The sequence below is a fragment of the Flavobacterium cryophilum genome, from assembly GCF_048286555.1.
Taxonomy (GTDB): domain Bacteria; phylum Bacteroidota; class Bacteroidia; order Flavobacteriales; family Flavobacteriaceae; genus Flavobacterium.
In genome coordinates, this window is sequence record NZ_JBLVPZ010000002.1 from 230,687 (window position 1) to 288,357 (window position 57,671).

Sequence of the window (57,671 nt, forward strand, 5' to 3'; positions counted from 1 at the left end):
TTTTAAAACATTACGTTATTAGGATGCTATTTTTCATATTAAATTTTAATGTTATTTATAAACTTAGTAGTTTTGCAAAAAAAAATATTTATAATGATTTGTAGCATTAACCCAAAAGCGTTATTAAATGAAAATGAAATTTTTGATTTAATTAAAAGATTTCATACCTCGGGAGATACTGTTGTAAAAGGAAATCGAAATGAAATAAAATTTTTTAAAAATGAATTGTATAGCTGTAATATTAAATCATTTAAAAAGCCTATTTTTATTAATAAGATTATTTATTCTTATTTGAGGAAATCCAAAGCGGAGCGTTCTTTTGAATATGGTATGCTTTTAACAGAGAGAGGAATTGGAACTCCAAAACCTATTGCATATGTAGAAAAATTTGATTGGATTGGTTTAACTGAAAGTTTTTATTTTTGTGAACATATTACTTTTGATTTCATGTTTCGAGATCTAGTTGAAATGGAAAATTTTCCGAATCTCGAAAATATTTTAAGGCAATTCACAAGGTTTTCTTTCGATCTCCATGAGAAAGGAATTGAATTTTTAGATCATTCTCCTGGAAATACGTTAATTAAAGAAACTTCTGTTGGTAACTATGATTTCTTGTTGGTTGATTTGAATAGAATGCGTTTTCATCAAGAAATGACCTTTAATATGCGAATGAAAAATTTGCGTAAACTTGTTACAAGGAATGAAATGATTGTAATAATGAGTGAGGAATATTCTAAATTATATCATAAGTCGTACGATGAAACAGTTGCGAAATTAAGATTCTATACGACTAAATTTCAACAAAAACATTATAAAAAACTTAGGATTAAATCATTTTTTAAAAACTAATCATATAATAATATATTAAATTGTACAATCTTTAATTTTAAAAAAGTTCAATAAAAAAGTTATGAAATTGAAATTATCTGTTATTGTAATTGCCTACAACGAAGAGAGAATAATTGAAAAATGCTTGCAAAAATTGTATTGGGCTGACGAAATTATAGTTGTCGATTCTGGTAGCACAGATAATACTGTTGCTATTTGTGAAAAGTATAATGCCAAAGTCATATTTAACAAATTTGTTGATTACGGAACACAGAAACACTTTGCAGTTCAGCAAACATCTTATGACTGGGTTTTATCTTTAGATGCGGATGAAGTGTTATTGGATGAATTGATAAGTGAAATAATAAAACAATTTAAATTAAACAACACTGCAATAGTTGGTTATTATTTAAAATGCAGACACGTTTTTTTGGGTAAAGTATTCATGTATGGAAATGAAAGTAATAGGAATATTTTACGATTGTTTAATAAGAAGTTTGGTAATTTTGATTTGAAAAGTGTTCATGAAAGCATTTGTGTGCGTGGTAACACACATAAATTTAAAAACGCATATTTGCATTATACGACTGATTCCTTGCAGGGTTATATTAATAAACTTAATAAATATACCCAGTTGTATGCTGAAAATAAATTTTTAAGAAATAAAAAATACTCACTTTTTGAAATTATTATAAAAACAAAGTTTGAATTTATTAAAAAATATTTTTTTGAATTTAATTTCATGAACGGAAAGGAAGGTTTTTATTGGGCCTATTTTTCTGCTTTTTATACAGGAGTCAAGTGTATTAAAACAAATGAAAAGTATCATTTAAGTAAAAAATAACTACCTCATTTTATTCCTTAAATTTTATCCATAATGCACGTAGTTGGGCGAATCGATACGAACTGTTTTTTGAAAAAGTTAACGGATCATTATTATATGTTTCTCCCAATCGTAAAATTTTTTTATAAAAATAACTTGATGGAACTCCCCAGTTGCAAGCAAATGTTAGGCGCCCATTATTTCGAACCACTCTTTCGGTACTTTTAGACTGGAAATGGTAAACTAAACTGCTGCCAATTCCTCTGAAATTTCTAACACCTGCTTGCCATAGTTTCATACTAAAATCAGGATCAGAACCAAATCCGGGGGAATATGCAACACCATAGCCACCGACTTGGTCCCAAAGCTTTTTATGCACAACAGATGGAGGCCATGAAGCACCATGCCAATCTTCTTTTTTGACAGTTTTTACAAAAGCAAGTAATCTATCTTCATCAAAAGTAGTAGCAGTTAGTCCAAAATTATGTGGTGTAATTGCGCATTTATTTTTTATGCCTATGGGTTCAATCATAGTTGCTGAAAAATAAAAATAATCATCTTTATTCTCTTTAATGGCGTCAATTAGATATTTATCCCAATTTGGACAGGCATACATATCGTCGTTCATATATAAGATATAATCGGTGGTTGCTAGTTTTGCCATGGCATTCATTGCATGGCACACTCCCACATTTTCAAAGCTATGAGTAAATGCTAATTGCTGTTCACGTACCCATTCTAATGTTCCATCATTCCCCTGATTTACATGAATAATTATCTGATGATTTTCGGCTGAATTTTTAGAGATGCTAGCGACGCAAATTTTTAATATGTCTAAATTATTCCATGATGGGATTAAAATTGAAAACTTAGAGTTTGTAATTTCTTGTCCGGTGTAAGACAAAATGGGCAGGTCATATTGCATTGAAGTGTTTTTTAAGTATTTGTATTTTAGTGTTTTGGACAACTTATAAGGTTTAAGTATGAATTTATAATCTGCTTGGAAATATCTTCATCATTAAATCTTTGCACATATTCAAAACCTTTTTCTTCAATTTCTTTACGTAAAGCATCATTTTGTAGTAATGTCTTAAGTGCTTTTTCCATTTCATTGACACTTGTTGGATTTACATAAACAGAATTTGGTCCTCCAGCTTCTGCGAAAACGCCACCACGAGTTGTTATTACAGGAGTTTTTGAATATAATGCTTCAATAATTGGTATTCCAAATCCTTCATAGAGTGATGGATATACAAATACTTTAGCAAGTTTGTATAGTATTGCCAATTCCTGAAGGCTTAATCCTTTTAGGAATATAACTTTATTTTCTAAATGATGCTCAGAGATATAGTTTTTAATTTCGTTTGTGTAAGCGGTTTCTTTGCCAACAATAACTAAACAGGTGTCTATGTTTTTTACTGCTTTCACAGCTAATAAAATGTTTTTTCTAGTCTCAATTGTGCCTACGTTAAGAATAAATTGTTTAGGTAAATTAAATTTAGTAATAACTTCTTTGTATTCGTCGTCTGAAAAGTCTTTTTTAAAAACGGCATGACATCCCTGATAAATAACTTTTATTTTTGAAGCGTCAATTTTTAGAAACTCAACAATGTCTTTTTTTGTTTGTTCACTAATCGCTAAAACCAAATCAGCTTGTTGAGCGGCTTTTTTAAATTTATAAAAATGAATTTTTCTGTCAAAGAAAGAATAAAGATGTGGGTATTTAACGAATATTAAATCGTGAATCGTAACTACACTTTTAATGTTTTTAGCACGTAATCCACGAGGAATTTCTCCGGATAATCCATGAAAAATATTGATTTTATCTTTTACTAAATCTTCTGTAACTCCTCTTTGTCTCCAAAAATTATAAAATTTTGAGTAAAAAAAAGAAGATGGTTTTTTCTCAAAAACGTTAATGTTATTTGCTTCAAATAGTTTTACGTCTGAAAATTTAGGATTGTATAAGAAATAATTATTTTCAGGAGAATATTGGCTGAGTAAGCGTATTAAATCCCGGCTATAATTGCCAAGTCCTGTTTTATTATGAAAAACTCTTTTTGCTTCAAAGCCAATATTCATTTTTTTTATTTTTACTACTTGTTATACCGCTACGTCATATTCGCGTAAAGCATTGTTCAATGATGTTTTCAAATCTGTTGAAGGCTTACGTGTTCCAATGATTAAGGCACAAGGCACCTGAAAATCTCCTGCTGGAAACGTTTTTGTATAACTTCCGGGAATCACTACTGAACGAGCAGGAACAAAACCTTTCATTTCAATAGGAGTTTCACCTGTAACATCAATAATTTTTGTAGAGGCAGTCAAGCAAACATTGGCACCAAGAACGGCTTCTTTTCCAACGTGAACTCCTTCAACCACGATACAACGCGAACCAATAAAAGCACCGTCTTCTATAATAACCGGAGCAGCTTGTAATGGTTCTAGAACACCACCGATACCAACGCCACCACTTAAGTGTACGTTTTTGCCAATTTGAGCACAGCTTCCTACGGTTGCCCATGTGTCTACCATTGTTCCTTCGTCAACATAAGCACCAATATTTACATAGCTTGGCATTAGGATAACACCACTAGAAATATACGCCCCGTAACGCGCTACTGCATTAGGAACCACACGAATTCCTTTCTCCGCATAACCTCTTTTCAATAACATTTTGTCATGGTATTCGAAAATTCCAGACTCTAATGTTTCCATTTTTTGAATTGGGAAATACATTACCACCGCTTTCTTTACCCATTCGTTTACTTGCCATCCCTCTCCAACTGGTTCAGCAACACGTAATTTTCCGGTATCTAATAATTCGATCACTTCTCTGATAGCATTGGTAGTTTTCGTTTCTTGTAACAAAGCACGGTTTTCCCAAGCTTGTTCTATGATAGTCTGTAATTGATTCATTTTTTTATCGTTTTAGGGTTATAAATTTTTTAATGGATTTCCTTTTATTTTAATGTATTTTTCTCCAATTAATCTTGCTCCACTTGTATTTAAGTGGTTAAAGTTTCTGTAAATTATAGTATTGTTTAGTTCTAAATCACATTTGTCATCTTTACACATTGCATCATTTAAGTCAATTACCATAATAGAAGGAAATTTTTTTTTCATTACATAAACAATGTAATTTTTAGCTCTTGGAGTAAATGGTATCGAAAAATCTCTTTCGGAAAAAAAAACAGTTTTTCCTGTTTTTAATAACTTAAGTTTGTGTAAATCCATTTCTGATGTTGCTCTTAAACAATCAAACAGTACGATTTTTTTGCCAGATTGAACTAAATTTCCAATGGTATTTATTGTAGATCGATAGTTTATGTTATCAGGATTTGAAAATTCTTCCCAACTTGCAGCAATAAAAATGGTTTTAAATTTTTTTGCATATTCTAATCTTTTTATTGCATATTCTGCTGGGAAAATAGGAGAACCGTCATCATTTAATTTATTTAAAAATGGGTATCCTCCAGCAGCACTGTCGTGTATGTATAATCCGGCATCTTTAGCTAAAACATCAAGAAAAGCTGCCGTGTGGTTTGCAAAAGAATCTCCTATCAGAAGCCCGTCTAATGTATCTTTTTGTATTCCTAAAAAACATTCTTCACAATTTCCTATTTTAAATTTGTCAAAACATTGTTTTCTGATTTTATTTGGATAATTGGTTTTTGGGGTAAATTCTGAAAGTTCAGGAAATCGTTCGGGAAACCCATCTTTAGCATCTAAAACAGCGTATATAAAAGTAATCGTTACAAAGGATGGTAGCAAAACAACCAGTGCCGTTTTTCTGAAGTCATATTTATACTTTGTTCTATAGGGCTGTTCTACAAAACGCCAAGAGAAAAACGAGATAATGAAAATAAAGATTAGTGAATAAATTCGTGTAATTCCATCTAAATTGATTCCCAGATACTGGATGAAAACAAATACTGGCCAATGCCATAAATAGAGGGAGTAAGAGAGTAAACCGATAAAAACCAAACCTTTGTTTTGTAATAGTTGATTAACAATACCCTGGTTTTTAGAGTCTTTTCCTGTGAAAATAAGTAGAGCTGTTCCTAGACAGGGCCAGAACGCATTTAATCCTGGAAATAAGCTCAATTTATTTAATACCACGGCTGGAATTAAGATCAAGGATAAACCAATTAACGAAATAAAGCTATTCTTAGGTTTAGATAATGAAGGTAGTCTTTCCCAATACATAGCTAAGCATGCGCCAATTGTGAGCTCAAATATACGTGCTGGCAACAAAAAGTAAGCCATGGTTGGATTAGTATGTACTAAATAAACGGAAAGTATAATTCCAAGTATTAGAAAAAGAAACATAAAGGCAAACCTTTTTTGTAAACTCAATTTTTTGTGCAAAAACAATAATAAAAGAGGCCATAAAAAATAGAACTGTTCTTCAACCGATAATGACCAAGTGTGCAGAAATGGGATTAGATCTGAATTTTCGGCAAAATAATCTCCATTGTTTATCCACAAATAAAAATTATTAGTAGAAAGTAAGGTATGAATTAAAGTTCTGGAGTAGAATTCCAGATTATTAGAGAACAAAAATAAATAGGCTGGAATAGTTATTACAAGCATCACAAACACAAGCACAGGAATTATTCGTCTAATTCGTCTTAAATAAAACTGTTTAAAAGAAAAAGAATTTGTATTCATTTCTTTATCAATAGTCAACGTAATTAGAAAACCAGAAAGAACAAAAAAAACATCAACTCCTATATAACCTCCTTTGATAAAAGAAAAGTTTGCGTGATATAAAATTACTAATAATACAGCAATTGCTCGAATTCCATCAATATCAGGGCGGTAAGAAAAGTTAAATTTCATGAAATTGCTTTTTGGACAAAGATAGAATTTTATACCAAAATCAAAAGTAAATTTTTATTTGATGATGTTACACTTTCAACTTTTTGTGGTTGTTTTACTTAAAATTAATTTTAGATTAAAATGTTTTACATTTGTGCTGTAAAATATTGCATCAGAGAAACAACTATTTAATTTTAAAAAATTTAAGTGTTTAAATAATAGTAACATTCTTGTTTTTAAAAGAGGTGTCTGTTTATTACATTAAAAATAATCCGTAAACTATTTTTATGTTTGGATTTACCAAACATAATATTTCATACAGTTTTTAATTTTATATAAAATGCCAAGAATACTTTCCATAGACTACGGTCAAAAACGAACCGGAATAGCGGTTACCGATGAAATGAAAATCATAGCCTCCGGATTAACAACCATTCCATCCGCAACTGCAATTGCTTTTTTGAAGGACTATTTTTCCAAAGAGAAAGTTGAAGCTGTTCTTATTGGTGAACCCAAACAAATGAATGGTGAACCTTCAGAAAGCGCTGCTATCATTAAAGGTTTTGTAACGCATTTTACCAATCATTTTCCGGATATGAAAGTCATTCGGGTAGATGAACGTTTTACTTCAAAAATGGCTTTTCAAACGATGATTGACAGTGGGCTTAGTAAGAAACAGCGTCAAAATAAAGGTCTTATCGACGAGATTTCGGCAACGATAATGCTGCAAGATTATTTGAGTCGAAAGATCTTTTAAAAATTCAAAACAAAATAGATTAGAAGACTACGATTGACTAGTAAACCGTACTTTTTAACACTAATTTGTTACATTTTTTTTGCATTTATAAAGTATCTTTGCACTTTAAAATTTTGTTATGCCCGATACAACAATTCGTTCGCAAAGTCACGTAGTTCTTATAGGAGCTGGAATAATGAGCGCCACACTTGGCTTAATCCTCAAAGAATTACAACCCGATATAAAGATTGAAATTTACGAAAGATTAGATATGGCTGCTGCCGAAAGTTCTGATGCATGGAATAATGCCGGAACCGGACATTCCGCTTTTTGCGAGCTTAATTATACTCCAGAGAGTATAGATGGAAGCATCAATCCCAAAAAAGCAATCAGTATTGCAGAGTCATTCGAGGTTTCTAGACAGTTTTGGGCCTATTTAGTGCAACAAAACAAAGTTTCGTCACCTGAAAATTTCATTAAAAGTATACCGCACATGAGTTTTGTTTGGGGGGAAAAAAATGTAGCATACCTTAAAACAAGATTTGAGGCTTTACATTTGAATCCTCTTTTTAAACAAATGGTTTTCAGTACTGATTTTGCGCAATTAAAAGAATGGATGCCTCTTGTAATGGAAGGCAGATCAGAATCTGAGAAAGTCGCCGCAACCTCAGTGGCAATTGGAACTGATGTTAATTTTGGAGAGTTAACCCGAAGTATTTTTAGTTATCTAACTACATTGGATGGCGTTACAATGTATTTCAACCATGAAGTTCAAAAATTGAGACAGCGTGAAGATAAATCGTGGCGAATAAAAGTTACGGATTTGGCTACAGGCCAAAAAAGAAAAGCCTATACCAAATTTGTTTTTATTGGAGCTGGTGGAGGATCGCTGCCATTATTAGAGAAAGCAAATGTTCCGGAAGGAAAAGGCTACGGCGGTTTCCCGGTAAGCGGACAATGGTTAAAATGTACAAATCCTGAAGTGATTGCTAAACATCAGGCCAAAGTATATGGAAAAGCGAGTGTGGGCGCACCACCAATGTCAGTTCCGCACATAGACTCCCGAATGATAAATGGAGAAAGGCAACTACTTTTTGGACCTTTTGCGGGTTTTTCTACTCGATTTTTAAAAAATGGTTCGTATTCTGATTTGCCACTATCTATAAAATCAGATAATATCATTCCTATGATTGCTGCAGGAATTAAAAATATTCCTCTTACAAAATATTTGATCGAGCAAGTGCGTCAGTCACCTAAAGACCGAATCAATGCGCTGCGAGAATATGTTCCTGGCGCTAGAGGCATAGATTGGAAATTAGAACGTGCTGGACAACGTGTTCAAGTGATAAAAAAAGATGAAAGAGGAGGTGGAATATTAGAGTTTGGTACAGAGGTAATCACAACTACTGATGGAACTTTAGCTGTTTTACTAGGCGCTTCTCCTGGGGCTTCAACAGCAGTTTCTATTATGATTGATTTAATAGAAAGATGTTTTAAAGATCAATTTAAAACTCCGGAATGGCAGGAAAAATTAAAAATTATGATTCCATCTTATGGGCAGACTTTGAATGATAATCCCTCTTTATTAGTTGAAATTAGAGCATTAACGGCTTCCGTTTTAAAATTGAATAATTAGAAAATCCAGAAATAAAACAAAAGGCGCTGGATTTAAGTATTTTTAATTCCAGCGCTTTTTTCTTTACGACTCCTTTAATTCTTTTGTAGTTTTCAAAATATTTTCAGAAAGATTAGTTAACCAAATTAATTGCTCAATTACCAATTGCGTTTCCTGCATTTTCAATTGAAACGCTTCTTCATCAGTAGCAATACCCTCTTTTATTTCTTTGGCACTACTATTTCTTAATTCCGTAAATCGCATGGCTAAATCTTCCGTGAGAAGATTTTCGTTGAGGTATAAATCTTTTTCTTTCAAAAGAGAAGTTGCATGATCCAGATTTTTAACAGCAGTATCGACTACAACATTAAACGCTTCAGAAGCTGATGTAGTTTTATGTGATTGAATGTACGTTCCCAACGAAGCCGATGAGGATAACAATGAATGATTAAGTACCGCTAGTTTATATACTTGGGGTAATTGCTTTTGTTTTGATTTTGGTTCTTGTGCCATCCTTTGGAAAGAAGCCATTAAATTTCCTATTTCGATAAATGCATTTTTTCGAGCTAAACGATATGAAGTAGAAATTGTCCCTTTTTTATTATAAAAAATAGAAATTTCTTTTAAGTAATTTTGATTAGCACTAATAGCTTTTTCTATGTGTGACGGAATATTTAGAAATTCCCACGAAGGCCATAAAAAGTGATTAGCAAGAAACGCTAGTGCTGCACCTACAACGGTATCGAGGATTCTATATTGAATTACATCTCCAATATTAGGGGTTAAAACCCCGTAAATAAATACAACGTAAATGGTCACGAATGTGGCGCTAACTTTATAATTTATTTGGGTAAATGAAAATCCTAAAAGTATGCTTATTATAGAAAGAATACTTAATGTGATTTTGTTTTGCACCAATGAAAGAATCCCAAATGCGATTAAACCGCCTAGAATTGTACCAAAAATTCGATTAAATGAACGCTGTTTGGTCAGGCCATAGCCAGGTTGCAGAATAACTATAATTGTTAGTAAAATCCAATAGACGTTATGAAAAGTCAGTACATTTCCAATGATAAAACCAATCAATAATGTTAGGGTTAATCGTAACGAATGTCTGAAAATAGTGGATGAGAAGCTGAGATTTTCAGTCAAAGTACTCAACGGATAATATTGAGGCGTCAGGAATTTCTCTAAGTCTTTATCCTTTTCTTTAAAGTCCTGTAAATTGAAAGCTAACGTAATAGCGCGCTCTACAATTGTTATTTTCTCTACTTGTTTTTCAGCATATTGTAACATGGTGGTCAACATAAAAACACCTTCGGAAGCGGGAACTTTTCCTAAATCATTTGCATAATCAGTGATGGCAAGTTGTAAATCATCCAGTTCACTTAGTAAAGTATGTTTAGAAAAGTAAGTAGTTCGTTTTTTTACGCTTTTTGACAATTGCTTTAAACTTGAGGCAAGAGTATAGGCTAATTTTTGATAAGTTAACAAGACCTTTGGTTGGTCATCAAATTTTTGATGCAATTTATCATGGTCGAACGAAGTGGATAATGCAAGTTCCAGAATTTCAATCAATGAAATAAAAACGATTAACATTTTTCGGTTTTGATTGGACGATCCAGAAGAAGTATGACCGCTCATCAATACTTCTCTTATGTTTTGTCTTATGGTGTTCAGTTCAACCTGAAGGTGTAATTGTTTTTCAATAATCGCTTTTTTATCAGCATTAAAGGTCCATAAATCACCTCGTAATTTTAAATATTTAGCCGTAAGTTTGATGCATTCTGCAATTTGTAATTCGACATACCGATGAGGTCGTATATAATGAAAAATTAGGGAAATAAGGAGATAGAATAGTCCTCCGCTAAGAATCAGGCCTGCATGCTGAATCATCGCCCAACCGGTATTGATGCTTGCAAACGCCAAAGAAACTGAAATTAACGCAGAGAAAGAGACCATTGTTGCCCGGTGTCCATAAACAGAAATCATAGCTATCAGAAAAATTAATACCATCAAAAAAGGATAGAATAGTGTAGGGTAGGGAAAGACAATATTCACTAGTAAATTGACACCTGCAACAAGAAAAGCCGTCACCAAGACACCTATTATTTTATGTTTAAGATTACTTGGAATGTCGCTCGGATACGCAAAAATAGCACCTAAAGCTATGGTAAAACCTACTTCGAATTTGCCTACTAAAGAAAGTAGGATAACTGGAATAACTGCTGCTATGGTTACTTTGAGAGCATTAGTAAAATTTGTACTGTCGGTAAATTTTCGAATTTTGTAAATCATACAATTGGATAGCTAGCAAAGGTAAGAATTGAGCAACTCATTCAAAGAATATGTGTGCCTGTTTTTACCTAAATGGTAAAAAAACACTAATTATCGATAGAGGATTATTCATTGTCTATTTTTTTACTATTTTTGCAGACTGAATTAAAGGGGAACTTATTCCGATTTGCAGTAGATAAGACTTAATATAAAAACAATGATTTTACCAATTTTAGGATACGGTGATCCAATTTTGAGAAAAGTAGGCGAGGTTCTTTCACTAGAGCAACCTAATTTGAAAGAAACGATTGCTAACATGTACGAAACGATGTATAATGCCTATGGTGTCGGACTTGCCGCACCTCAAGTAGGATTGGCATTTCGTTTATTTGTAATCGATACGACTCCTTTTAGTGATGATGAAGAATTAGAGGAGACAGAACAAAAAGAACTAAAAGGATTTAAAAGAACTTTTATCAATGCAAAAATGATAAAAGAAGAAGGTGAAGAATGGAGTTTTAATGAAGGTTGCTTGAGTATTCCTGATGTTAGAGAAGATGTATACAGGAATCCAACCATAACGATCGAATATTGTGAAGAGGATTTTGTGATGAAAACCGAAGTTTTTGATGGACTAATTGCCAGGGTAATCCAACATGAATACGATCATATTGAAGGCGTTTTATTCACAGATAAAATATCATCCTTAAAAAAACGATTGATACAAAAGAAACTGAAAAATATTATGGAAGGAAAAACATTCCAAGAGTACCGCATGAAATTTTTTGCTAAAAAAGGAAGATAAAACAGGTTATACACGCTTATTTTGGTATGATTTTTGGTTTTAACTGAGAAACAAATAAGTCAAATTCTTAATAATAATTACACAAAACATGAATTTAGAAAAAATATTAGCCATTTCTGGGAAACCAGGTTTATATGTATTAAGAGTGCAAACACGTACTGGGTTTGTTGCTGAATCATTATTAGATGAAAAGAAAATCACAGTAAACTTAAAAAGTAATGTGAGTTTATTGTCGGAAATTTCAATTTACACCTATGAAGGCGAGAAACCTTTAGCTGAAATCATGCAAAAAATTGCTGATAAAGAAAACAAAGGTCAAGCCATTTCTCATAAAGAAGATAATGCTACATTGGCGGCTTATTTTAAAGAAATTTTACCTGATTATGACGAAGAAAGAGTATATCCTTCTGACATTAAAAAAGTTTTAAACTGGTATAATATGCTTCAAGCAAAAGGATTAGTTATCGATGAAGCCCCAGCAGTTGTTGAGGAACTTGTTATTGCAGGTGAAGAAGCTCTGGTAACAGAAACAAAAGCGCCAGCTAAAAAAGCAAAAGCTAAAAAAGAGTAATTTTTCTTTATAATAATATTTAATCCCGTTCAGCTATTTTTCTGAACGGGATTTTTTTATTTTTACCAAAAACCATTTCCGATGAATTCAAGACAAAATCAACTGCAAGCTTTCGAAAGATTATTAGACATTATGGATGATTTGCGAGAAAAATGTCCTTGGGACAAAAATCAAACCATGCAATCGTTGCGCCAACTTACCATTGAAGAAACCTACGAATTAGGCGATGCTATTTTAGACAACGATTTAAATGAAGTCAAGAAAGAACTGGGGGATTTGTTGCTGCATATTGTGTTCTATGCCAAAATAGGAAGCGAAACTAACGATTTTGACATGGGTGATGTATGTACTGAAATTTGTGAAAAGTTGATTCACCGGCATCCGCATATTTATAGCGATGTGGTGGTGAAAGATGAGGAAGAAGTGAAACAAAACTGGGAAAAATTGAAACTTAAGGAAGGCAGAAAGTCTGTTTTGGAAGGTGTTCCTAAAAGTTTACCTGCTTTAGTTAAAGCAAGCCGAATTCAGGATAAAGTAAAAGGTGTGGGTTTTGATTGGGAAGAATCGCATCAGGTATGGGATAAAGTTCAAGAAGAACTGGAAGAATTACAAGTTGAGGTTACAGCAGGAGATCAAGATAAAATTGAAGCCGAATTTGGGGATGTTTTATTTTCGATGATAAATTACGCCCGATTTCTTAACGTAAATCCTGAAGATGCTTTGGAGCGAACCAACAAAAAATTCATTAAACGCTTTCAATATTTAGAAAACAAAGCTGGAGAATTAGGAAAACCCTTAATGGATATGACTCTAGCCGAAATGGATGTGTTTTGGGAAGAAGCGAAGAAGTTATAACACTCATATTCAGGATTAAATAATTAAAATTATCATCATTCATAATAATATCCAATGCCAAAAAATAAAATCGAGTTAAAACGTTCTTTAGGATTAATTGATGCCACAAGTTTAGTTGCCGGTTCCATGATAGGATCAGGGATTTTCATTGTAACATCAGCAATGACAAGAGATATTGGCTCTGCCGCTTGGTTATTGGTAATTTGGTTGGTAACGGGATTAATTACCGTTGCTGCAGCATTAAGTTATGGTGAATTGGCTGGGATGATGCCTAATGCGGGTGGCCAATTCGTTTATATACAGCGCGCATACGGAAGATTAGTTTCCTTCCTGTATGGCTGGACCGTTTTTACAGTGATTCAAACGGGTGTAATTGCCGCTATTGCAGTTACTTTCGCAAATTATGCCGCTATCTTCTTTCCTGTACTAGATCAGGCCCTTTTTACTGTTGGTACTGGATTTGTTTTTTCGTACCAAAAACTATTGGCTATTTTTAGTATAATACTGCTAACGTACATCAATACCAAAGGGGTAGAAAACGGAAAGACAGTTCAATTGATTTTTACTTCGGCTAAATTAATTGCACTTTTTGCACTAATTGTTTTAGGATTATATGTTGGTTTACAAACGGATGTATTGTCCAACAATTTTGCAAACATGTGGCAAGCAAGCAAAACAGTTGTGAATGCAGACGGAACAATTACCACAACAAAATTAGCTGGAATGGCTATTTTGGGCGCGGCTGGAGCAACTATAATCAATTCGTTATTCTCAAGTGATGCCTGGAATAATGTCACTTTTATTGCAGGAGAAATTAAAGAACCAAAAAAGAATATTCCACGAAGTCTTTTTCTGGGAACCTTAATTGTAACTATTATTTATGTTTTAGCGAATGTTGCTTATTTGGCATTATTGCCAATGCAAGGAACTCCAAACACTGCTGATATTGCCAGTAACGGAATCATGTTTGCGAGTAATGATAGAGTAGGAGCGGCTGCAGCAAGTATGATTGTGGGAAATGTAGGTGTTTTTGTCATGGCTGGCTTAATCATGATTTCCACTTTTGGTTGCAATAGCGGTTTGATTCTATCGGGAGGAAGGTTGTTTTTTGCTATGGCAAAGGATGGTTTGTTCTTTAAACAAGCTACTGAACTCAATAAAAATCAAGTCCCAGCCAAAGCATTGTGGGTGCAATGTATTTGGGCTTGTGTACTTTGTATTTCAGGAAAATTTGGCGATTTGTTGACCTACGCGACTTTTGCATCGTTGTTATTTTATATCTTAACGATTCTTGGTGTATTTATCCTTCGAAAAAAAGAACCCAATGCTGACAGACCATACAAAGCGTTTGGCTATCCAGTTGTACCGGCACTTTATATCGTAGTTACAGTAGCGATTTGTCTCACGTTATTGATTTACGATACGTTTAATACGGGATTGGGATTGTGTATTGTGGCGTTAGGAATTCCGGTATATTATTTTTTGATGAACAAGAAAGCGTAAAAGAGATTACATTAATCGGCCATCCTTTTTAGTGCATTGATGTCTTTTAAAACGATTTTTTTACCAGTCAATTCAATCAATCCTAATTTATTAAAATCCGATAATAAACGAATACAACTTTCAGTAGCTGTTCCAATCATACTGCCTAGTTCATCTCTGGAAAGTTGTACTTTTAAAGAGTTGTCCTTGTTTTTTCCAAAAGTATCATGTAAATAAAGTAGCGTTTCGGCGAGTCTTTCTTTAACGGTTTTTTGGGCTAAATTAACCATGTTATCATCGGCCTCTTTTAAATCACCACAAATAGTTTTCATCACATTCATCGAGAACTGATTGTTCTTGTCAAAGTAACCCATCACTTCTGATTTTGGAATAAAACAAACTTGCATATCTTCAAGGGCTACGGCGCTTAGATTTACTGGTTCATCACTAATCATGGATCGTTGTCCCAGTAATTCTCCTTTTGTAACTAATTTCACGATGTGATCTTTGCCATTTGCACTAAGTTTAGTCAGTTTACAAATGCCATCTTTTATGCAATATATACCATTCACATTTTCTCCTTCTTCAAATATAACTTCCCCTTTTTTAATGATATGGGAGGTTTTACAATCAGAAAGTTTTAGTAATTCGTCTTTGGTAAGTGCCTTTAAGGAGCTAAATTCTCTGACGATACATTGTTCGCATTTGCTCATATTACTTATCATTTAAATACGGTACAAAAGTAACTCTTTAATATGATAAATGTCATGTTTTAAGTAACAATCGTTTAGGTACTTTGTTCTAGGTAAAATGAGCAAAGTTATGGACACACAAAACTGTTTCCATTGTGGTTTAAATATTATAAAAGAAGAAGAAATTATTTTTGACGCACGGAATTTTTGTTGCAATGGTTGTAAAACTGTGTACGAAATTTTCAGCCTTAATGATATGACTTGCTATTATGATTTTGAAAAATCCCCTGGAGCAACTCCGCAAAATATTAACGGTAAATTTGATTTTTTAGACAATGAAAGTATTGTATCCAAACTTTTGGAATTTCAAGAAAATTCAACTGCAATTATTTCACTTAACATTCCTCATATTCATTGTAGCTCGTGTATTTGGATTCTGGAAAATCTACAGCGTCTTCAAAAAGGGATAACTACTTCTCAGGTCAATTTTCCTGAAAAAAGAGTTCGAATCACCTTTAATCCTGAAGTGGTTTCGATCAAAAAGATTGTTTACTTGTTGAGTTCCATCGGTTATGAACCTTACATTAGTTTAGAAAACTATGAAATGGGTAGCAATAATGTGGACAGAAGTTTAACGTATAAATTAGGCGTTGCTTTCTTTTGTTTCGGAAATATCATGTTGCTTTCGTTTCCGGAATATTTTGAAGTAAAAGAGTACTGGCTAGACCAATACCGTGGTTTTTTCCGATGGTTAATTTTTGCTTTAGCGCTACCCAGTTTTTTTTACTCGGCGAGTGGGTATTATGTTTCGGCGTTTAAAAGTATCAAAACAAAAATGCTCAACATTGATATTCCTATCGCTTTAGGAATTGTGGTAATGTTTGTTCGAAGTTCGTTTGATATTGTGATGGACTATGGTTCTGGTTTTTTCGACAGCTTAACAGGGTTGATTTTCTTTATGCTGTTGGGTAAAATGTTTCAAATTAAAACCTATAGTTTTTTGAGTTTCGAAAGGGATTTTAAATCGTATTTTCCAATAGCGATTACCAAAATTAATGCGGATTTATCAGAGGTAAGTGTCCCTGTTTACGAGATCGAAAAAGGCGATCGCTTACTCATTAGAAACCAAGAACTCATTCCGGTTGATGGAATTTTAATTTCAGAAAAAGCAGAAATCGATTATAGTTTTGTCACAGGAGAAGCAGTTCCCATCACGAAACAGTCCGGTGATAAAGTTTTTGCAGGTGGAAAACAAATAGGGAAAGTAATCGAAATGGAAGTTTTACACTCCGTTTCTCAAAGCTACTTAACGCAATTATGGAGTAATGATGTGTTCCAAAAAAATGTGGAGCAAAAACACAAAACGATTACCGATAGCATTAGTCATTATTTTACCCCTATTTTATTACTGATTGCTTTTGCAGGATTTGGATACTGGATTTTTATTGATGCTAATACCGCTTTCAATGTGTTTACAGCAGTGCTTATTGTTGCTTGTCCTTGCGCTTTGGCATTGACAGCGCCATTTACTTTTGGCAACGTATTACGGATTGTAGGAAAGCAGAAATTCTATCTCAAAAATGCTTTGGTTATTGAGCAATTGGCAAAAGTAGATACGATTGTTTTTGATAAAACAGGAACCATTACGACCAATAAAAAATCGAATATTTCGTATAATGGAACTGCTCTTTCCGATGAAAATATAGTACTGATAAAAAATGTGCTTCGGGCTTCCAATCATCCGTTGAGCCGTATGTTATATGATTATTTGCCTATTCCACTTTTGCAACATACGGCGGCAAATGATACTAAAAAGTTGAAACTGGATCATTTTGAAGAAATTACCGGAAAAGGAATTCAAGCGCAGATTTTTGGGTACCAAATTCAAATTGGTTCATCTGACTTTGTAAATAAAATCGAAGAAAATAACATCCAGCAAACATCGGTTCACATAAAAATAAATGATGTTTATTACGGAAAATTCATTTTTAACAATCAATACAGAGAAGGATTGGAAACGCTTTTTAAGAACTTGAGCGGTAATTATCAAATCAAGGTTTTATCTGGTGACAATGAAGGCGAACGCGCCATTCTTGAACAACTTTTGCCGAAAGGCACTGAATTAATTTTTAATCAGAAACCAGAACAAAAATTAGAGTTTATTAAAAAATTGCAAGACAACGGTAAAAATGTAATGATGGTAGGCGATGGACTGAACGATGCGGGAGCTTTGGCACAAAGTAATGTTGGGATTTCAATCTCTGAAAATGTAAATGTTTTTTCACCAGCTTGTGATGCTATTTTGGATGCCAGTGAATTTCAAAAATTCGACTATTTTTTGAAATTATCTAAGAACTCCATAACAACCATCAAAATGAGTTTTGCATTGTCCTTATTGTACAATGTGGTGGGATTATCATTTGCTATTACCGGTAATTTATTGCCTTTGGTTGCAGCTATTATTATGCCGTTGAGCACAATAACCATTGTAAGTTTTGTAACGCTAATGAGTAGTTATTATGCAAATAAAAAATAGAATTTTATAAGTTTTTGAGTTTCGCTTTCACATAAATTTAACACATAAAAATAAGTATGACAAATGTCATATTTTACTCGGAAACGTCAAGGTAACTTTGTTAACACAAATTAAGGTATGAGTGTCATTTATTTATTAATCTCCATCAGTATAATAGTCGCCATTGGTTTTTTTATTGCTTTTATACGAGCAGTAAAAACAGGTCAATATGACGACGATTACACGCCATCAGTCAGAATGCTTTTTGACGATGAGCTAATCAAGCCGAAAGATAAAAAGTCGGAAAAAGAAAGTTCAACGACTTTATAATATTTAGTTTTATAACTTTCAGCAAATCAATCAAATAATAAACAACTTTAATAATAATTATAAATATGGAAATGCAGCAGTTTTATTATGACAACAAAATTGTAAAAAAATTCATTTACGCGACCATTGTCTTTGGAGTGGTAGGAATGATAGTGGGGCTTACATTGGCCTTTATGTTCCTTTTTCCAAATATTACCGATGGTATATCGTGGCTGAGTTATGGTCGTTTAAGACCTTTACATACTAATGCGGTAGTTTTTGCCTTCGTGGGTAATGCTTTTTTTGCAGGGATGTATTATTCCTTACAAAGATTACTGAAAGCGAGAATGTTTAGTGATTTTTTAAGTAATGTTCATTTTTGGGGTTGGCAATTAATTATCGTTGCTGCAGCCATTACTTTGCCTTTAGGGTTTAGTTCTTCAAAAGAATATGCCGAATTAGAATGGCCAATCGACATTGCAATTACTTTGATTTGGGTTGTAATGGGTATCAATATGATTGGAACCATGATAAAACGAAGAGAGCGCCATTTATATGTTGCGATTTGGTTTTATTTGGCAACATTTGTTACAGTAGCAGTTTTACATATTTTTAACAATTTAGAATTACCTGTTTCGGCATTCAAAAGCTATTCTGTTTATGCAGGAGTTCAAGATGCTTTGGTTCAATGGTGGTACGGTCATAATGCTGTGGCATTTTTATTGACGACCCCTTTCTTAGGATTGATGTATTATTTTGTTCCAAAAGCAGCTAACCGTCCCGTTTATTCTTACAGATTGTCAATTGTTCACTTTTGGTCGTTAATTTTTATTTATATCTGGGCAGGACCTCACCATTTATTATACTCAGCGTTGCCTAACTGGGCACAGAATTTAGGTGTTGCTTTTTCTATAATGTTGCTAGCTCCATCTTGGGGTGGTATGATAAACGGACTTTTAACTCTAAGAGGGGTTTGGGATAAAGTACGTGTAGATCCTGTTTTGAAATTTTTTGTAGTAGCGATTACTGGTTACGGAATGGCCACGTTTGAAGGACCAATGTTGTCGCTGAAAAATGTAAATGCTATTGCGCATTATACGGACTGGATTATTGCTCACGTTCACGTTGGCGCATTAGCTTGGAATGGATTTATGGCTTTTGGAATGATTTACTGGTTGGTTCCTAGAATGACGAAAAGTAATTTGTACTCTCTTAAGTTAGCTAATTTTCACTTTTGGATCGGTACTCTAGGTATTATATTATATACAATTCCAATGTATGTTGCCGGTTTTTTACAAGCCTCTATGTGGAAACAGTTTAATCCAGACGGAACATTAACCTACGGTAACTTTCTTGAAACAGTAACTCAAATTATGCCAATGTACTGGATGAGAGCTATTGGTGGTAGCCTTTATTTAATTGGAATGATTACTTTGGTTTACAATATTATTCAAACTGTTAGATTAGGTTCTAAAATTGAAGATGAATTGGCAGAAGCACCTGAATTATTGAAAATTAGTGCCGGAAGAGTAAAAGGAGAGAAATTTCACCCTTGGTTAGAAAGAAAACCAATTCAGTTAACTATTTTGGCTACTCTCGCAATTTTAATTGGTGGTGTTATCCAAATTGTTCCTACCATTATGGTTAAATCCAATATTTCTACCATAGCAAGCGTAAAACCATACTCTCCATTAGAATTAGAAGGACGTGATTTATACATTCGTGAAGGTTGTGTAGGGTGTCACTCGCAGTCTGTTCGTCCTTTCCGTAGTGAAGTAGAACGTTATGGACCACAATCGAAAGCAGGTGAGTTTGTATATGATCATCCATTCCTTTGGGGATCAAAACGTACCGGTCCGGATTTATTAAGAGTTGGTGCAAAATACAATGACAATTGGCATTTTAATCACTTTTGGAGTCCACAAAGTATATCGGCGGGATCAATTATGCCAGGTTATAAATGGTTGTTTGACAATGAACCAATGGATATTTCTTTGACCCAAAAGAAAATGCAGGCAATGGTTACACTTGGTGTTCCTTACACTGAAGCTGAAGTTGCAAGTGGTTTAGATGATTTGAGAAAACAAGCTATTGCAATTGAAGAAAGCTTGAAAAATGATCCTGATTTTGTGAAAAGCTATAATGAAAGCAAGAAAAAAGCGGAAGCCAGAGGAGAAAAATTTGTTCCAATGAACGAAAGAGAAATTGTAGCTATGATCGCTTATATGCAAAGATTGGGGACAGATATAAAAGTTAAAAATACTGCTAAAAATTAAAAGTCATGTTTGAACAAGTAAAACACAATTTAGAAACAATTGATGGTGTGACGATCTATCCCATCTTATCTTTATTAATTTTCTTTTTCTTTTTCGTGGGCCTGAGTCTATGGGTCTTCTCGTATAAGAAAGAAACAATAAATGAATTGAGTCAAATTCCATTAAGAGACAATTAAACAGTATAATTTTTTAAAATTTAGAAAATGAAAAAATTAATTCCGGTATACGTTAGAGTACCTGTTATTTTCTTTGCCGTAATGATGGCAATGGAATATTTCATCGACTCAGGAGATCAACCCGCTTTTATAAGATTCCCAATGGTTTCTGTATTTTTATTCGTATTCCTTTTCCTTTTGATAGCCATCGAAATCACATTGAGTGCAGTAGATAATATTACCTACCATTTACTGACTGAGGAACAAAAAACCCAGTTAAATGAAGCAAGTAATCTGAGTTTTAAAGATAGTGAATGGTACAAAAAATTGATGGAAAAACTGACTAAAACAAAGTCGGCAGATAATGAAGATCAATTGTTATTGGAGCATGATTACGACGGTATTAAAGAATTAGATAATAATTTGCCACCATGGTGGGTGTACTTATTCTATGCATCCATTGTTTTCGCAGTGGTTTATATGGTTCAGTATGAAGTGCTAGGCGCAGATAATCAGGAAATGGAACTTCAGAAAGAAGTTGCTCAAGCTAAAATCGATATTGCCGAATATATGAAAACAGCTCCGGATATGATGGATGAAAAAACGGTGACCTTGTTGACAGACCCTGCCAATTTAGCTGCTGGAAAAGAAATTTTCACAACTAATTGTGCGGCTTGTCACAGAGCGGACGGTGGAGGTCAGATAGGACCAAATTTAACAGATGAGCAATGGATTTTAGGCGGCGGAATAAAAAATGTATTTCATACATTGGTCAATGGAGGACGTGACGGAAAAGGAATGATTGCTTGGAAAGGCACCTTGAAACCTAAAGAAATGCAAAAAGTTGCCAGCTACATTCTTTCATTGAAAGGAAGTAATCCACCAGATGCTAAAGCTCCGGAAGGGGAAGTTTGGGTGGAAGAAAATAGTACTGTTACAGTTAAATAACAATTAGAAACACACGTTTTTATTTAACTTAAGAATTTAATAATAATATTGAACTTGTGTGTTAAATACAATAAAATGTCAAAATTACCAGACGAAGCTTTTAGAGATACTATCGGGACGATTGATGAAGAAGGGAACAGAAAGATTATTTTCCCTAAAAAACCTTCCGGAAAGTTTTATGATTACAGGAAATGGGTGAGTTATTTTTTACTGATTGTACTTGTTGCGAATCCTTTTATAAAGATAAATGGCAATCAATTCATGATGTTCAACATATTAGAAAGGAGATTCAATATTTTCGGATTTCCATTTTGGCCACAGGATATTTATCTTTTCGTTCTTATAATTATTGTTGGAGTTGTTTTTGTACTCCTTTTTACAGTAATCTTTGGCCGAATATTTTGTGGTTGGATTTGCCCGCAAACCATCTTTTTAGAAATGGTTTTCCGCAGAATTGAATATTGGATTGAAGGAGATCGAGGCGCACAGATACGTTTAGAAAAACAGGAATGGAATGCAGATAAAATTAGAAAAAAAGCGTTCAAATGGACACTGTTTTTAATCATTTCTTTTTTTATTGCCAATGTGTTTCTGGCGTATCTTATCAGTAGCGATAAGTTATTGCTAATGATTGAAGAGGGGCCAGAAAACCATGTCAGTACTTTGATTTCATTACTGATTTTCACAGGAGTTTTCTATTTTATTTTTGCATGGTTTAGAGAACAAGTGTGTATTATTGCCTGCCCATACGGAAGATTACAAGGTGTTTTATTAGATGACAAATCTATAAATGTAGCCTACGATTTTGTCCGTGGTGAAAAAGAAGTTGGCCGCGCTAAATTCAATAAACAAGAGGATAGAGCTGCAGCGGGGAAAGGTGATTGTATCGATTGCAGACAATGCGTAAATGTTTGTCCAACCGGAATTGACATCCGCAACGGGACACAAATGGAATGTGTAAATTGTACCGCCTGTATTGATGAATGCGATACAATTATGGATGGTATTGGATTGCCAAAAGGATTGATTCGTTATGCATCTGAAGATGAAATCGAGAAAAATAGTAAGTTCAAGTTTACGCCGAGGATGAAAGGCTATTCTGCTATATTATTTATCTTAACAGGTATATTAGTGGGATTATTGTTTTTGCGTTCGGATGTAGAAGCCATTATTTTGAGGCTTCCGGGTCAGTTATTCGAACACAAAGGAGATAATATTAGTAACATTTATACTTTTAAAATCATCAACAAAACCAACAATGACTTTAATGAAATACATTTCAAATTGGTAGACATAAAAGGAACTTTAAAAGTAGTCGGCAAGCAAGATTTTAAAATACCAAAACAAGGGATGAATAGCGGAACCCTTTTTATTGAAATCAACCAAAATTTATTGGACAGCGACAAAACAAAACTAAAAATTGAGGTTTATAATGGAGCCGAAAAAATTGAAACGAGTACCACTAACTTTTTGAGTCCGCGAAGTTTTGATTAATATCCTTTTATTTTAGGATTTGAAATTATAAAAAAATAGATCATGAAAATTAGCTGGGGAACAGGGATAGTAATCGCTTTTAGTTTGTTTATATCGTTCATTTTGTATTTTGTTTTTACAGTACAATCCGATTCGAAATATGATAATGAACTGGTTGTAGAAGAATATTACAAACATGATGCACATTTTGGTGAAGAAATGACTCGTGTTCAAAATGTAGCAGACTTGGCTCAAAAGCCAACTATAAATAGTGATTCAAATGGAATTGAAATAGTGTTCCCAAAAGTATTTGTTCCAAAAAATATCAAAGGTAAAGTGTCCCTTTACAGACCGTCTAACAAAAAATTAGATTTTGAAATTCCAATTTCTTTATCTGATGCTACTACTTTGCTCATACCTAAAAAAAGTTTGGCAGGCGGTCGATGGGACATTAATATGGAATGGCAATATGAAGGAAAATCATATTTGTCTAAAGAAACGATTTATATCAATTAGTCATAAAAACAAAAGTCAATAAGTCAATTGATGACTTTAAGACTTTCTATAGTATGACATTATATTAAAAAAAATGCTTTATACTGCCTTCATTTTCGGATTAATAAGTAGCTTTCACTGCATAGGAATGTGTGGTCCTATTGCTATGATGTTACCCGTAGACAGAACGAATCAGACTAAGAAAGCTACTCAAATTATTACCTACCATTTAGGACGATTAACAGCATATGCCACTATTGGTTTTATTTTTGGATTGCTTGGTAAAGGTTTTTTTATGGCTGGTTTACAACAGACTTTATCCATCTTCATAGGTGTAGCCATGATTATTGTCGTGGTAATTCCAGGTAAATTTTTTGCCAAATATAATTTTTCAACGCCGGTTTTTAAATTAATCGCCAAAATTAAAACAGCGTTAGGAAGTCAGTTTAGAGACAAGAGTTACAAATCCTTATTTACCATTGGTTTGTTAAATGGCTTTTTACCTTGCGGAATGGTTTATGTTGCCTTGTTTGGTGCGATTGCCATGCAGAGTGAAAGTCTGGGCGTTTTATATATGATTTTATTCGGATTAGGAACCGTTCCGTTGATGAGTAGCGTGGTGTACATTCATTCATTTTTAACAATGCCTATTCGAAACAAAATTCAAAAAGCGATTCCTTATGTAGCGGTATGTATTGGTTGCTTATTTATTTTAAGAGGACTTGGCTTGGGAATTCCTTATATCTCTCCATCCAATATGAGCTTATTTATTCAATCGGATCCAAATTGTCATTAAATTTTTAAATATTTAACTAATTAAAGCACGCTGAATGGCGTGCTTTTTTATATTGTAAAATTTGCAAAAAGTTAGATTGTCATGGAAAACAATTCGGTCTCCGGCGCTTTTCTTTTCAAACGTAAATCGAATGCCATGCAGATATTACGAACATACGGTTTTCCCTTTTCTGTAACTTCAATGCCATTGTCTTTAATGACTACTAATTCATCATTTTCCATTTCTTTTAATTGTATCAATACGTCTGGGATTTCATTAAAGTAACCCACTTTGTTTTCCCAAGACGTTTCAAACTGGCACATCAAATTCAGAACGTGTTTCCTTATGATAAGGTCTTCAATAGTTAGCAAATGCCCTCGGAAAACCGGTAATTTATCCCATTCCAACATTTGATAATAATCTTCCAAATTTTTTACATTTTGTGCAAAACTATACCAACTGTCACTGATGGAAGAAACGCCTAATCCAATCATCAATTGTGTTTTTGAGGAACTATAACCCATGAAATTACGATGTAATGTTCCATCGTGAAATGCTTTATGCAAAGTATCGGTTTCCAAAGCAAAATGATCCATTCCTATTTCATGATACCCGTTTTCATACAGCAATTTTTTACCAGTTTCATAGAGTATTCTCTTTTTATCATCTTTTGGAATGTCTTCATCGTTAAAACCGCGTTGTCCATTTCCTTTAATCCAAGGAACGTGCGCGTAACTATAAAATGCCAATCGATCAGGTTGTAGTGATTTTGTTTTCTCAATAGTATCTATAACGTCTTCAATTTCCTGAAAAGGCAGGCCAAAAATAATATCATGACCTATAGAAGTATACCCAATTTCTCTGGCCCAAAATGTAACTTTGGCTACATTATGAAAAGGCTGTAGGCGGTGGATTGCTTTTTGTACTTTTTCTGAATAATCCTGAACGCCAAAACTCACTCGTCTAAAACCTAAATCGTACAGCTTTTGCAAATGTTCGTATGAGGTATTATTGGGGTGGCCTTCAAAACTAAATTCATAGTTTTTTGCTTTAATTGCGTGAGAAAAAATTCCGTTAATTAAATCCTCTAAATTCTTGGGGGAGAAAAATGTGGGAGTACCTCCGCCCAAATGAATTTCTTTTATAGTTGGTTTTTGTCCAAGGATTTTACAATATAATTTCCATTCTTTCAAAACGGCCTCTATATACGGATTTTCAACTGAATGATTTTTGGTGATACGTTTGTTACAGCCACAAAAAGTGCATAAGCTTTCGCAAAAAGGCAGATGAATATATAAACTAATACCTTCTGAAGAATTACTTTCTGTAAATGATTTTTTTAACGTTTCGGCCCAAGTCTCATCTGTAAAATCAGTTTCGTCCCAATAGGGAACCGTTGGATAACTGGTGTATCTCGGGCCTGGAACATTGTATTTTTGAATTAAAGAATTTTTCATGGCGAGTCATTTAACGTTATTCAAAAGTATAACGACTACTCTATTATTAAAATGATAATTATCATATCGAAAAAACCTTTTACAAAAAAAAGAGGCTTTAAAAGCCTCTTTCGCAGAACAAATCAATTGCTTAAACGTTGATGCAATCCTGAATCATTTTTGCCCATTTTTTGGCTAGTTGATGATCCTCATACAAACAAATTTGACCAATTTGATCATTCTCAATTTTGTAAAATGAAATATACGCTGTTTTTTTGCCTTCTTTGTATTGAAATTCAAATTCAATTTTTAGAATCGTATCACTATTATTCTCCGTTGTTGGAACCAGTTTGCAGGATTGAACTGTATTTAAATCTAAAAAAGAAACAACTTCTTCCTTTGCATTAAAATCGATCAAAAGAAATCCTTTATTTTTCTCGTCTAAAGCCAATACTTTTTTGTTTTGTGTTTCGGTCGATTCAAAATTAAAATGATTGTTTTGACTGAACTTATTTTTTATGGCTTTGATTTTTGCTTTGTTAATTGAATTTGATCGAATCACATAGAAAAGAGGAATAGCAATTATTAAAGTTAGTATAAGACCAATTATTGTTACGGATGTATCCATTTTTTTTATTTTTTAGTTATTTGTAAAGCATGATAAGTTGAACTGAAAACCAAAAGGAATCAATTCAGAATGGAAGATAAATCTATCTTCTAATTACGAAATCAGTGCTTCGAATCACCAAAAAAAATGGAAAGGAAAGAGTAGGAGCGAAACCATCTCACATCGATTGATGTCTTGTTTCGCGAAACGAATAAAGAATGTGCTAATTTTAAAATCCGGAATTGCAATCAGAAAATTTTCCAGGTATTTTGCAATCGTGTAATCCGGAGTTTTAGGATAGGAAGTAAATGTGTTACTTACTTGAGGTTGTATGAAATCTGAAGAATGAATGCTGTCAACAGAAACCGAAGAACTTAATTTTTCCAATTGGATGGTATGAATGGGAGCTTCATTTGCACTAAAAACAAATAAAAATGCTATTAAAAGCCCAATAAAAACAACTGTTTTTCGAAACCAATTCATTCAGCAAATCTAAAATTTGTCACTCGATTTATATAATTTTTTCTAATAAATGAAAGTTAAAGTTAGATAGTTTTCTCCCCATAAAAAAACCTCGAACTAATAAAGATCGAGGTTTTTATGAAAGGTTAACTAAGATTTATTCTTAGTTAAGATTTCTTAGTTGTTTTAGTTTTTCTTTCCAAATATCAAGGCTTTCTTTGTGGATAGCAATGTTTTTACGAACTTCTAATACAATAGAATTTTCTTTTTTTGCATTTCTGGTATTGGTGAAGAACTGAATATTATTTTCCAACTGGAAAATTTCATTTTGAACTTCCTCAATTTTGCGCATTATGAAAATCTTCTCGTTATCTAGTTTTCGAGTATCATTACTTTCAGATAAGTGATCCATTCTATTAGCAAAACGCATCATGTCAGTATCTTTCTTACTTAAACTTAATTTTTCAAAAAGTGCATCCAGGATTTTATTAAATTTTCCTTCAATATGTCTTCTTGGAAAAGGTACCTTTCCGAAGTTTTTCCAGGTTTCGATATGCAATTTTATCGCATCCAAATCTGTTTTATGATCGCCAGACAATTGAAATTCTCTCAATGTTTCCAAGTACGCTTTTTTATTATTGAAAGCTTCTACTTCTTCGCCATTTTCCTCATTCTTTTGCTCTTTTAACTTGTCAAAATAATGATTACAGGCATCTTTAAACTCTTTCCAGATTTTATCGGAATATTTTCGTGGTACATGTCCGATCTGTTTCCACTCATCCTGAATTTGTTTCATGATCGGTGTAGTAGCTTCAAAATCAAGACTTTCCTGTAACTCTTTAGCTTTTGCAACAAGAGCTGTTTTCTTGCTTAAATTGTCACTTTGATCTTTCTTAATGTCTTTATAGAATGAATTTTTGAAAGAATTAAAATCTCTTACAGCAGTTTTAAAACTGGCCCAAGTTTCCTCATTGACATCCGATGGAACTTTTCCAGCTGAGAAGAAAGCAGTACGTAAGGCTTCTACTTTTTCGATTTGAGCAAGCCATTGAGTATGAGCGTTTACTTTTTCAGTAGCTAGAACTTCGATTTTGACAATAATTTCTTTTTTCCTTTCTAAATTCTCAAGTTCAGTTCCTTTTTGATTTTCAAACAAAACTTCCCGTTTATCATGCATTTGTTTGGTCAAATCACTAAACTTGTTCCAGATCGCATCTCGATTTTCTCTCGAAACTGGACCAATGTCTTCTTTCCAAATTCGATGTAAATCTTGTAGTTCTCTAAAAGCTTTATTAATATCAGCTTCATTTACCAATTCTTCAACACGCGCTACAATTTTTTGTTTTTGTTCTAAATTATGTTTGAAATCTAGATCTCTTGCTTCTCTGTCTAAATGCAGATAATCGTAAAAATTTTCTACATGAAAATGAAAATTGTTCCAAACGTGGTTGTATTTATCTTTTGGAATTGGTCCGGCATTTTTCCATCGTTCTCTTAAATCATTAAAATGTTTTAAAGTGTCTTTGATGTTTTCCTGCGGATTAATCAACTCTTTCAGTTCCTCAACAATACTCAAACGGTTTTCTAAATTCGTTTTTAGGTTTGTTTGTAAACTCTTAAAATGGGTGTTTTTAGTATCTCTAAAAAGAGAATAATATTTATCAAAATTTGCTTTTAGCGGCGAATGATATTGAAATTCTTCATTTGAATCATGATTTTCTGCTAGAAACTCCTCTTTTTTCTCTTCAATAAAGTGGTTGTATTTTGCTAAAAATGCTTTTTTGATTTCTTCAATATGATCCTTAAAAGACAGTGTTTTTTCATTAGTGACCAAACTTTTCAGCTCGTTTACCAGTTCTTCAAGTGATAATGTATCATAATCCTGCATTGGAATTTCATGACGTTCTTTCAACGTTTCATCTTCACTTTCCGCAGCATTTGTTTCAGCAATAGCGTCTAAGACATTCTGGTTCTGGTTCTTTTTGATAGGTTCAGGAGCTTGTATCTCTGCATCATTTGCGGGTTCTGCATTGTCTTCCGCTGGAATAGTAGTAACATCATCAGTAGTTTCCGCTACCGTTTCTTTTTCCATTTCAGTTTCCAAAACTTCTTCTTCTAATGGAGAAGATTCAGCAGTATTGTGTTCTAAATTTCCATCTGCTTCAAGCAGGTTATCTTTCTTTTCTTCTAACATTTTCTCAATGTTTAAGGTTTCTATTTTTTATCGAACACGAAAGATAGTGAAGGCGTATGAAATTTCAAAATAAATCGTTTATTTATAGTCGTTTTAGGTTAGCAATTATTTTTTTTTAAAGCAATTTCCTGCTGTAGGCGGTATCTTTTTTGACTTTGAATACGAGATAAGAAAGGACGATACTGCGTTAAGAGCTAGGGTTTTACAGCTGTATAAGAGAGTTTTTTATCAATTTTTGTTTTTTATTTCAAAAAAAAACCACTCTGAAAGTGGTTTTTTACGCATCTAGAAACGTATGAGAAGTCAATTTCATATTTAGATTATTTATTCCAAATTTTCCAAGCTTTTTCTGCTTGAAAGATAAGCATATCCAAACCATTTTTGATTTGTGCTCCCTGTTGTTTTGCTTTTTTAAGGAATTGTGTTTCGGCAGGGTTATAAATCAAATCAAAAGCAATGTGCTTGTCCGTAAAAAACTCATACGGCAGCAAAGGAAATGCATCTTCATTAGGACTTGTTCCAACCGGAGTAGCGTTGATTATAATTTGGTAATTCTCGAATGTTGTCGCGTTGATTTGGTTGTAGTCGATCGCATTTTCTTTGGCTTCTCTCGAAACGAAAGCATATGAAATATTCAGTTCATCTAAAGCAAAAGCTACTCCTTTTGATGCACCGCCGGTACCTAAAATCAAGGCTTTTTTATGATGCGGTAGCAATAATGGTTCTAATGATTTTTTGAAGCCGTAATAATCCGTATTGTACCCTTTCAGCTTACCTTTTTTGGTAACTTTAATGGTATTTACAGCACCAATTAATTCCGCTTTTTTAGATAATTTATCGAGAAAAGGGATTACAACTTCCTTGTATGGAATAGTAACACTCAGTCCTTTTAAATCCGAAGTATTTTTAATTACTTCTGTAAAGGCTGTTATTGCTGGAATATCAAAATTTTCGTAAGTACAACCAGCAAAATTTTCGGTATTGAATTTATCTGTGAAGTATCCTTTCGAAAATGAATAACTAATGTTGCGTCCTAATAATCCAAACCGTTTTCTAACTATATTAATCATTATTGTTTTTGTGTTTTGAAATATAATTTTGCACCATTTTTTTTGCCCAAACTACTGGAAATAAATCCTCTAAAAGGATGTAATTGTCAAAATTCAATCGTAAAGCGTTGCTCAAATGGAATTTCGCTTTTTTGTTATCCGTCAGCATAAAATACAATCCTGCTAAGCGGTATTCAACTTCATTCTCTTCCGGAAAATACTCCGATGCTTGTAATAATGTTTGAATTGCCATTTCAAACTCCCCTAAAAACTGGAGTATATCCACCCAAAACAACCAAGTATCTAATTCATAATCACCAAATTCTACTGCTTTTCGGTATCCAAATTCAGCTTCTTCATAAAAGTTCATTTGTTTGTTGATAGTTGCAAAACGTTTCCAATACAAACGATTTTGGTTGTCAATGGCTAATGCTTTGTTGACATAAAACAACGCTTTTTGGTAATTTTTTTGACGTACATAAAAGTCAGTGATGGCAATCCAACCTTTATCTAATAGTGGATCTTCATGCACGGTTTGATTGAAATATTGCAAGGCTAAAGCTTTGTTGCCTAATCTTTCATAGCATTTTCCCATTCGTAGCAAGGCATAAGAAGTAGCATCATCTAATTCAATAGTTCTGCTGTAGCTTTCAATGGCTTCGTCATATTTTTTTAATCGTTCGTAGGCTTTTGCTTTTTCCATGAATGCGCCTAGGAATTCGTCATCGATTAAAGTAGCATAATCAAAGGCACGAATCGCATTTTCGTATTCTTTCACGCCGTAATGCAAACGACCCAGTTGATGCCAAGCAATTTCGCTGTACGGGTTTTTGTCAATATATTTAATCAAATAAGAAATAGCTTCTTGGTTTTGATCTAAAAATTCAAAACAATATACCACGTTGTACAGTGCTGATTGATCTTCCAAATCTTCTTCTAAACACTTGATAAAGCTTTCTTTTGCCATTTCAAGATTGTCCATAAAAAGATATTCCATGCCTATTAAATTGTAGACATCAGCATAATCATCTGTGTATTTTAGCGCGGTTTGTAAATATTCAACCGCCTTTTCGTGTTGGTCTCTTTTGGAGCAGATGTTGGCTTTTTGAATGTAAATTTCTTCGTTGGTCGGTTCAATGGCGTACAACTCGTTCAATAGCTTTTCGGCTAACTCGAGTTTGTCATCGTAGACTAACATTTCCACTTGGACTAATTTTAGTCCGGTAGATTTTGGATGTTGTTCCAGTGCTAGTTTCAGTGCTTTTTTTGCCAAAGCAGCCTTGCCCATATCGAGATAATGAAGAATAATTTCTTCAAATTCTTCGGAGTCAAAAAAGAGTACTTTGTTAGTTTTTAACATGGACTCAAATTTTGACAGGGATAAATTATAGTCGTCTTCTTCGTTGCTTAATTGCATACTATGTGTTTTTAATTTGGCCTAAATAAATTTAGGGAATCGTACGTGTAATGGGAGGGAAAGTCAGAATTGTTGTGAACAATTTAATTAACAAAAATAGCTTTGGTTTAAACGGATGCCATAGCCCTTGTAAAAGTGGAAATCCTTTTACTTTTTTTTAAAAAAGTAAAGATTATAATGGATAGAAACAGCTCCCAATTTTTTCAATTGTTTTGAATAACTATTTCAACTTCTGCAATCAAAAATCGTTTATCATCACTCTTCAATCATCAGTTCATCCATTACTTCAAGTAAAATGCGGCAACCTTCTCGTATTTCTTCTTCAGAAATGGTAAGAGGAGGTGTTATTCTAATGGCGCATTCTTCAAATAGTAACCAGAATAAAATGAGTCCTTTGTCTTGACATTTAAGAATCACTTCGTTTGTTATATCGGCGCTTTTGGTCATTGCTGCCAGCATTAATCCTTTTCCTCTTATTTCTACTATCAAAGGATGTACCAAAAGTGATCTAAATAGCTTTTCTTTTTCCATCGCTTCGGCCATAAGATTGGTCTCAGTAATTTCCTGCAAAGTCGCTAAACAGGCTGACGCAATGACAGGGTGTCCTCCAAAGGTGGTAATATGACCTAGTTTTGGATTATCGCTCAACAAATCCATCATGGCAGATGAAGCGGTAAATCCCCCCACTGGCATACCGCCGCCCATACCTTTTCCCATGACTACAATATCGGGAACGACATCATAATTTTGGAATCCGAAAAGTTTTCCGGTTCTCCCAAAACCTGGTTGAATTTCGTCCAAAATCATTATCGCGCCTACTTCATTACAGCGTTGACGAACTTTTTTAAGGAAATCATTATGGGGCTGAATAAATCCGGCGCCACCTTGAATGGTCTCCAGAATAATTCCTGCGGTTTTAGTCGTTATTATTTGTAAATCGTCTTCGTTGTTAAAAGTAATGAAATCAACATCTGGAATCAATGGGCGAAAAATTCTTTTGCGTTCTTCAAATCCCATTACACTCATCGAGCCCATAGTATTGCCGTGATACGCATTGTGGCACGAAATCAATTGACTTCTTCCTGTGCTGCGTCTGGCGAGTTTTAAGGCGCCTTCAATGGCCTCTGTTCCTGAATTTACTAAATAGGTTTTGTCTAAAGACGCCGGTAAGAGCGACGCTAGCAATTTGCAATATTGAACGGCTGGACTTTGTGAATATTCACCGTACACCATGACGTGCGAATATTTGTCTAACTGATCTTTGATCGCTTGATTGACTCTTGGGTGTTGATGTCCAAGCGGACAAGCGGAAACTCCGGCCACAAAATCTAAGTATTTTTTAGCATTGGTGTCGTAAATATAGGAACCTGCAGCATGTGACACTTCCAAACCTAATGGATATGGTGAGGTTTGCGCTTGGTATTTTAGGAAATCTGAATTCACGGTTACTTGTTTAATCGTTTATCTGTTAAATTTGGAGAACTGTAATCTGAAAATTGTGACTGACCACTGATTACTTTACTTTCTTCTTATCGTAATTCAGGGTTTCTTTTCGAATTTTCAGAGGAACATCTTCTTTCGCTTCCGCTGCCTCGGTAGCTTTGGCTATTTTATCGTTGTCTTCATTTTCTTCAGGAGGAAAAATATCGTCCTTGGATTTTATTCGTTCATCGCCGCGCCAGACTAATCCTCGCAGTTTACGGGCATTTTCTGGTAGATCTTTTTCGGGGAAAATATCGCCATCCACTTGATGAAAAAAGGTAATAGTTTCAATCTCATTTTTTTCTAAAATAAGATTGATTTTACTACTTTTATTTTTATTGATACCAATGAGTTCCTGCGCTTCGTTCCGCATATAGTAAATAACTTCCGCATTTTTTACAATATCGACATCGTGGAGTTTTCCTTCCTCAAATTTGCCATAGAGATTTTGTCCCTTAACTTGATTATAACCGGTTCCTATGGTGTCTCTGGAAACTAAAAACGTGTTATTGAGTACTTTGAGTGAATCTAGTTTTTGAGTATTGTTGTTGCCTATAAGATGCATTACATCGCCTGTAATTTGGTTTTCTGCGTTCCAAAGTATCGGATTTCCAATCATTTTTGTCAACGCTGTCATAGAACTTGAATGAATAGAATCACATTTACCACTCATGTCTGTTTTGAAAAATCGGACATTATTGAATGCTCTGATAATTCGGTTTCCTTCTTTTCCCGTGACCATTAATTTTTTCCCGTGGATGTAAACCGAGTCATTTTCGACAAAATTTACCGCAACGGCTCTTTTAGTGACGTACATCGAATCGAGTTTTTTATACACTTCGGCATAATGACCTTTGACAATTCCGCGATTGATGGAATCGGTAATTTTTACATTGCGTGTTGCGGATGCAAATTCTCGGTTTCGGTCATAATACAAACTGTCGCCTTTAATCACTCGGTCATCGTATCTGATATACGATTTATTGAGGAAATGCGCCAGATTTTTTTTGGTATCATAAAATCCTTTTTCGGTGTAAATATAATTGGCTTTACTGGTAATTGTTGACGGTCCAAAAAGATAGGAATGCCCGGAATTACTGAAATAATCCAAATGATTTGATTTAATTACATACGTTGGATTTGTGATGGTGACCGCAGTCAGGAACTGGAATTTTTTTTGCGTCACATAATATCTTCCTGAATTACTTTGTAAAGTATTGTCTTTATTGGTAATTGTTCCGGGAGTGTCGTAAAATACTTCTTGAGTGTTTCGATCAAAATTAATTATTTCCGTGGTCAAAGTAGCATCTGGGGAACTCATTACGGCATCTCCGGACGCATATGCTTTTTTTACATTTCCATTGTATTCCGCATATTTACTGTTGAGGAATAAAGTATCACCTTGCACCATTTGTACATTTCCAAAAGCCTTGATGTAATTTTCCTTTTGGAAATAATACGCTTTATTACATGTCATTACTACACCATCATGATTGACACGCACGTTTCCGATAAGCAATAATGCATCCGGTATTTCGACCTGGTTTACATCGGCAAAATCAGAGTTTTCGACAATAATTTTTTTTGGGGCTTGCGCCAAAGCCAAAGTAGTGACAAGCAGTATCAAACAATAACGAAGCAAAAACAGCGATTTCTTCAATGGATTTAATTTTTGTCAAATTTATGAAAAAGGAAACAATCCTAATCCATATTAGGATTTATTTATAATTATGCAAAAGGGACCAAAATACATTAGATATAACTTTTAAAGTTATTAACAAACAGTGTAACTCCTTCGTTGTAGTATCCTTTTTTTTTAATTGAATTATTTAATTTTAAACGATATAGACTTCTTTATATTTAAAAAATATTAAATTTAAAAATTGATATTCATTTGCTGTTAAAAGAATTGAAATCAGTATAAATAATTTTTATGATGAAAAAAACAACTATTGTTGCCGGGGTAAGCATGGTGCTTTTAGCAACGGCTTGTAAAACGAAAGATTTAAAAATGAACGTGGAACAGAAAGAGGCTAAAAAAGAAGTGGTATATCAGGTTTTTACCCGATTATTCGGAAATAAAAATACCACCAACAAACCGTGGGGAACCATTGAAGAAAATGGAGTAGGGAAGTTCAATGATTTTACGAATACAGCATTACAGGAAATAAAAGATTTGGGCGTTACTTATATTTGGTACACCGGAGTTCCACATCATGCTGTAATTCGGGATTATTCAGCTATTGGTATTTCTAATGATGACCCGGAAGTAGTCAAAGGGCGCGCCGGTTCTCCTTATGCCGTAAAAGATTATTACAATGTAAACCCCGATTTAGCCGTAAACCCTGCTAATCGGTTACAAGAATTTGAAGCTTTAATTGCGCGAACACACCAAGCAGGATTAAAGGTGATAATTGATATTGTTCCCAATCATATTGCGCGTAAATATGAAGGAAAGAATAATCCGGTAGGAGTTAGCGATTTTGGAGCTAATGATGACACAACTGTTGAATACAAAAGAGACAATAACTTCTATTATATTCCAAACACGCATTTTGAAATTCCCGATACGGATCAGCCATTAAATGGAGAAAAAAATCCGTTGGTAGATGGTAAATTTGAAGAAAGTCCAGCAAAATGGACTGGTAATGGTTCCCGGATGGCAAAACCAGATCGAAATGACTGGTATGAAACCATAAAGGTAAACTACGGTATTCGTCCGGATGGTTCCAAAGATTTTCCGGAACTTCCTGCTGGTTTTGATACGAAATCCTATCAGGAACATTTCGATTTTTGGAAAGGAAAAGATGTTCCGAATTCGTGGGACAAATTTAAAGACATTGCTTTGTATTGGACTGCAAAAGGAGTTGATGGTTTTAGATTTGACATGGCCGAAATGGTACCGTATGAATTTTGGAGTTACATGAATTCAGCCATTAAAGTAAATAATCCGGATGCTTTTTTATTAGCCGAAGTCTACAATCCTAAAGAATACAGAAATTACATTCATTTAGGTAAAATGGATTATTTGTATGATAAAGTGGAAACGTATGATAAATTGAAAGATATCATTCAAGGAAGAGCATTGCCTGATGGATTATCAGACATTCAAAACGGAGTGGCAGATATTGAACATCACATGTTACATTTTCTTGACAATCATGATGAGCAGCGATTAGCCAGTCCGGAATTTGCGGGAACGCCACAAAAAGGGAAGCCTTTGATGGTGGTTTCAACTACCATAAGCACGTCACCTACGATGGTTTATTTTGGTCAGGAAGTAGGAGAGGCCGGAAACGAAAATGCAGGATTTGGAACTCATTCCAGAACTTCAATCTTTGATTACATCGGAGTTCCTAATCATCAACGCTGGATGAATGGAGGGAAATTTGATGGAGGCCAGTCAACAAAAGAGGAAAAAGAGTTGCGGGATTTTTATAAAAAATTGCTTAATTTTTCTTTAAATAGTTCGGCGTTAATGGGGAAATTTCAAGAAATTCAAACAGTGAATCGCCAAACAACGCAAGGTTACGATCCAGGAATTTATGCTTTCACACGTTGGTCTGATACTCAAAAATTAATAATTGTAACTAATTTTTCTTGGCTTTCCACTAGCAATTTCGAATTAAAAATTCCTTCGGATATCATACAAAAATGGAATTTGAAAGACGGAGATTATACCGTAACGGATCAATTAAACAAAAAAAATTCCGTTCGGCTGCAGGTATTGAATGGAGAAGGAAAAGCACAAATTACGATCGCTCCATCAGAATCGTTTATATATCAATTATAAGTATACATAAAAAAGGGTAAAATAAATTAATATTTTACCCTTTTTACTTTTTACCATTCGTTTTTTTAGAATCTTTTTGTTTCTAATATCATCGATGATCCCGGATATTGTACATCTGCATTATCCTCTGCGGTAATAAATATTTTTGAGGGTTTAAATGCGGTTACGGTTTCAAACGATGCTTTCAGTTTTGAGGAAATAAAGTTAGTTTCACTTTTAATTTGCCCAATATTCTTTATGCGTGATTCTTCTGTTTCGATCCAAACGACATAAGTGTTTTTCGACGATTCCAGTCGTTTTACCTCGGCTAAATTATCAATTTTAACTTTAATTAGATAATTCTTATTATCATCTTTTTTAATAGTAACCTGTCCGCGAGCAGCAGGAACTACAGAGGAGCTTTGAAAAGCAACTTTTTTGGCACATGAGGTAAATGAAAGAAATAGGAATGCCAAAAAAAAACTTAAATAAATATTTTTCGAAAAAAAATTAGATTGTATTGTTTTCATTTTATTTTAGATTTTGTTTATTAAAACTATTCTACAAAATTGATTCTTTTTGTGATGGTGCTTCTTATATAAATTCATAAATAAGTTATGAAATTCACACTTAGGGTGGAATCCAAAGTACAGACTACAAAATTAAAACTTTATTTGTCAAAAAAGAGTATAGCGCCAAACATTTGTTAGTCAATAGGGCAAAATGATATGCTAAAATTAAAAAATTCAACATCTTCATTAGCGAAGAAGATGTAGTTTAACTATTTTTTATTTAATGCAAATTCATAATTCTCACCCACTTTTTTCCAATTGATTACATTGAAAAAAGAATCGACATAATTTTTTCTTTTGTATTGGTAATCCAAATAATAAGCGTGTTCCCAAATGTCTAAAGCAAGAATAGGTTTTCCTTGGATTAAAGCATTTGCCATTAAAGGATTATCCTGATTTTGAGTACTGGTAATCTGTAATTGACCCGTTCTGTCTACCACTAGCCAAACCCAGCCAGAACCAAATAGTTTTTCTGCTTCATTTTTAAATAATGACGTAAAATCTTCGTAGGATCCAAATTTTTTAGTGATTGCTTCTGCTAAAACATCTTGAGGCTGTCCGCCAGCTTTGGGAGCCATGCTCTGCCAGTATAAAGTGTGATTGTAATAACCGCCAGCATTATTTCTAAGATTTGCATCATTGAGATCTAGTTTAGATAAGACCTCTTCAATAGTTAGGTTTTCAAGTGGAGTGCCTGTTAATGCCCGATTCAAATTGTTAGTATAGGTCAGATAATGTTTCGAATAATGCATTTCTAAAGTAGAAGCTGAAATGCTTGGGGCTAATGCATCATAGGAATAAGGTAATTTTTCCAGTTGAAATGAACCTTCATTTGCCTTCACGTCGTCAGGAAGGCCCATCGCTAGTTTTTCTTGGACTGTAGGAAGCGGAACATCAACAACTTCAGTTAGTTTTTTATTGTTGCAAGAAAGTAATAACGAAACTAAAAGTAGGTTGGATATCAAAAAAAATATTTTTTTCATGCGGATTTTATTTTTTCAAAAGAGTAGTGATAATTTCGATGTACTGTTCTTTGGCTTGGTCAGCAGTAAGATGGCTAATTTGCATCCAAGCATTCGTTTTGAAAGCGTCTCTCAAATGATAGTTAGTTGTTTGTTTTAAATCTAAAGTTCCCAAAGTAGCCTGTTTGTAAAAAGCATAAAGTCTTAATTGGACATCTTGCGGTAAAGAAGCTTGTGTCATTTCAGAGGCTATTTCAACTGCTTCTAAAAACTGAGTATCTAAATCTTTTTCAATCATGCTTATTTTGTAGCAATAATAGTTTTTCCTCCGATTGCTTTTTGATTCAGTACAACATTTACTTGTGTTCCTAATGGTAAAAAGATATCTACTCTTGAACCAAATTTTATAAAACCAGCATCAGTTCCCTGAATTACCTGCATTCCTTCTTCGGCATAATTTACGATTCTTCGTGCCAAAGCTCCAGCAATTTGACGGTATAAAATTTCACCAAATGTTTTATTTTCAATGACAACTGTAGTTCTTTCGTTTTCCTCACTAGCTTTCGGATGCCAAGCCACCAAAAATTTCCCAGGATGATATTTGCTGAATTTTACAATTCCACTTAATCCATAACGCGTAACATGAACGTTTATTGGCGACATAAAAATGGAGATTTGCAAACGTTTGTCTTTGAAATACTCGTTTTCAAACACTTCTTCGATAACCACAACTTTACCGTCAACAGGAGCTAAAATATGATTTTCATTGATTACCGCCGTTCTTTTTGGGTTCCTGAAAAATTGCAATATAATAATCAAAAGTAATAGAGTAGCTATTTGTACCGCCATTTTGATCCAGTTGGAGTCAATGAAATTGTCAGACAATAAAAGGATTGCAGCTGTGAAAATTGTTCCTAATAAAATTGATTGGGTTCCTTCTTTATGAAACATAGTTTAAAATTTGATAAAATAAAAATATAATTGGTGCTACAAATATAACACTATCTAATCGATCTAGTATGCCTCCGTGACCAGGCATTATGTTCCCACTATCTTTCACACCTGCAATTCGCTTGAATTTGGATTCAATTAAATCTCCAATAGTACCTGCGACTCCAACAATAACAGCTATTGAAGTCCATATCAGTATCGATCTGTCGCTGAAATCAGGATTTGCTTTTATATAGTATTTTGATATTAAATAACCGGCCAAAACGGCAAAGACAATGCCGCCTAAGAACCCTTCAACTGTTTTTTTTGGTGATATTTTTTCAAGTAATTTGGTGCGGCCGATAGATTTACCTACGATATAGGCAAAGGTGTCATTAGTCCAGATTAATATAAATAATCCAATTATAATTTTTGGATTGTAATCATTTATTCCAAATGAAATTTTTGTTATAAATATAAAAGGAAGTATAATATACCCTAATAAATAAAGGTATTTTGATGAAGTGCTTATTTTTTGAATGCTATCATAAAATAAAAAAAGAGTGCATTTTATTGATACGACTAAGGCGATCACCAATAAAATGACATCTAATTGTTGGATATTGATTGCTATTTCTAAATCAGTATTAAAAATCTGATTGATGCTAGTGGTAACAATGCTATTGTAATGGCTTAGGAAAATAACAATTGTGTATAAAGCTGTTGCAAAAAGAATTGGAAATACGGTATGTATTTGGATTAAATTACAAAATTCATACACTGCAATAATAAGAAATATACCAAATAGAATAAAAAAGCTTTCAGTAGAGTATAAAATAGAAGCAAGTAATAAAATAATATAAACAGCTCCTGAAATACCTCGTTTTAGAGTTTCATTCATCTTAAAGATCTTCTAAAAGCAACAAATATAGATTTTTTGCTGAACTTCCGTATTGGGTAAAATCTTCTTCTTTAGCTTTTTCGAAATATTTTATTGTAGTAATATTTGTAGGGTAATCTCTTTCGTATTTCTTTTTTATAGCGCTAAGTCCATCGCTTTTCGTTGCCAGAATTTGGCTTGTATTTACAATAATGATGATATTGGCAGGTAATTCGTTGGGTTTGTTTTGTTTAATTTGTTTAGAAGAGAACAGGATAGAACCTTCATCAGCAATTAAATTTTCGCAACTTGCAAGAAGAAACTTTGGGTTTACTGGTTTGTTGTAGATAAGTTTATTGTCATCAAGCATTCCAAAAAGATTTGGTTCATAACACAAAACGTCACTTTCAAACCAATCATTTTCTTCTAATATGTTTTCAAATTGTTCTTTTACTTCTTCAGAGTTTTCGCAATACAAAAACTTCCCACCATTTTTTTTAAAATTATAGATAAATTTTTCATCTATAGACGTTGCGTTATCAGCATTGGATTTACTAAATTCACTTTCTTGATCTTCGTCAGAAGCCGGGTTGCTGGAACCAAAAATTTTTCTAAAAAGACTCATAGTTTTGTAAAATAGTAAAAATTATTATTTGAAAACGTCCAAAGATAAAAAAATCTTAATTCAAAAGTAGTTTTTGAATTAAGATTTTACAAATAATTGAATAATATATTTATGTTTTCTAGGATACGACTTCCTCAAGATTTTTATCAAATGTTCTTTTTCCAAAAATAGCTTCTAAGTCATCTTTAAAAATGACTTCTTTCTCGATCAAGATATTTGCCAGTTGATTTAGTTTGTCTTTGTTCTCTTCTAATATTTGAATTGCTCTTTGGTATTGACTTTCAATTAGTAAGGAAATTTCTTCATCAATAACTCTAGCTGTTTCTTCTGAATAAGGCTTAGAAAAATTGTATTCGCTTTGTCCTGTTGAATCGTAATACGTTACATTTCCAATTTTTTCATTCAAACCATAAACTGTTACCATGGCACGGGCTTGCTTTGTAACTTTTTCCAAATCGCTTAAAGCTCCTGTTGAAATTCTGTCAAAAGTTACCTTTTCAGCAGCTCTTCCACCCATTGTAGCACACATTTCGTCTAGCATTTGGTCTGGGCGAACAATTAAACGTTCTTCTGGCAAATACCAAGCGGCTCCTAAGCTTTGTCCTCTAGGAACAATTGTAACTTTAATTAATGGCGCGGCATGTTCCAGCATCCAACTAACTGTTGCATGTCCTGCTTCATGAATAGCAATTGCTTTCTTCTCATCAGGAGTTACGATTTTATTTTTCTTTTCGAGACCACCCACAATTCTATCTACTGCATCAAGAAAATCTTGTTTGTCTACTGCTGTTTTATTGTTTCTAGCGGCAATCAAAGCAGCTTCATTACACACATTTGCAATATCTGCACCAGAAAAACCTGGCGTTTGTTTGGCTAAAAAGTCAGTATCCAAACCATCAACTTTTTTCAGAGGAGCTAGGTGTACTTTGAAAATTTCAGCACGTTCCCGAATGTCTGGTAAGTCTACAAATATTTGTCTGTCAAATCGACCTGCCCGCATTAGCGCTTTATCCAGAACGTCAGCTCTGTTTGTCGCAGCTAATACAATGACATTAGAATTAGTACCAAAACCGTCCATTTCTGTCAATAATTGGTTCAATGTATTCTCACGCTCATCATTTCCACCGGACATATTACTTTTTCCTCGAGCTCTACCTACTGCATCAATTTCATCAATGAATATAATTGCTGGAGATTTTTCTTTGGCTTGTTTGAATAAATCACGCACACGTGAAGCACCCACACCTACAAACATTTCAACAAAATCAGAACCAGACAACGAGAAGAATGGTACTTGGGCTTCACCAGCTACGGCTTTTGCCAGTAGGGTTTTCCCAGTTCCTGGAGGCCCGACCAATAAGGCTCCTTTTGGTATTTTACCACCCAAGTTAGTGTATTTTTCAGGATTTTTAAGGAATTCAACGATTTCTTGAATTTCCTCTTTTGCACCTTCTAGTCCCGCTACATCTTTAAAAGTAGTTTTGATATCGGTTTTTTCGTCAAAAAGTTTAGCTTTTGATTTTCCAATATTAAATATCTGTCCGCCACCGCCACCAGCGCCACCACCAGACATTTTTCTCATAATAAATATCCAAACGGCTATAATAATTATGATTGGTAATAAGCTGATCAAAATATCCGACCAATTGTTTTTTGGCAAGAAGTTAAAATCTTTCAGTTTACCTTCAGTAACGGCCTTTTCCAGTTTGGTTTGAAAAATTTGATCGTTACCAATGTCAAAAGAGTAATGAGGCCCTTTATTAGGTCTGTCAAAAACGTCTTTGGAAACTTTTTTATGTGCAGCTTCTTTTATAGCTGCGGCATTAAGAAAAACTTCAGCTTCTGTTTTATTGTAAACTATAACTTTTTCAATCTGGCCTTTTTGTAAATACTCGTTAAATTTAGAAGCAGTTAATTGACCTGGCTCGTTTAAACTAGAACCGCCAGTTAAAAAACTTATAAACAAGAAAATTAATAATATTGCAGTATAAATTAACCAAGGGCTTACTTTAAACTTATTCGAATTTGGATTATTATCTTTAGCCATTACTAGGAGTTATGTGTCTTTAGTATTTGTTTTGTATGGTCGTTATTTTTGCATCGCCCCATAAACTTTCGATGTTGTAATATTCACGGATGTGTTTTTGAAATACATGAACCACAATATTAACATAATCCATTAATACCCACTCTGCGTTATCAGTGCCTTCAATATGCCAAGGCTTATCTTTTAATTCTTTAGATACTGTTTTTTGAATGGAGCTAACTATAGCGTTAACTTGTGTATTTGAATTACCATTGCAGATAATAAAATAGTCGCAAACTGCGGTGTCTATTTCTCTTAAATCAAGAATATCAATATCATTTCCTTTTACCTCTTCTATCCCCTTAATGATGTTCGCTAATAGCACGTCATTATTTATAGTCTTTTTCGCCATGAATAATTTTTATATATAAGTTTGTAAAGTTACCATTTTTTGTGATTATTTTTGAACCTTAACACAATATTAAATTCTGTTTCACAAAAAACGATATATGAAACTAATCAAACTCGATGCCATAGATTCAACAAATGAATTCCTTAAAGGGTTATCGAATAAACAAGACTTAGAAAACTTTACAGCGGTTACTGCGGAAGTTCAAACAAAAGGCAAAGGCCAAATGGGCGCGGTTTGGGCCTCTGAGGCTAGTAAAAACTTAATAATGAGTCTTTTGATTAAGGATTTTCTGACGGATATTTGTCAGGTTTTTAACCTTAATATTGCCGTTTCACTTGCTGTAATTGAGGTTTTGGAATCAGTAATGGTTCCTAATCTAAGTATAAAATGGCCTAACGACATAATGTCATACAATAAAAAAATAGGTGGCATTTTGATAGAAAATAGTATCAAAAGTGACGGAACTATTGTTTCTATTGTTGGTTTAGGACTAAATGTGAATCAAACCAATTTTGAAAATTTGCCAAAAGCCTCTTCTTTGGCGGCTATTTGCGGTGCAAAATTTGATAAAGAGGAACTTCTTTTTTTAATTTGTGCTGCAATAGAAAAAAATGTACAGTTGTGCAAAGTCAATGGTACTGTTTTGTGGTCTGACTATAGTAATAAATTATTTAAGAAAGGTTTGCCCATGCCGTTTTCCGATCAAAATAAACAAAATTTCATGGGAATTATTCAAGGAGTTTCCTCGATTGGGAAAGTACAAGTTCTTCTGGAAGATGACAGCATAGCTGAATATAATATCAAAGAGATTCAAATGTTGTATTAACTACTGATTGTTGCAATAAATAAAAAACCCTTTCACTTTTGAACTGAAAGGGTTTTGTTTATTTTAAATTGTTTTTTATAATTTAGTCATGTTCCCAGCTAAAGTTTCGATAAATTTCCCAATTGGACCTTTTATCATCATGGCCATCATAGGATTAAAATCACCTTCAAAATCAAGTTTTACAGCACTAGTGTCATCAGAAACAGAATCTATATTCGCGATCAATGTAAATGGAAGTTTATCACTGGCAGCTCCCAGTACAATTTTGCTTGGGGCTACTTTTTCTTTCATTTTTAGTTTAATTTCTGGCATCCCTTTTAATCCAAAAATAAAAGCATCGTCGCCTATAACTTCAAATTTAGCAATGTTTTCAGGCATTAATTTTTCGAAATTTTTGACATCACTCAACAAATCAAATAACTCTTGAGGTGATTTTTGAACACTAACTTTCGGACTTTCTAAGTTCATCTTTTTGGTATTAATTAGGTTGTTTTAAACTTCAACAGTCCACGTGGATGGACTTACATTCCATTCTCTTAAAGTTTGCTCTTCTTCCTCAGTAATATACCTTTTGGCAACAGCTAAATTTAATAAGTTTTGATAATTACTCAAAGTAAATAAATCGATGTGTGCAGTTTTAAAGTTCTCTTCAGCAACTTTAAAACCATAGGTAAATATAGCTGCCATCCCTTTTACATTAGCGCCAGCTTCACGTAAAGCTTCTACAGCAAGCAGGCTACTATTTCCAGTGCTGATTAAATCTTCTACCACAACTACATTTTGTCCTTTTTGTAAAAAACCTTCCACTTGGTTTTGTCTGCCGTGTTTCTTTGGTTCTGGACGAACGTACACAAATGGCAATCCCATACTTTCCGCAACTAGCATCCCAATTCCTATTGCTCCAGTGGCAACACCGGCAATAACATCTGGTTTACCAAATTGCTTCTCAATATTTTTGGAAAATTCATCTCGAACGTAATTCCGTACCGCTGGAAATGAGAGGATTAATCGGTTGTCACAATAAATCGGCGATTTCCACCCAGAAGCCCATGTAAAAGGATTTCTTGGATTCAATTTAATTGCATTTATTTGCAATAGAAATTCGGCTGTTTTTTCGGCTGTATCTTTATTAAAAATCATAGTACAAATGTATAAAGTTTTTGTTAACGACAAACCACTTTTTTTGACAAATCACATCTCTAAAGAGACTGATTTTCAACTTTTTTTATTAGAAAGTATTGACATAGAGCAACTTATAGTAAAAATCTTTCAAAATAAAATTCAAAAAGCCTATTTATATCATCCTGATGAAAGCTTGATTATGAAGACTTTGAAAACGAAAATACCTGTTGCTAAAGCTGGTGGCGGTTTAGTTTACAACAAAAAAGGGGAGGTTTTATTTATTTTTAGAAATGGAAAATGGGATTTGCCCAAAGGTGGAATCGAAAAAGGAGAGGAAATTCAGGAGACAGCCATGCGGGAAGTTGAGGAAGAAACGGGTGTAAATGGATTGTCAATATCCCATAAACTTCAAAAAACATATCATGTTTTTAGACGCAATGGAAAATACAAATTGAAAATTACACATTGGTTCGAAATGCAATCGGATTTTGAAGGAACACCGCAAGGACAATTAGAAGAAGGAATCGAAAAGGTGGCTTGGATGAATCCGGAACAAATCAAAGAGGCGCTAAAAAACTCGTACGAGAACATAAAATTATTATTTGAAGAAGAAAAGCTCCTGAAATAGGAGCTTTTTTTTATTTTAAAATACGATATACAGGATATTGTAAATGTGCCTTTTCATAATAAACAGAATGTTTGTAAATCCAGTCCAGTTGTGCTTCGGGATTATTAATGAAATTCACATCACTTTGTTTTTTTAAATCAAATTCGGCTTTTAATTTTGGATTTTTTTTCAAAATATTTGTTGCTGAATCTTCAAAAACATAATCAGAATACCCTTCTTTTTGTTGTAACATGGTGTCGAAAAAATTCCAATTGAAAAAAGAATCGATTGCTTCTGGTTCTAATGTTTCTAATAAATATTTTATTCCCTTTTGTTGTGTTGGAATAACGTAATCTCCTTTGGCGAAAGCCACTTTCTCCATTTTAGAAGTTACAGTCGTATTTCGATGCAAATAATGGCCTTCATACGCTGAACTTGTTGTTTTAAAGTCGGCAATTCTATAACTTTCGACTTCAATTATAGTATCCTTTTTAAGTTCTCGGTATGTAATAGTATTATTTTTTAATACATCCATCACAGGCCAAAATCCTCGTGGAATGATATACGCTTCTGGAATGATTATCTCTTTGACAGATTTGAATTCCTTACTGTACGGAATGTCTTTTTTGAACGGTTTTGTACGGTCATAAAACAGGCGGTTTCCGGATGTTACGTCGCTTTTTTTGTAACTGGCTTCATAGCCTAAAAACGAAAAAGGAATCGTTTTTGTACTGTCAATTTCCCATTTTATCGTGTAGGATTTATTTGATTTATATTGCTCTTCATTTTTCAGTCGCAATTGTTTGATTTTTTGGTAATTTGCATCCGTAAAATCGATTGCGGAGCGCATGTATTCGTAAGTCACTTTCACACGGTCGGCATATTTTTTTAGCATGTGCGTTTCCACCACAAAACCAATGGTATTAAATAACGAGGTGTAACCTGTTGCAAATCGTGGACTTTCAAAAAATTGCCCAAACCCTTTGTCCGGTGTGTCCTGAAAGGCATTGACATAAGGCGTAGTTTCGATATTCTTTTTTTGTAAATCCTTAACCAAAGCAGGCATCATTTCCATATTTAAAAAATCCCCTAAAACAGTTCCTAATTTATTATGTTGGGTCATGATATACGTCAATTTGTACTGATAATCCGCTCCATTACTAACATGATTGTCAATAAAAACATCTGCATTTATTTTATGAAATATTTCCACAAAACTTTTTGTGTTTCGGGTATCTGATTTGATAAAATCGCGATTCAAATCGTAGTTTCTCGCATTTCCACGAAAACCATAAATTTCCGGACCATCCTGATTGGCTCTTGAAGTGGAGTTTCTGTTTAAAGCACCTCCAATATTATAAACTGGAATACAAACAATGACGGTATTTTTAGGCGCTTTTATTTTGCCCAAAGCCAAGTCTCTGAACAATTGCATACTGGCATCAATTCCATCCGGTTCGCCTGCGTGAATGCCGTTATTGAGCAGAATTACCGCTTTGTTTTTTTGGATGACTCCAAAGTCAAATTGCTTTTCAGGATTAAAAACTACCATGTGCAAAGGCTCGCCACTATCCGTTAAACCCATTTTTTGCATTTTGATATTAGAGAAGTCATCCGCCAAAAGTTTGTAGTACGCAATTGTTTCTTGGTAAGATGCAGATTGATTTCCATTGCCTTTTTCGAAAAAAGTATCGTATTTATTGTTTTTTTGTGCAAAGGAACCGATCGAGAATAGTAAAAAAAAGAATGTAAAAAATTTCATATTTCGGTTTTTAGATTGGATTTCAAATGTAGCTTTTTTTTGATAGGTATAGAAATGATACGAAGGAAACGAAGTTCACCATTTAAAAAATGAAAATTCATAATTCAAAATATATAACTCAGAATTAAAAATTACCTTTGCAAAATGAATAAGAAACACCATTCCAACAATATACTTTTAAATTTAGGCATCGAAAGCCTGAATGAAATGCAAGAAGTAGCACAAGATACAATCCTGAATGACAATAATGTTTTATTGCTTTCGCCTACAGGTTCCGGAAAAACATTGGCTTTTTTGTTGCCTATTTTAGAAATGTTACAGCCTGAAATCCTGTCCGTTCAATGTTTGATTTTGGTTCCGTCACGGGAGTTAGGATTGCAAATTGAGAAAGTTTGGAAGAAAATGGGAACCGATTATAAAGTGAATGTATGTTACGGCGGACACTCCATCGATACTGAAATCAAGAATTTAAGCAATCCTCCAGCAGTTTTAATAGGTACTCCAGGACGAATCGCGGATCATATTGATAGAGGAACTTTTCGCGTGGATAAAATCCAAACACTTATTTTGGATGAATTTGATAAGTCGTTGCAATTGGGTTTCCATGAGCAAATGTCTTTTATCATTGGAAAATTGTCAAAACTAAACAAACGTGTTTTGGTTTCAGCCACTTCCGATATTGAGATTCCAAGATACACAAGAGTGGTCAATCCAACGATTTTGGACTTTATTCCAGAAAATGTAGCCGAAACGAATCTTTCCACAAAAATGGTCGTTTCGAAAGAAAAAGACAAAATTGGAAGTTTGTTCAATTTGATATGTTCATTAAAATCGCAGTCGGCTATCGTTTTTTGCAACCACCGTGATGCTGCAGAGCGCATTAGTGATACGCTGAACGAAAAAGGAATTTATGCCACGTATTATCATGGCGGAATGGATCAGGACGAAAGAGAGCGGGCGCTAATCCAGTTCAGAAACGGCAGTGTGAGTTATCTAATTACAACTGATTTAGCGGCACGAGGACTTGATATTCCCGAAATGAATCATGTAATTCATTATCATTTACCGTCCAAAGAGGATGAATTTACGCATAGAAACGGACGAACAGCTCGTATGCTTGCTTCTGGAACTGCTTACATCATTGCTCATGAAAGTGAGAAAAAAATGGATTATATCGATTATGGAATGAACGTTTTGAAAGTGGAGAATTCCACTTCATTACCAAAACCACCAGAATTTCAAACTATTTACATCAGTGGCGGAAAGAAAAATAAATTGAATAAAATTGATATTGTCGGTTTCTTTTCTCAAAAAGGAAAATTAGAAAAAGGCGATTTAGGGTTAATCGAAGTGAAAGATTTTATTTCGTTTGCTGCGGTGAAATTCAATAAAGTAAAAGATTTATTGCATGCCATTAAAGACGAAAAAATGAAAGGGAAGAAATTTAAAATCGAAGTCGCCAGAAAAGTGATTAAGAAAGAAGAGGAGTAGTTTTCAGTATTCAGTCGCAGTTTTCAGTTAAAAAAAATCGTTAACAGTAAAATATTTTACTGTTAACGATTTTTTGTTGTAATGCAGTCATTAAATACTAAACACTTTTTTTAAACTTCAGTCCCTGAAAACTGTGACTGTGACTGAAAACTATAAATACTATATTTTCTTAACGTATTGTGTAATAATAACAATAGTTTGACCGTCAACTTTTCCTTCAATATACTCGGCATTTTCGTGATCCAGTCTTATGTTACGCACTGCAGTTCCTTGTTTGGCTACCATGCTCGAACCTTTTACTTTCAAATCTTTGATTAAAACGACTGAATCCCCAATTTCAAGAATCACACCGTTGCTGTCACGGTGAATTACTTTGTTCTCCTCTTCTTCGCCTTCACCTGTTGCTTGTGCCCAAGCTAAAGTATCTTCGTCTAAATACATTTGGTCTAACAATTCTTGAGGCCAACCTGAACCACGCAAACGGTTAAGCATTCTCCACGCGACAACTTGTACGGCAGTATGTTCGCTCCACATGCTGTCATTTAGACATCTCCAATGATTTAACTCTACATTATCTGGATTTTCGATTTGGTCGATGCACGTACTGCACGCCATAATACTTTCATCAATTCCACCGTTTTTGGTAGGTAATACTTGATATACTTGTAGGTTTTCGACTGCACTACAAAGTTCACATTTTGATCCACTGCGACTGCTTAATTCTCTTTCTATACTCATGTTTAATGGCTTTTATTTTTGGCGAAATTACGGTTTATTGCCTCGTTTCGCAAGTAATATTGTTACTGTTTATTTGTCAAGTCGAGCACAGTCGAGACCAACGAATAGATCTCGACTGCGCTCGATTTGACAAAATTTATTTCAAATTATTTCACACGAACGGCGTCAGGAACCAGCATTTCATATTGCCCTCCATTGCGGATTACATCTCTCACAATGCTGGAACTGATATACGAAGTTTTTGCTGCGGTCAACAAAAATACAGTTTCAATTTTTGACAAACGTCTGTTGGTATGTGCGATGGCTTTTTCAAATTCGAAATCGGCGGGATTACGTAAACCACGAAGGATAAAATCTGCTTCTAATTTTTTACAAAGTTCAGTGGTCAATCCTTCATACGAAATCACTGAAACTTTAGGCTCGTTCTTGAAGGTTTCTTCGATAAAACGTTTTCTGTCTTCCAGTGAAAACATGTATTTTTTTTCGGCATTGATGCCAATGGCAATTACGATTTCATCAAATAAAGAAATGCTTCTTTTGATAATGTCTTCATGTCCTAGAGTGATGGGGTCAAACGATCCCGGAAATATGGCTTTTCGCATTATGTAGAGGTAGTTTTATCGAATTTATGTTTTTAGGGTTAATTAGGTTTTTCGAAGTGTTTGTATTGCTTCGACCCATTCGGATTTTTCACAAATTCCGCACTCTGCATTTCCTGATTTGTGGCTTTCCGTATTTCCGCAAAAGGTACAGGAATAAATACCTTCCATTGGGATTGTTTTATTTTTTAATTTAAATAAAAAAGGTAAAATTGGCAATCCAGGTTGGACTTCATGGTCTTCATAATAGAAAACACTGATTTCGCCACTGGTTTCCATAAATGCATTTTTCACTTGTCCTAAATGTTCAATTGATCTTAATCGGAGTTCCGAAAAGAATTCATCTTGTGCCAGACTTTCTTTTTTAAAAGTTGCGATTGAAAATTTTCCTTCGCTGATGATACACTCTGTTTTTCCTTCTATAAACTCTTCAAATCTTTTGCTTTTTCCGGTGAGCCAAGTTACTAATCGGTACAAAAGTATAATCACTAGAAATACCGTTATGGGCGGAATAATTCCAACTTCTTCATAAAACATGGGATCTCCGGCTGCTGATCCTAAAGCAATAATAATGACTGTTTCAAAGACAGATAATTGCTTGACGCCACGTTTTCCCGCTATTTTTAATGTAAATAGTAAAACGGTGAACATTACAGTGGAACGAAAAATGACTTCTAGAAGAAAGGATTCGGGCAAATTATTGTACAATAATCGGTTCCATTCAAAGATTTCTATCATAGCTATATATTAATTGGTTACCTCCAAACAGGCTATTTCTGAATATTCCTCGGAATTTATAAAATCTTTGATGGTTGCATTTTTTGTATTTAATAGATTTGCTAGAAAATCTGTTCTGGTATTTCCAAAACGGAGCCAAATTATTTTTGGCGGATGACCTTTTAGATTTGCCAAATCAAAAAAATCAGCATCAAAAGTTACAATTGTAAGTTTGTTTTCTTTGGCATACGTCCATATTTCAATATCAGAATGATTTTCAATTCCGAGTTGTCTGACTTGTTTTGCTTCAGGGAAATTGGATTTAATTTTAGAGATAATTCTAAAAGAAATGTTTTGATCAAATAACAAACTCACGATGCAATTTGATTTTTACGTTCTCGATCAGCAGCGTAAGTAAGGCAAGCTTTAATTTGATTTTCGTCAAGTTCGGGAAAATCTTCAATAATTTCATTTGTCGTCATTCCGTTAGCTAGCCAATTTAAAACATCAAAAACAGTAATTCTGGTTCCAATTATTGTTGGTTTACCAAAACGAACTTCTGAATTTATTGTTATATATTGTTTGTAATCAATCATGATGAGTTTTTTATACAAAGTTAACGAAATAATCAGTTATTCAGGCAAAGCCAATTCTATTGCATTTGTAAACAAATCTTCCAATGAAATGCCGGCGGCTTTGGCTTGTTGCGGAATCAAACTTTCCGTTGTTAATCCAGGAATGGTGTTCATTTCCAACATGTGTGGTTCTCCGTTTACCAATATGAATTCGCTTCGGGAGAAACCTTTCATTTTAAGAATCTCGTACGCGCGTTTAGCAATTTCACTCACTTTTTGCGTCATTTCATCGGAGATTCTAGCCGGTGTGATTTCCTGTGATTTACCCAAATATTTGGCTTCATAATCGAAAAAATCATTTTCCGATACGATTTCGGTGATTGGCAAAACGGTTACTTTTCCTTTGTAATTGATAACACCAACTGAAACTTCGGTGCCGTCAAGGAAGCTTTCAATGATAATCTCGTTGTCTTCTTTATATGCGAATTCTATCGCGATTGGTAATTCAGCGACGGTTTTTACTTTTGAAATTCCAAAACTGGAACCCGCTTTATTGGGTTTTACAAAACAAGGCAAACCAACTTTAGCTACTATTTCGTCAGTATTAATGATGTCTCCTTTGTTTAAATAATAGGAAGTGGCGGTTTTTATGCCGTATGGCTTTAAAACAGATAATAAATCGCGTTTGTTGAACGTTAATGCCGCTTGGTAATAATCGCAGGAAGTTTGCGGAATATGCAATAATTCGAAATACGCCTGCATCAATCCATCTTCGCCGGGAGTTCCGTGAATGGCATTGAAAACGCAGTCGAATGTTATTTTGTTACCATCAACAGTTACTGAAAAATCATTTTTATCGATTGTGAATTCGGCATCATTAGCATCAACATAAACCCATTTTTCTTTGAAAATATGGATTCGGAAACCGTTGTATTTCGTTTTGTCCAGATATTGATAAACGACGTTTCCGCTGATAAGTGAGATTTTATATTCGCTGGAATATCCGCCCATGATGATAGCAATGTTTTTCATTTTTAGGGTTTTAGGTGTTGGGTTTGGTTCTTAGGGTTTAAAAAAAATAATGTTGTTGGCAAAACGATTTGTTTTTAGCCCCGATAGCAGCGATATCCTTTGCTTTTTTTCTTTAAAAAAGGAAAGATACAAGCGAATAGCGGGAAATAGCTCCTGAAATTCATCAAGAGGAATCCTAAAAACGATTAAACAAAATTATCATTTTTTTTGGAACGAAATAGGTTTATCTTTGCCACATATAAAAATAAATTTATGAGTTTACGTAAGTATCTTACCAGTCGTGTGTTTTTAGTGCAAGTATTAATTGCGATTGCCATTATTGCCACTTTGGGTTATTTGTTTATGCATTGGTTGACTTTTACAACAGATCATGGTCATGAAATTGCTGTTCCAAATTTAAGTAAATTAACGGAAGAGCAAGTGGAGGAAAAGCTGGATGAGATGGATTTAGATTACGTGCTTTTGGATAGTGTGGATTACAGAAGTGATTTTCCAAAATTCAGTGTGGTTGAGCAAGATCCATCGCCGGGTACAAAGGTGAAAGTGGGTAGAAAAATATATATAAAATTAAATACCTCTGGATTTTCATCTGTTAGAATTCCTGATTTAGTGAATAAAACCTATCGTGAAGCGGTACCTACATTGAAAGCTTTAGGGCTTGAGGAAGGCGCGGTTACGTATGTTCCAAATCTTGGAAAAGATATGGTATTGGAAATGCGTTTCAGAGGAAGAAACCTGAAGGCAGGGGACAGAGTCTTGAAATCATCCAAAATTGATTTGGTTTTGGGAGACGGAAAAATGAGTTACGAAGAAGAGGAAAATGCTGCTGATACGCTTGCAGCACCAATAGAAGAAGAAATACCAGTTGATGAACAATAATATAGAAACAATAGATTTAGAAGACGAGTTATTTGAACATTTCAGGTTTGAAGTTCCCAAAGGCCAAGCGTCCTTGCGAATTGATAAGTACTTGATGGGCCTTATTCAAAATGCGACTCGCAACAAAATACAAACCGCAGCTACCGAAGGAAATATTTTTGTAAACGACGCCACAGTGAAGTCAAATTACAAAGTAAAAGCCAATGATATCGTTCGTGTTATGCTTACCCATCCCCCGTATGAAAACCATATTATTCCGGAAAATATTCCCCTTGACATCGTGTATGAAGATGATACGTTGTTATTGATAAATAAATTGCCAGGAATGGTAGTACATCCCGGTCACGGGAATTATACCGGAACTTTAGTGCATGCGTTGGCATATCATTTTGATAATTTGCCAATGAACAGCAGCGAACGTCCAGGATTAGTGCATCGAATTGACAAAGACACTTCGGGTTTATTGGTAATTGCCAAAACTGAAGCTGCCATGACTCATCTTGCCAAACAATTTGAAGCCAAAACTTCTGAAAGAGAATATGTGGCTTTGGTTTGGGGAAATGTAGTTGAGGAGAAAGGAACCATTGAAGGAAACTTAGCACGACATCTAAAAGATCGCATGCAAATGGCGGTTTTTGCTGATCCGGAGATAGGGAAACCAGCCGTGACGCATTACAAAGTGTTGGAGCGTTTTGGATACGTGACTTTAATTTCGTGCCAACTGGAAACTGGGAGAACACATCAGATTAGGGCGCACTTAAAATATATAGGACATCCTTTATTTAATGACGAGCGTTATGGCGGTCATTTGATTTTGAAAGGAACTACGTTTACCAAATACAAACAATTTATAGACAACTGTTTCAAAGCTTTACCAAGACAAGCATTGCATGCCAAAACATTGGGTTTTGTACATCCTACAACTGGCGAGCTAATGCGTTTTGATACGGAACTTCCGCAGGATTTTCAGGATTGTATCGAGAAATGGAGAGGATATTCAAAATCCCATGGTACGGAGCAAGAAGAAGAATAAAATGAAAAAAGCCCCGGATTGGGGCTTTTTTTGTGAAAAGTAATTTGTACTGCTTAAATTATAGGATACGAGGTTCCACGTAGCTCTTCACAGTCTAATAATTTTGGTAAAGAAATCCCGATTGCCGATGTAAAAAAAGGTGATGTTCTATTGTTTTTGAGTCCTACCAGAAATGTTATTGGACATATTGGCATCGTACCAAATCCAAAAGGAATGGACAGTGATTTTATTCACTCCACCTCAGGTCGTGAAATGAAAGTAATTATTACAAGTTCAACAAATTTGGGATAAATGCGTAGATTCATTAAAGCAATACGTATTTTGTAGTTGTGCTATTTTAAGAAAATAGTATACAATATTCGGGTTATTTACTATTCATTTATTGATTAACGTTTCTCGACTGCGCTCGAAATAACTCTGCATGTATTTTATTTCGAATTCTTGAAGAAGCACCAAAATCTAGAAAAGCACCCATAGGATTTGGAATTTATATGTATCTCAAAAGCCTTTCTTATTTTCCATAAATTGAACTATTATCTCTAGCAATCGTCAATATTTACCTCTCAAATATATTCTAATAACTCATATAGAAATCATTTCTTAAAACTAATTTCATCCAATCCTATTGTGTATTCTGCACGTTGGTTGTCATTGATATCCCAAATTTCCATTTTTATTTTTGGAATTTTCTTTTTCCAATCTATTGTTAATAAGCCACAATGGTTTTCCATAACTGGACCTTCAACTCTGTTTTTGTTGGGTGTTGCAAAATGCCACGTTGAAGAAAGTCCGCTTGAGGTAAAGTCGTAGATCGGATACAATCCGGGTTCCGTAAGTTTAGAGATTTCGCCATAATGCACGTCTCCCGTTAAAAACAAAACGCCGTTTGCTTTCGTTTTCTTGATAAGGTTTAAGAATCTTTTTTGCTCCAGCGGAAAATTAGCCCAGCCTTCATAACCGTTGTACTCAATCCCAAATTGCGATCCTGAACCAATTAGTCGGATATCAGCGGGTTTTTGTAGTTCTGTTTCCAGCCATTTCCATTGCGCGGCTCCTAAATACGTGGAATCTGGGTTGAGTACTGGCGCATAATCCACTGAGTAAAAATACCGCTTATCATCCTTAACTTCGTCGTTATATTTCTTGTAATTATCTCTAAAAGTGCGGTTGTCTAGCAAGATAATCTGTACTTTTTTGCTTTTGGTTTCATACATATAGGACGTGTATATCCCGTCGTGTTTTCGTCTTTCGGAATCTGCAGGTTCATCAAAAAACTTCAAGAACAGTTCTTTAGATTCCCCTTTTTTTGGATAATGCCGACCCGCATCATTTTGTCCGTAATCGTGATCGTCCCAAGTTGCAATAATGGGTACATTTTTTTTCAAATTTTTAAAAGTAGGTTTAGCCGCTAATAAATCGTATTTGGCTTGCAGTGTATTCATATTGTCAGTGTCTCCGTAAATGTTGTCGCCTAAAAATACAAATAAATCCGGTTGGTGTTTTACCACAATATCAAAAATGGGTAACGGATTACTTTGGTTCGAACAAGATCCGAAAGCAATTTTTGAGATGTTCTTTTGTGAGAAACTATTCCATGAAATTAGTAGGAGAGCTACTGAGAAGAAGGTTTTTTTAAGGATATTTTTCTGAATCATAAATTGAGTTTTAGTGTTTAAAAGTTTCTTTTTAAAAGGGAAGTGATTTCCAAAAGCACTCCCAATTTCCATTTAATTTAAACGCCGATTCCAAGGAATCAAATTAATTTCAAAAAAACGTATTTCCAAATGTAATGAAAAAAGGATTGTAACTAAAATGAGCTTAAATACAAACTGGCGTAATAAGATTCTAAAAAGCTCATATCGTTTGTTAATTAAAAGTTAAATTAGTGAATATTATACAATTTGCTGGCACTAAAATATATTTTTGATATTGATTAACCATTAAAAAACCATTAAATGAAGAAATTTTTCATTTTAACTGCAATCGTTGCAGCAATGCTTGTACCCACCGCACAATTTGCACAGTCCAAAAAGAAAAAAGATAAAAATGCCGCTGTAATTCCTGCTCATGAAAAAAAGCCTGAGCCTACTATAAAGGAATACAGCAAGGTAATTACGAAAGAAGCCGTTTCTGACCAAGGATTGTTTATAGTACACAAAGTAGATAAAAAATATTTCTTCGAAATCCCCAATAAATACTTGGATAAAGACATGCTTTTAGTGAGTCGGTTGTCTAAACTGCCTTCTAATTTAGGTGGCGGATATGTAAACGCAGGTTCTGAAACTAATGAACAACTAATTGTTTGGCAGCGTTTTCAGGATAAAATCCTTATCAAATTAAAATCATTCAGTGCTGTTGCCAATGATAGTTTGCCTATCAGTATTTCGGTGAGATCAAATAATTATGAGCCTACCTTATTTGCTTTCGATATCGCAGCGTTCAGCAAAGATTCCGCAAATACGGTGATTGATGTCACTAAATTTTATGGAACTGATGTGAAAGCAATCAGCGGTTTATCAGCAGAGATGAGAGAAACCTATAAAGTCAAAGGACTTGATGAAACCCGCAGTTTTATCAATACGATGAAAAGTTTCCCGATGAATATTGAAGTGATTCAGGATTTTACCTACAATGCTTCTAAGCCGCCCGTTCAGCAAGATTCAGAAACGATTAGTATCCAAATGAATCAATCGATGATTTTACTGCCTGAAAAACCGATGCAGCCAAGATTAGCTGATCCGCGAGTGGGATGGTTTACGATGAATCAAATCGATTATGGGAGCAATGAATTGAAATCAGACAGCAAAACTTTTATCCGCCGTTGGAGATTGGAGCCAAAAGATCCTGCCGCTTACGCAAAAGGAGAACTGGTAGAACCGATAAAACCTATTGTGTACTACTTAGATCCTGCCACGCCTGAAAAATTACGCAAGTACATCAAACAAGGAATTGAAGATTGGCAAAAGCCTTTTGAAACCGCTGGTTTTAAAAACGCAATTATTGCCAAAGA

General features: G+C 34.1%; 56 protein-coding genes (1 of these 56 cut by a window edge). 24 read left to right on the forward strand and 32 right to left on the reverse strand.

From position 1 onward, the window contains the following. Positions 1 to 93 precede the first annotated feature (93 nt). Together ACNQGJ_RS06445 and ACNQGJ_RS06450 are read left to right on the forward strand one after the other, a co-directional pair. A complete protein-coding gene (locus ACNQGJ_RS06445) occupies positions 94 to 849 on the forward strand; it encodes a Kdo domain containing protein (protein ID WP_417972296.1) in 756 nt (251 codons plus the stop codon). Between the two features lie 61 nt (positions 850 to 910). Next, positions 911 to 1,672 (forward strand): glycosyltransferase family 2 protein, encoded by a 762-nt coding sequence (locus ACNQGJ_RS06450; protein WP_417972297.1) that lies wholly within the window; start codon positions 911 to 913, stop codon positions 1,670 to 1,672. 10 nt (positions 1,673 to 1,682) lie between these two features. On the opposite strand, the gene ACNQGJ_RS06455 is transcribed toward ACNQGJ_RS06450, so the two are convergent. From ACNQGJ_RS06455 to ACNQGJ_RS06470, 4 genes are read right to left on the reverse strand one after another with little or no spacing between them, the layout of a single operon-like run. Further along, positions 1,683 to 2,576, reverse strand: coding sequence for a glycosyltransferase family 2 protein (locus ACNQGJ_RS06455; RefSeq protein ID WP_417972298.1), 894 nt, complete (start codon positions 2,574 to 2,576; stop codon positions 1,683 to 1,685). Between the two features lie 26 nt (positions 2,577 to 2,602). Beyond that, entirely contained in the window at positions 2,603 to 3,733 is a 1,131-nt protein-coding gene (locus ACNQGJ_RS06460; protein ID WP_417972299.1) for a glycosyltransferase family 4 protein, read from the reverse strand. A gap of 21 nt (positions 3,734 to 3,754) precedes the next feature. Further along, positions 3,755 to 4,570 (reverse strand): 2,3,4,5-tetrahydropyridine-2,6-dicarboxylate N-succinyltransferase, encoded by an 816-nt coding sequence (locus ACNQGJ_RS06465; RefSeq protein ID WP_417972300.1) that lies wholly within the window; start codon positions 4,568 to 4,570, stop codon positions 3,755 to 3,757. An 18-nt stretch (positions 4,571 to 4,588) separates the two neighbouring features. After that, a complete protein-coding gene (locus tag ACNQGJ_RS06470) occupies positions 4,589 to 6,496 on the reverse strand; it encodes an acyltransferase family protein (protein WP_417972301.1) in 1,908 nt (635 codons plus the stop codon). A 319-nt stretch (positions 6,497 to 6,815) separates the two neighbouring features. Here ACNQGJ_RS06470 and ruvX point away from each other — a divergent pair, with 319 nt between their 5' ends. Together ruvX and ACNQGJ_RS06480 are read left to right on the forward strand one after the other, a co-directional pair. Next, positions 6,816 to 7,232: a Holliday junction resolvase RuvX gene (gene ruvX / locus ACNQGJ_RS06475; protein WP_417972302.1), complete on the forward strand. Its 417-nt coding sequence runs from the start codon at positions 6,816 to 6,818 to the stop codon at positions 7,230 to 7,232. Positions 7,233 to 7,350: 118 nt separating this feature from the next. Continuing rightward, positions 7,351 to 8,847: a malate:quinone oxidoreductase gene (locus tag ACNQGJ_RS06480; protein WP_417972303.1), complete on the forward strand. Its 1,497-nt coding sequence runs from the start codon at positions 7,351 to 7,353 to the stop codon at positions 8,845 to 8,847. Positions 8,848 to 8,910: 63 nt separating this feature from the next. On the opposite strand, the gene ACNQGJ_RS06485 is transcribed toward ACNQGJ_RS06480, so the two are convergent. Next, positions 8,911 to 11,124: an FUSC family membrane protein gene (locus tag ACNQGJ_RS06485; protein WP_417972304.1), complete on the reverse strand. Its 2,214-nt coding sequence runs from the start codon at positions 11,122 to 11,124 to the stop codon at positions 8,911 to 8,913. Between the two features lie 196 nt (positions 11,125 to 11,320). On the opposite strand from ACNQGJ_RS06485, the gene def reads away from it, so the two are divergent. The 4 genes from def (at position 11,321) to ACNQGJ_RS06505 (ending at position 14,837) form a co-directional block, all read left to right on the forward strand. Further along, complete coding sequence (gene def, locus ACNQGJ_RS06490; RefSeq protein WP_417972305.1) at positions 11,321 to 11,908, forward strand: peptide deformylase; 588 nt, start codon at positions 11,321 to 11,323, stop codon at positions 11,906 to 11,908. Positions 11,909 to 11,996: 88 nt separating this feature from the next. After that, positions 11,997 to 12,479, forward strand: coding sequence for a DUF5606 family protein (locus ACNQGJ_RS06495; RefSeq protein ID WP_417972306.1), 483 nt, complete (start codon positions 11,997 to 11,999; stop codon positions 12,477 to 12,479). An 81-nt stretch (positions 12,480 to 12,560) separates the two neighbouring features. Further along, positions 12,561 to 13,334, forward strand: a complete 774-nt coding sequence (gene mazG / locus ACNQGJ_RS06500; RefSeq protein WP_417972307.1) for a nucleoside triphosphate pyrophosphohydrolase — start codon at positions 12,561 to 12,563, stop codon at positions 13,332 to 13,334. A 54-nt stretch (positions 13,335 to 13,388) separates the two neighbouring features. Further along, a complete protein-coding gene (locus ACNQGJ_RS06505; protein WP_417972308.1) occupies positions 13,389 to 14,837 on the forward strand; it encodes an APC family permease in 1,449 nt (482 codons plus the stop codon). An 11-nt stretch (positions 14,838 to 14,848) separates the two neighbouring features. Here the strand turns inward: ACNQGJ_RS06505 and ACNQGJ_RS06510 are convergent, their stop codons facing one another. Further along, positions 14,849 to 15,529 (reverse strand): Crp/Fnr family transcriptional regulator, encoded by a 681-nt coding sequence (locus tag ACNQGJ_RS06510; RefSeq protein WP_417972309.1) that lies wholly within the window; start codon positions 15,527 to 15,529, stop codon positions 14,849 to 14,851. Positions 15,530 to 15,638: 109 nt separating this feature from the next. On the opposite strand from ACNQGJ_RS06510, the gene ACNQGJ_RS06515 reads away from it, so the two are divergent. From ACNQGJ_RS06515 to ACNQGJ_RS06550, 8 genes are all read left to right on the forward strand, one after another. Then, positions 15,639 to 18,044: a heavy metal translocating P-type ATPase gene (locus ACNQGJ_RS06515; protein ID WP_417972310.1), complete on the forward strand. Its 2,406-nt coding sequence runs from the start codon at positions 15,639 to 15,641 to the stop codon at positions 18,042 to 18,044. Positions 18,045 to 18,161: 117 nt separating this feature from the next. Next, positions 18,162 to 18,353, forward strand: a complete 192-nt coding sequence (gene ccoS / locus ACNQGJ_RS06520; RefSeq protein WP_417972311.1) for a cbb3-type cytochrome oxidase assembly protein CcoS — start codon at positions 18,162 to 18,164, stop codon at positions 18,351 to 18,353. Positions 18,354 to 18,418: 65 nt separating this feature from the next. Next, positions 18,419 to 20,608 (forward strand): cytochrome-c oxidase, cbb3-type subunit I, encoded by a 2,190-nt coding sequence (gene ccoN / locus ACNQGJ_RS06525; RefSeq protein WP_417972312.1) that lies wholly within the window; start codon positions 18,419 to 18,421, stop codon positions 20,606 to 20,608. 5 nt (positions 20,609 to 20,613) lie between these two features. After that, the gene (locus ACNQGJ_RS06530) at positions 20,614 to 20,784 is read left to right on the forward strand and encodes a CcoQ/FixQ family Cbb3-type cytochrome c oxidase assembly chaperone (RefSeq protein ID WP_417980327.1); all 171 of its coding nucleotides are present in this window, start codon (positions 20,614 to 20,616) and stop codon (positions 20,782 to 20,784) included. A 27-nt stretch (positions 20,785 to 20,811) separates the two neighbouring features. Continuing rightward, positions 20,812 to 21,711, forward strand: a complete 900-nt coding sequence (locus ACNQGJ_RS06535; protein ID WP_417972313.1) for a cbb3-type cytochrome c oxidase N-terminal domain-containing protein — start codon at positions 20,812 to 20,814, stop codon at positions 21,709 to 21,711. A 75-nt stretch (positions 21,712 to 21,786) separates the two neighbouring features. Continuing rightward, positions 21,787 to 23,205: a cytochrome c oxidase accessory protein CcoG gene (gene ccoG / locus ACNQGJ_RS06540; RefSeq protein ID WP_417972314.1), complete on the forward strand. Its 1,419-nt coding sequence runs from the start codon at positions 21,787 to 21,789 to the stop codon at positions 23,203 to 23,205. Positions 23,206 to 23,247: 42 nt separating this feature from the next. Then, on the forward strand, positions 23,248 to 23,700 hold the full coding sequence (locus ACNQGJ_RS06545; RefSeq protein WP_417972315.1) for a FixH family protein: 453 nt from the start codon (positions 23,248 to 23,250) through the stop codon (positions 23,698 to 23,700). 73 nt (positions 23,701 to 23,773) lie between these two features. After that, the gene (locus ACNQGJ_RS06550) at positions 23,774 to 24,475 is read left to right on the forward strand and encodes a sulfite exporter TauE/SafE family protein (protein ID WP_417972316.1); all 702 of its coding nucleotides are present in this window, start codon (positions 23,774 to 23,776) and stop codon (positions 24,473 to 24,475) included. A 71-nt stretch (positions 24,476 to 24,546) separates the two neighbouring features. Here the strand turns inward: ACNQGJ_RS06550 and hemN are convergent, their stop codons facing one another. The 8 genes from hemN to ACNQGJ_RS06590 form a co-directional block, all read right to left on the reverse strand. Next, positions 24,547 to 25,911 (reverse strand): oxygen-independent coproporphyrinogen III oxidase, encoded by a 1,365-nt coding sequence (gene hemN / locus ACNQGJ_RS06555; protein WP_417972317.1) that lies wholly within the window; start codon positions 25,909 to 25,911, stop codon positions 24,547 to 24,549. A gap of 130 nt (positions 25,912 to 26,041) precedes the next feature. After that, complete coding sequence (locus tag ACNQGJ_RS06560) at positions 26,042 to 26,518, reverse strand: hypothetical protein (protein WP_417972318.1); 477 nt, start codon at positions 26,516 to 26,518, stop codon at positions 26,042 to 26,044. Between the two features lie 114 nt (positions 26,519 to 26,632). Further along, positions 26,633 to 26,980 (reverse strand): hypothetical protein, encoded by a 348-nt coding sequence (locus ACNQGJ_RS06565; RefSeq protein WP_417972319.1) that lies wholly within the window; start codon positions 26,978 to 26,980, stop codon positions 26,633 to 26,635. A 142-nt stretch (positions 26,981 to 27,122) separates the two neighbouring features. Next, positions 27,123 to 29,153, reverse strand: a complete 2,031-nt coding sequence (locus ACNQGJ_RS06570; protein ID WP_417972320.1) for a DUF349 domain-containing protein — start codon at positions 29,151 to 29,153, stop codon at positions 27,123 to 27,125. Between the two features lie 320 nt (positions 29,154 to 29,473). Continuing rightward, the gene (locus tag ACNQGJ_RS06575) at positions 29,474 to 30,223 is read right to left on the reverse strand and encodes a shikimate dehydrogenase family protein (protein ID WP_417972321.1); all 750 of its coding nucleotides are present in this window, start codon (positions 30,221 to 30,223) and stop codon (positions 29,474 to 29,476) included. Next, complete coding sequence (locus ACNQGJ_RS06580; protein WP_417972322.1) at positions 30,216 to 31,619, reverse strand: tetratricopeptide repeat protein; 1,404 nt, start codon at positions 31,617 to 31,619, stop codon at positions 30,216 to 30,218. Before ACNQGJ_RS06580 ends, ACNQGJ_RS06575 begins: the two co-directional genes overlap by 8 nt. A gap of 255 nt (positions 31,620 to 31,874) precedes the next feature. Next, on the reverse strand, positions 31,875 to 33,062 hold the full coding sequence (locus ACNQGJ_RS06585) for an aspartate aminotransferase family protein (RefSeq protein WP_417972323.1): 1,188 nt from the start codon (positions 33,060 to 33,062) through the stop codon (positions 31,875 to 31,877). Positions 33,063 to 33,132: 70 nt separating this feature from the next. After that, a complete protein-coding gene (locus tag ACNQGJ_RS06590; RefSeq protein ID WP_417972324.1) occupies positions 33,133 to 34,761 on the reverse strand; it encodes an OstA-like protein in 1,629 nt (542 codons plus the stop codon). A gap of 273 nt (positions 34,762 to 35,034) precedes the next feature. Between ACNQGJ_RS06590 and ACNQGJ_RS06595 the strand changes: the two genes are divergently transcribed. Next, positions 35,035 to 36,894 carry an alpha-amylase family protein gene (locus ACNQGJ_RS06595; RefSeq protein WP_417972325.1) on the forward strand — a complete coding sequence of 620 codons (1,860 nt, stop codon included), beginning with the start codon at positions 35,035 to 35,037 and terminating at the stop codon, positions 36,892 to 36,894. A 65-nt stretch (positions 36,895 to 36,959) separates the two neighbouring features. Here ACNQGJ_RS06595 and ACNQGJ_RS06600 read toward each other — a convergent pair whose 3' ends face one another. The 8 genes from ACNQGJ_RS06600 to rsfS form a co-directional block, all read right to left on the reverse strand. Further along, the gene (locus tag ACNQGJ_RS06600) at positions 36,960 to 37,403 is read right to left on the reverse strand and encodes a hypothetical protein (protein ID WP_417972326.1); all 444 of its coding nucleotides are present in this window, start codon (positions 37,401 to 37,403) and stop codon (positions 36,960 to 36,962) included. Positions 37,404 to 37,654: 251 nt separating this feature from the next. Then, complete coding sequence (locus tag ACNQGJ_RS06605) at positions 37,655 to 38,428, reverse strand: superoxide dismutase (RefSeq protein ID WP_417972327.1); 774 nt, start codon at positions 38,426 to 38,428, stop codon at positions 37,655 to 37,657. 7 nt (positions 38,429 to 38,435) lie between these two features. Then, positions 38,436 to 38,705, reverse strand: a complete 270-nt coding sequence (locus tag ACNQGJ_RS06610) for an acyl-CoA-binding protein (protein ID WP_417972328.1) — start codon at positions 38,703 to 38,705, stop codon at positions 38,436 to 38,438. Between the two features lie 2 nt (positions 38,706 to 38,707). Then, positions 38,708 to 39,358, reverse strand: coding sequence for a phosphatidylserine decarboxylase family protein (locus tag ACNQGJ_RS06615; RefSeq protein ID WP_417972329.1), 651 nt, complete (start codon positions 39,356 to 39,358; stop codon positions 38,708 to 38,710). After that, the gene (locus ACNQGJ_RS06620) at positions 39,348 to 40,238 is read right to left on the reverse strand and encodes a phosphatidate cytidylyltransferase (RefSeq protein ID WP_417972330.1); all 891 of its coding nucleotides are present in this window, start codon (positions 40,236 to 40,238) and stop codon (positions 39,348 to 39,350) included. The genes ACNQGJ_RS06615 and ACNQGJ_RS06620 overlap by 11 nt, the downstream gene beginning before the upstream one ends. Before the next feature lies 1 nt (position 40,239). Continuing rightward, positions 40,240 to 40,842 carry an LUD domain-containing protein gene (locus ACNQGJ_RS06625; RefSeq protein ID WP_417972331.1) on the reverse strand — a complete coding sequence of 201 codons (603 nt, stop codon included), beginning with the start codon at positions 40,840 to 40,842 and terminating at the stop codon, positions 40,240 to 40,242. A gap of 118 nt (positions 40,843 to 40,960) precedes the next feature. Then, positions 40,961 to 42,889 carry an ATP-dependent zinc metalloprotease FtsH gene (ftsH, locus tag ACNQGJ_RS06630; RefSeq protein WP_417972332.1) on the reverse strand — a complete coding sequence of 643 codons (1,929 nt, stop codon included), beginning with the start codon at positions 42,887 to 42,889 and terminating at the stop codon, positions 40,961 to 40,963. Between the two features lie 19 nt (positions 42,890 to 42,908). Further along, positions 42,909 to 43,280: a ribosome silencing factor gene (gene rsfS / locus ACNQGJ_RS06635; RefSeq protein WP_417972333.1), complete on the reverse strand. Its 372-nt coding sequence runs from the start codon at positions 43,278 to 43,280 to the stop codon at positions 42,909 to 42,911. Positions 43,281 to 43,377: 97 nt separating this feature from the next. Here rsfS and ACNQGJ_RS06640 point away from each other — a divergent pair, with 97 nt between their 5' ends. Continuing rightward, on the forward strand, positions 43,378 to 44,106 hold the full coding sequence (locus ACNQGJ_RS06640; RefSeq protein ID WP_417972334.1) for a biotin--[acetyl-CoA-carboxylase] ligase: 729 nt from the start codon (positions 43,378 to 43,380) through the stop codon (positions 44,104 to 44,106). A gap of 75 nt (positions 44,107 to 44,181) precedes the next feature. On the opposite strand, the gene ACNQGJ_RS06645 is transcribed toward ACNQGJ_RS06640, so the two are convergent. Together ACNQGJ_RS06645 and pyrE are read right to left on the reverse strand one after the other, a co-directional pair. Further along, positions 44,182 to 44,574 carry an SRPBCC family protein gene (locus tag ACNQGJ_RS06645; RefSeq protein ID WP_417972335.1) on the reverse strand — a complete coding sequence of 131 codons (393 nt, stop codon included), beginning with the start codon at positions 44,572 to 44,574 and terminating at the stop codon, positions 44,182 to 44,184. Positions 44,575 to 44,598: 24 nt separating this feature from the next. Beyond that, entirely contained in the window at positions 44,599 to 45,246 is a 648-nt protein-coding gene (gene pyrE / locus ACNQGJ_RS06650) for an orotate phosphoribosyltransferase (RefSeq protein ID WP_417972336.1), read from the reverse strand. Positions 45,247 to 45,253: 7 nt separating this feature from the next. On the opposite strand from pyrE, the gene ACNQGJ_RS06655 reads away from it, so the two are divergent. Further along, positions 45,254 to 45,856: an NUDIX hydrolase gene (locus ACNQGJ_RS06655; RefSeq protein ID WP_417972337.1), complete on the forward strand. Its 603-nt coding sequence runs from the start codon at positions 45,254 to 45,256 to the stop codon at positions 45,854 to 45,856. Positions 45,857 to 45,866: 10 nt separating this feature from the next. On the opposite strand, the gene ACNQGJ_RS06660 is transcribed toward ACNQGJ_RS06655, so the two are convergent. Next, the gene (locus ACNQGJ_RS06660; RefSeq protein ID WP_417972338.1) at positions 45,867 to 47,597 is read right to left on the reverse strand and encodes a M14 family metallopeptidase; all 1,731 of its coding nucleotides are present in this window, start codon (positions 47,595 to 47,597) and stop codon (positions 45,867 to 45,869) included. Between the two features lie 144 nt (positions 47,598 to 47,741). Here ACNQGJ_RS06660 and ACNQGJ_RS06665 point away from each other — a divergent pair, with 144 nt between their 5' ends. Continuing rightward, positions 47,742 to 49,088, forward strand: coding sequence for a DEAD/DEAH box helicase (locus ACNQGJ_RS06665; protein WP_417972339.1), 1,347 nt, complete (start codon positions 47,742 to 47,744; stop codon positions 49,086 to 49,088). Positions 49,089 to 49,247: 159 nt separating this feature from the next. Here ACNQGJ_RS06665 and ACNQGJ_RS06670 read toward each other — a convergent pair whose 3' ends face one another. The 6 genes from ACNQGJ_RS06670 to ACNQGJ_RS06695 form a co-directional block, all read right to left on the reverse strand. After that, positions 49,248 to 49,826, reverse strand: coding sequence for a PhnA domain-containing protein (locus tag ACNQGJ_RS06670; RefSeq protein ID WP_417972340.1), 579 nt, complete (start codon positions 49,824 to 49,826; stop codon positions 49,248 to 49,250). 146 nt (positions 49,827 to 49,972) lie between these two features. Beyond that, positions 49,973 to 50,428: a pantetheine-phosphate adenylyltransferase gene (gene coaD, locus ACNQGJ_RS06675; RefSeq protein ID WP_417972341.1), complete on the reverse strand. Its 456-nt coding sequence runs from the start codon at positions 50,426 to 50,428 to the stop codon at positions 49,973 to 49,975. Positions 50,429 to 50,470: 42 nt separating this feature from the next. Then, the gene (locus ACNQGJ_RS06680) at positions 50,471 to 51,163 is read right to left on the reverse strand and encodes a DUF421 domain-containing protein (RefSeq protein ID WP_417972342.1); all 693 of its coding nucleotides are present in this window, start codon (positions 51,161 to 51,163) and stop codon (positions 50,471 to 50,473) included. Between the two features lie 9 nt (positions 51,164 to 51,172). Further along, complete coding sequence (locus ACNQGJ_RS06685) at positions 51,173 to 51,517, reverse strand: DUF5615 family PIN-like protein (protein WP_417972343.1); 345 nt, start codon at positions 51,515 to 51,517, stop codon at positions 51,173 to 51,175. Continuing rightward, entirely contained in the window at positions 51,514 to 51,738 is a 225-nt protein-coding gene (locus tag ACNQGJ_RS06690; protein WP_417972344.1) for a DUF433 domain-containing protein, read from the reverse strand. Before ACNQGJ_RS06690 ends, ACNQGJ_RS06685 begins: the two co-directional genes overlap by 4 nt. Before the next feature lie 36 nt (positions 51,739 to 51,774). Further along, a complete protein-coding gene (locus ACNQGJ_RS06695) occupies positions 51,775 to 52,749 on the reverse strand; it encodes a D-alanine--D-alanine ligase (RefSeq protein ID WP_417972345.1) in 975 nt (324 codons plus the stop codon). Between the two features lie 252 nt (positions 52,750 to 53,001). On the opposite strand from ACNQGJ_RS06695, the gene ACNQGJ_RS06700 reads away from it, so the two are divergent. Genes ACNQGJ_RS06700 through ACNQGJ_RS06710 form a run of 3 tightly spaced genes read left to right on the forward strand, consistent with a single transcriptional unit; the run spans position 53,002 to position 54,952 of the window. Continuing rightward, on the forward strand, positions 53,002 to 53,628 hold the full coding sequence (locus ACNQGJ_RS06700; protein ID WP_417972346.1) for a PASTA domain-containing protein: 627 nt from the start codon (positions 53,002 to 53,004) through the stop codon (positions 53,626 to 53,628). After that, a complete protein-coding gene (locus ACNQGJ_RS06705; RefSeq protein ID WP_417972347.1) occupies positions 53,618 to 54,661 on the forward strand; it encodes an RluA family pseudouridine synthase in 1,044 nt (347 codons plus the stop codon). The genes ACNQGJ_RS06700 and ACNQGJ_RS06705 overlap by 11 nt, the downstream gene beginning before the upstream one ends. Positions 54,662 to 54,721: 60 nt before the next feature. Then, positions 54,722 to 54,952, forward strand: a complete 231-nt coding sequence (locus ACNQGJ_RS06710) for an NlpC/P60 family protein (protein WP_417972374.1) — start codon at positions 54,722 to 54,724, stop codon at positions 54,950 to 54,952. 302 nt (positions 54,953 to 55,254) lie between these two features. Here ACNQGJ_RS06710 and ACNQGJ_RS06715 read toward each other — a convergent pair whose 3' ends face one another. Next, positions 55,255 to 56,316, reverse strand: a complete 1,062-nt coding sequence (locus ACNQGJ_RS06715; RefSeq protein WP_417972348.1) for an alkaline phosphatase D family protein — start codon at positions 56,314 to 56,316, stop codon at positions 55,255 to 55,257. Positions 56,317 to 56,616: 300 nt separating this feature from the next. Between ACNQGJ_RS06715 and ACNQGJ_RS06720 the strand changes: the two genes are divergently transcribed. Further along, positions 56,617 to 57,671, forward strand: the beginning of a protein-coding gene (locus ACNQGJ_RS06720) for a zinc-dependent metalloprotease (protein WP_417972349.1). Its footprint extends 1,417 nt past the window's final position; 1,055 of the gene's 2,472 nt are visible here — the first part of the coding sequence; its start codon is at positions 56,617 to 56,619; its stop codon lies off the right edge, out of view.

Coding starts and splice junctions, on each gene's coding strand:
- ACNQGJ_RS06455 (WP_417972298.1), bottom strand. CDS start 2,576: ATGCAATATGACCTGCCCATTTTGTCTTACACCGGACAAGAAATTACA.
- ruvX (WP_417972302.1), top strand. CDS start 6,816: ATGCCAAGAATACTTTCCATAGACTACGGTCAAAAACGAACCGGAATA.
- ACNQGJ_RS06530 (WP_417980327.1), top strand. CDS start 20,614: ATGTTTGAACAAGTAAAACACAATTTAGAAACAATTGATGGTGTGACG.
- ACNQGJ_RS06680 (WP_417972342.1), bottom strand. CDS start 51,163: ATGATAGAAATCTTTGAATGGAACCGATTATTGTACAATAATTTGCCC.
- ACNQGJ_RS06485 (WP_417972304.1), bottom strand. CDS start 11,124: ATGATTTACAAAATTCGAAAATTTACCGACAGTACAAATTTTACTAAT.
- def (WP_417972305.1), top strand. CDS start 11,321: ATGATTTTACCAATTTTAGGATACGGTGATCCAATTTTGAGAAAAGTA.
- ACNQGJ_RS06580 (WP_417972322.1), bottom strand. CDS start 31,619: ATGCAATTAAGCAACGAAGAAGACGACTATAATTTATCCCTGTCAAAA.
- mazG (WP_417972307.1), top strand. CDS start 12,561: ATGAATTCAAGACAAAATCAACTGCAAGCTTTCGAAAGATTATTAGAC.
- ACNQGJ_RS06670 (WP_417972340.1), bottom strand. CDS start 49,826: ATGAGTATAGAAAGAGAATTAAGCAGTCGCAGTGGATCAAAATGTGAA.
- ACNQGJ_RS06550 (WP_417972316.1), top strand. CDS start 23,774: ATGCTTTATACTGCCTTCATTTTCGGATTAATAAGTAGCTTTCACTGC.
- ACNQGJ_RS06470 (WP_417972301.1), bottom strand. CDS start 6,496: ATGAAATTTAACTTTTCTTACCGCCCTGATATTGATGGAATTCGAGCA.
- pyrE (WP_417972336.1), bottom strand. CDS start 45,246: ATGATTTTTAATAAAGATACAGCCGAAAAAACAGCCGAATTTCTATTG.
- ACNQGJ_RS06665 (WP_417972339.1), top strand. CDS start 47,742: ATGAATAAGAAACACCATTCCAACAATATACTTTTAAATTTAGGCATC.
- ACNQGJ_RS06715 (WP_417972348.1), bottom strand. CDS start 56,316: ATGATTCAGAAAAATATCCTTAAAAAAACCTTCTTCTCAGTAGCTCTC.
- ACNQGJ_RS06640 (WP_417972334.1), top strand. CDS start 43,378: ATGAAACTAATCAAACTCGATGCCATAGATTCAACAAATGAATTCCTT.
- ACNQGJ_RS06655 (WP_417972337.1), top strand. CDS start 45,254: ATGTATAAAGTTTTTGTTAACGACAAACCACTTTTTTTGACAAATCAC.
- ACNQGJ_RS06645 (WP_417972335.1), bottom strand. CDS start 44,574: ATGAACTTAGAAAGTCCGAAAGTTAGTGTTCAAAAATCACCTCAAGAG.
- ACNQGJ_RS06450 (WP_417972297.1), top strand. CDS start 911: ATGAAATTGAAATTATCTGTTATTGTAATTGCCTACAACGAAGAGAGA.
- ACNQGJ_RS06695 (WP_417972345.1), bottom strand. CDS start 52,749: ATGAAAAACATTGCTATCATCATGGGCGGATATTCCAGCGAATATAAA.
- coaD (WP_417972341.1), bottom strand. CDS start 50,428: ATGCGAAAAGCCATATTTCCGGGATCGTTTGACCCCATCACTCTAGGA.
- ccoG (WP_417972314.1), top strand. CDS start 21,787: ATGTCAAAATTACCAGACGAAGCTTTTAGAGATACTATCGGGACGATT.
- ACNQGJ_RS06620 (WP_417972330.1), bottom strand. CDS start 40,238: ATGAATGAAACTCTAAAACGAGGTATTTCAGGAGCTGTTTATATTATT.
- ACNQGJ_RS06480 (WP_417972303.1), top strand. CDS start 7,351: ATGCCCGATACAACAATTCGTTCGCAAAGTCACGTAGTTCTTATAGGA.
- ACNQGJ_RS06570 (WP_417972320.1), bottom strand. CDS start 29,153: ATGTTAGAAGAAAAGAAAGATAACCTGCTTGAAGCAGATGGAAATTTA.
- ACNQGJ_RS06610 (WP_417972328.1), bottom strand. CDS start 38,705: ATGATTGAAAAAGATTTAGATACTCAGTTTTTAGAAGCAGTTGAAATA.
- ACNQGJ_RS06600 (WP_417972326.1), bottom strand. CDS start 37,403: ATGAAAACAATACAATCTAATTTTTTTTCGAAAAATATTTATTTAAGT.
- ACNQGJ_RS06510 (WP_417972309.1), bottom strand. CDS start 15,529: ATGAGCAAATGCGAACAATGTATCGTCAGAGAATTTAGCTCCTTAAAG.
- ACNQGJ_RS06575 (WP_417972321.1), bottom strand. CDS start 30,223: ATGATTAATATAGTTAGAAAACGGTTTGGATTATTAGGACGCAACATT.
- hemN (WP_417972317.1), bottom strand. CDS start 25,911: ATGAAAAATTCTTTAATTCAAAAATACAATGTTCCAGGCCCGAGATAC.
- ACNQGJ_RS06660 (WP_417972338.1), bottom strand. CDS start 47,597: ATGAAATTTTTTACATTCTTTTTTTTACTATTCTCGATCGGTTCCTTT.
- ACNQGJ_RS06465 (WP_417972300.1), bottom strand. CDS start 4,570: ATGAATCAATTACAGACTATCATAGAACAAGCTTGGGAAAACCGTGCT.
- ACNQGJ_RS06535 (WP_417972313.1), top strand. CDS start 20,812: ATGAAAAAATTAATTCCGGTATACGTTAGAGTACCTGTTATTTTCTTT.
- ACNQGJ_RS06700 (WP_417972346.1), top strand. CDS start 53,002: ATGAGTTTACGTAAGTATCTTACCAGTCGTGTGTTTTTAGTGCAAGTA.
- ACNQGJ_RS06545 (WP_417972315.1), top strand. CDS start 23,248: ATGAAAATTAGCTGGGGAACAGGGATAGTAATCGCTTTTAGTTTGTTT.
- ACNQGJ_RS06445 (WP_417972296.1), top strand. CDS start 94: ATGATTTGTAGCATTAACCCAAAAGCGTTATTAAATGAAAATGAAATT.
- ACNQGJ_RS06460 (WP_417972299.1), bottom strand. CDS start 3,733: ATGAATATTGGCTTTGAAGCAAAAAGAGTTTTTCATAATAAAACAGGA.
- ACNQGJ_RS06495 (WP_417972306.1), top strand. CDS start 11,997: ATGAATTTAGAAAAAATATTAGCCATTTCTGGGAAACCAGGTTTATAT.
- ACNQGJ_RS06560 (WP_417972318.1), bottom strand. CDS start 26,518: ATGGATACATCCGTAACAATAATTGGTCTTATACTAACTTTAATAATT.
- rsfS (WP_417972333.1), bottom strand. CDS start 43,280: ATGGCGAAAAAGACTATAAATAATGACGTGCTATTAGCGAACATCATT.
- ACNQGJ_RS06565 (WP_417972319.1), bottom strand. CDS start 26,980: ATGAATTGGTTTCGAAAAACAGTTGTTTTTATTGGGCTTTTAATAGCA.
- ftsH (WP_417972332.1), bottom strand. CDS start 42,889: ATGGCTAAAGATAATAATCCAAATTCGAATAAGTTTAAAGTAAGCCCT.
- ACNQGJ_RS06625 (WP_417972331.1), bottom strand. CDS start 40,842: ATGAGTCTTTTTAGAAAAATTTTTGGTTCCAGCAACCCGGCTTCTGAC.
- ccoN (WP_417972312.1), top strand. CDS start 18,419: ATGGAAATGCAGCAGTTTTATTATGACAACAAAATTGTAAAAAAATTC.
- ACNQGJ_RS06615 (WP_417972329.1), bottom strand. CDS start 39,358: ATGTTTCATAAAGAAGGAACCCAATCAATTTTATTAGGAACAATTTTC.
- ACNQGJ_RS06705 (WP_417972347.1), top strand. CDS start 53,618: ATGAACAATAATATAGAAACAATAGATTTAGAAGACGAGTTATTTGAA.
- ACNQGJ_RS06605 (WP_417972327.1), bottom strand. CDS start 38,428: ATGAAAAAAATATTTTTTTTGATATCCAACCTACTTTTAGTTTCGTTA.
- ACNQGJ_RS06505 (WP_417972308.1), top strand. CDS start 13,389: ATGCCAAAAAATAAAATCGAGTTAAAACGTTCTTTAGGATTAATTGAT.
- ACNQGJ_RS06515 (WP_417972310.1), top strand. CDS start 15,639: ATGGACACACAAAACTGTTTCCATTGTGGTTTAAATATTATAAAAGAA.
- ACNQGJ_RS06595 (WP_417972325.1), top strand. CDS start 35,035: ATGATGAAAAAAACAACTATTGTTGCCGGGGTAAGCATGGTGCTTTTA.
- ccoS (WP_417972311.1), top strand. CDS start 18,162: ATGAGTGTCATTTATTTATTAATCTCCATCAGTATAATAGTCGCCATT.
- ACNQGJ_RS06690 (WP_417972344.1), bottom strand. CDS start 51,738: ATGATTGATTACAAACAATATATAACAATAAATTCAGAAGTTCGTTTT.